Source organism: Achromobacter sp. ACM04 (genome assembly GCF_014851465.1).
In the GTDB taxonomy this organism is placed as follows: Bacteria; Pseudomonadota; Gammaproteobacteria; order Burkholderiales; family Burkholderiaceae_B; genus Achromobacter; species Achromobacter aegrifaciens.
On record NZ_JACUZS010000001.1, the window covers coordinates 843,307 to 898,219 of the forward strand.

Here is a 54,913-nt window from a genome sequence, read left to right on the forward strand (position 1 = left end):
CGAACATCCGGACGGACTGGACATGCGCACACGGGAGTCGAGCGATTTCCTGGCGATCAACGGCATCCAGGTGCAGTCCGGAGCCTGCCTGGACCTGCTGTCGCAGGCGCCGGCGCTGGCCGCGCTGGGCGTGGAGGTGCTGCGGGTGAGTCCTCAATCGGCCGGCACGCTGGAAGCGATCGCCGCGCTGGATGCGATGCGGCGCGGCCTGGCGCCGATGGAGGCGCGGCCGCCTGCCGGCATGGCCCGCTGCAACGGCTACTTCCATGGCAAGCCGGGCATCGACCTGCTGGAGGCCGTGGCATGAGCGCGGCGATTCAAGTACCGGGCGTGCTCGCCAGGCTGGGGCGGCGTCTGCCTGCGCCGTTCGTCTCGCTGCACTTCACCGCCGGACTGGAACTGGCGCGGCGGCTGAAATGGCTCACACCGCCGGCCGAACTGGAGGGCCGCAGCTTCGGCATCACGGTCGAGGACCTGGGCCTGCGCAGCAGTTTCGCCGTGCGACAAGGCGCTTTTCGCCCGGTATGGAACGGCGCTGCCGCCGAACTGGAACTGGGCGCGAAGCTGGCCGATCTGATGGCCCTGATGCGCTCGGAAACGGACGCCGATACCTTGTTCTTCCAACGCCGGCTGCGGATCTCCGGCGATACGGAGCTGGGGCTGATCGTCAAGAACTGGCTGGACGCGGCGCCACGGCCGGCGTGGCTGCAGGGCGCGGCGCGTTGACGGCGCAATGCCCGCCGTCGCTTGCGGGCATTGCTTGAATCCGCAAGGGATCGTGCTATACAGGGCGTCGTTGCCGCGGGGGGGCTTGGCGCTTTCCCGGGCGTGATCGGATGGAGGCAGCAATGCGGATCATGGTGGTGGGCGCCAGCAAGGGGCTGGGCAGGGCGTTCGTGGAAGGACTGGGCCAGGATGCCACGCTGATCGTGGGCGTGGCCCGCCGCGCGCCGCCAGACATCACTGTCCCGCCCGGCTGCGAACTGCGCTGGATCGAGGCCGATCTGTCGCAGCCAGTGGCCGCCGTCGAGCAGATCGCGGCGCAGGCCCCGGACGGTCTCGATGCCATCCTCTACAACCTGGGCGTGTGGGAAGAGCACGCATTCAGCGAACACTACGACTTCCTGGCGGACTCGCCCGCGGAGATCGCGCGCATGGTGGACATCAACGTCACCGCGACCATCCTGTTGCTCCAGCGCTTGATCCCGCGCGTCCTCGGTGCGCGCAAACCGCAAGTCATTCTCACTGGTTCGACCTCCGCGTTGGCCGGCAGCGGCCGTCCCGAGGTGACGTTCGGCGCGTCCAAGCACGCGCTGCGGGGTATCGCGGACGCCCTGCGCGAAAGCTTCAGAGCGCGGCGGCTGGCGGTGACCTGCCTGCAATTGGGCTACTTGAACACGCAAGACGGCTTGGGCGTGCCGCGCGACGCGGCCAGCCTGCGGGGAGAGGGCGGCCTGATACCCGTGCACGACGTGGTGACGATGACACGCGCGCTGCTGAATCTGTCCGATGCGTCGTTCGTGCGGGAAATCGTCATGGCGGCGCTGATGGACGAGCGCTTCTGAAGCGGGTCCACCGCGCCAACGGCGTCATGCCGGCCTCAACTGCGGCCGGGCTTGCCTTCCATGGCGCGGGCCACGCGCGATAGGGCCAGGCTGGCGGCGAAGTACAAGGCGGCCACGGCCAGGTAGACTTCGACGTGGTAGGGCCGCCAATCGGTGCCGGCCACCACCGCCTTTGCTGCGCCCAGCACGTCGAACACGCCGATGATGCTGACCAGCGAAGTGTCCTTGACCGCGCCCACGAATATGCCCAGGGCGGCAGGCGCGGCAATGCGGCGGGCTTGCGGCCAGATCACCGAACCGTAGGCCATTGCTGCAGGCATGCCCAGGGCGCGCGCCGCCATCATCTGGCCGGGCGGTATGGCTTGCAGCGCGCCGCGCAGCACCTCGGCCAGCAGGCAGGCGGTGTGCAGCGTCAGGGCGGCCAGCGCCATGGCGAACTTGGACACGCCGCCGCCCAGCAGCATGGGCAGCACGAAGGACGCGAACAACAGCTGTGTCACCAGCGGCACGCCGCGGACGGCCTCGATCAGGCCGGCGGCAGCCAGCGAGGCGGCGCGGTTGTGGCTACGGCGCAATAACGCAAGCGCGAAAGCCAGCGGCACGGCCGCCAGCAGGGCGGAGATGGCCAGAACCAATGTGACGAGCAACCCGCCCCAGCGTTGCGGACCGATGGCGGCGCCGCCCCAGGGCCAGCCGGACAGCGCGCTGATGGCCGCGCCCAGCAGGACGGCGAGCAGGGCCGCACGCGTCGCGGGACGGACACGCGGAGCAGTCAACGCCAGCGCAACTCCGGCGAGCAGGGCTGCGCAGGCGGCCAGCGCGGGCGCCCGGTCGGCCTGGGCCATGGTGCCGAAGAACAGCACTGGCAGGTTCTCGCTCACGGCGGCCCAGCATGCGCCCGCCGCGTTCGCGCATGCTGCGGGGTCGCCGCGCCACACCGCGCCGAGCAAGGCCCATTCCAGCAGCCGCCATAGGATCAAGCCCAGGACAGCGGCCAACGCGGTCGATAACAGCCCGCCACGCCAACTGCGGCGTTCGCCCGCAGCGTTCCACGAAGGCCGCTCGCCCAGGCGCGCGCCATGCGTGTCGCCGGGGCCGTGGCGGGTATTGCGCGCGTTCCATGCCGACAATCCGCCGCCCAGCGCCAGCGCCAGGCCCAGATAGACCGTGACGGCCAGCGCGATGCCCTCAAGCGCCAGGCCGGTCTGCGTGATGGCGGTGTTGATCACCGCCATCAATTCCTGATAGCCGATGGCAATGGCCAGGGTGCTGTTCTTCACCAGCGCCAGGCACTGGTTGGCATACGGCGGCAGCGCCACGCGGGCGGCATAGGGTGCTATCACCAGCCGCAGCACGCTGCGGGGCTTCAAGCCTAGCGCCTGCCCGGCCTCCACAAGTCCAACCGGCACGGCGCGCACGGCCGCGCGTGCGATGTCGGCGATGTAGGCCGCATGGAACACCACCAAGCCTATCGTCAGCGCCGCGAATTCCATGCTGGGCTGCCAGCCGCCCTGCAGTCCCAGGCCGCGCCTGACCGGCATATCGATGCGCATGGGCGGCAACAGGACCCACGCCAGCAGCGCGCCGGCCAGCGCGGCATACAGCGCAGGATTGCCCCAGCGGCGTCGGACCAGGCCGCCCAGCGCCAGCGCGGTCACCGTTACGGCCGCGTAGGGCAGCCAACCGTGCACGGCTGGCAGAGCCAATCCGCGATTGGACAGCAGCATGTGCGGCAACGGCGACCACGCCTGGCGCAGATCGGGCAGGCGCAGCAGCAGCCCGTACCAGACGAAGAGTTGCAGCAGGACCGGCGTATTGCGCAAGGGCGCGATGATGGCGGCGGCGCAACGCGCGGCCAACGGGTTGCGCGACATGCGCAACAAGCCCAGTCCCAGGCCCAGCGCCGTCGCCAGCGGGATTGCCACGGCGGCGACGGTCAAGGTGTTGACCAGGCCGGCCGCTATCGACATCCAGTAGGGATCCTCTGGCGTGATATCGAGCAGGCTTTCGGAAATGCGGAAGCCTGCGGGCTGGAACAGGAATCCGAAGCCGCCTTGGATGCCGCGTGCAGTCTGCACCGATTCGATGTGCCAGAGCAGGACCGCGGCCATGCCGCCCAGCGCGAGCGTCCACGCCAACGCTGGCAGCCAGCGTCGCCACGGGCCGGTGGAGGGAAAACGGAGAGCGGTCGCTGCCATGGTCGAGAAAGAGTCGGGGCCAGGATCACTGGAACGGCGGCGAGTACAGCAGCCCGCCCTGGTTCCATTGCGCGTTCAGGCCGCGCTCCAGCCTCAGCGGCGTTGCGGCGCCCAGATTGCGGTTCCAGACTTCGCCATAGTTGCCCACGGCCTTGATGGCGTTGCGGGCCCAGCCTTCGTCCAGCCCGAAGCTCTTGCCTATGCCGGGGTCCACGCCCAGCAGGCGGCGTACCTGGGCATCGCTGCTTTGCGCCTGGTTGTCGGCGTTCTGCGCGGTGATGCCGAGTTCCTCGGCCGCCACCAGCGCGTTGATGGTCCACCGGACGATGGCGGCCCAGTTGGCGTCGTCTTGCCGCACGAAGGGGCCTAGCGGCGATTTGTTGATGCGTTCAGGCAGGATGACGAAGTCGTCCGGCTGGCCGGCTCGCGCCGCGCGGCTGGCGGCCAGGGTGGACGCATCCGACAGGTAGACGTCGCAGCGTCCTGCGTAAAAGGCCTGTTCGAGCTCGACCAGATTCTCGATGACGACCGGACGATAGCTCAGCTTGTGCTTCTTGAAGTAGTCGACCAGGTTCTGCTCGTTGACCGTACCAGGCTGCACGCAGACCTGCGCGCCTTCGAGCTCTGTCGCGCTCTTGACACCCAGCTTGCGCGGCACCAGAAAGCCCTGGCCGTCATAGAACACGATGCCGGCGGACGCGATGCCCAAGCCGGCGTCGCGGCTGGAGGTAATCGTGGTGTTGCGGTTCAGCACATCGATCTCGCCCGACTGGAGCGCAGGAAAACGTTGCTGCGAACTCAACGGCACGAAGCGCGTCTTCTCCGGATCGCCGAGCACGGCGGCGGCCAGCGCGCGGCAGAGGTCCGCATCCAGGCCGGTCCAACGGCCTTGCTTGTCGGCAATGGACAAGCCGGCAGATCCCTGGCTCACGCCGCAGACCAGTTCGCCGCGTTTCTTGATGGTCTCGACCGTGCCCGCATGAGCCGCGCCGGCCAGCGCCAGCATCGCCGCCACGCCCGCGATCTTCAGTTGTTGAGTCAAACGCATGCCATTCCTTTGTTTGATGCAGTCCGGAAAGGCAGGAATTCTATGGGTGCTATGACGTTCGGCGAGCGACTATATGGTCATATGGATATAAAAACTAAGCCTTACTCAAATCTGCGTCATATACCTAGAATCGCTGCATACCAAGTTGAAATGACGGAGCGGTGGCGCATGAGCTGGCAGGACGAATTCAGGCAGTTGTTTCCGATCACGCAAGACCAGGCTTACGCCAACATTGCCTACACCAGCCCGCTGGCGCCCAAGGTGGCCGAGGCGGTCGGCGCATTTTTCCAAGGCATAACCTACGCACGCAGCGACAAGCCCCAGTGGCTGCGGGACGCAGATGCGTTGCGCTTGCGGCTGGCCCGCCTGATCGGCGGCGACGCCAAGCGCCTGGCTTTCACCAAGAACACCACCGAAGGGTTGAACATCGTTGCGCAGGGGCTGGCCTGGCAGGAAGGCGACAACCTGGTGGTGGACGACCAGGAGCATCCCACCAATGCCTTGCCCTGGTTGAACCTGCGGCGCCGTGGCGTCCAGGTGCGCGTGGCGCAGGCGAATTCGCATCGCTACACGGTGGATGACCTTTGGCAGCATGTGGATGCGCGCACGCGGCTGATTGCAGTGTCCTGGGTGCAGTACGGCACCGGCCTGCGCACCGATATCGCCGAACTGGGCCGGCGCTGCGCCGAACGCGGCATCTTTCTGGTCGTCGACGGGATTCAGGGCGCGGGGCTGTTGCGCGTCAACGTGGATGAATGGGGCGTGGATGCCTTTGCTTGCGGCGCGCATAAGGGCATGCTTGGACCGCTGGGCGTGGGCCTGCTGCATGTATCGCCCCGGCTGCTCGAAGCCCTGGATCCGCTGTATATCGGACCTTCCGGCGTCAACACGCTGGATAAATCCGGACTGCAATGGCAGGTGGGCATCGCCGATGCTACTGACGCCCGCAGGCTCGAATCGGGCAACCTGAACTATCCGGGCATCGCGGGCTGGGCCGGCGCGCTGGACCTGATCGAAGGCGCGCGGCCCGAACGTATCGAGCCCTGGGTGCTGGAGCTTTCCGAAGCGCTGAGCACGGGCTTGCGCGGAGTGGGCCTGCAGGTCGTGTCACCGGCCGGTCCGGAATTCCGCAGCACGACGACGGCGCTGCGCGTGCCGGATCCCGCGGCCGCGCTGGCGCATCTGACACAATCCGGGATCGTGGCCAGCATAGTGGAGTATGGTTACGTGCGCTTGTCCGTCGGCGCCTATAACAATCATGCGGACGTGGAACGCATACTGCGCGCAGCGCGGACGCTTCCCGTCTGAGAAGAATCATTGATAAGCAACACTTCAGGAGATACTGATGACCGAAGCGAAGAAGCCCCAGTGGCGGCTTGAAACCGTGGCCGTGCATGGCGGCTACCGCCCCGATCCGACCACGCGCGCCGTGGCCGTGCCCATCTACCAGACCGTGGCCTACGCGTTCGACGACACGCAGCACGGCGCCGACCTGTTCGACCTCAAGGTGCCGGGCAATATCTACACCCGCATCATGAACCCGACCACCGACGTGCTGGAGCAGCGCGTGGCGGCCCTGGAGGGCGGCATCGCCGCGCTGGCGCTGGCCTCGGGCCAGGCCGCGGTGACCTACGCCATCCTGACCATCGCCGAGGCGGGCGACAACATCGTCTCGTCCAGCACACTGTACGGCGGCACCTACAACCTGTTCGCGCACACGCTGCCGCAATACGGCATCACTACGCGTTTCGCCAATCCTTCCGACCTGGCCGCCTTCGAGGCCCAGATCGACGACCGCACCAAGGCCATCTTCGCGGAATCCGTGGGCAATCCGCTGGGCAACATCACCGACATCGCCGCCTTGGCCGACCTGGCGCACCGCCACGGCCTGCCGCTGATCGTCGACAACACCGTGCCGTCGCCGTACCTGCTGCGTCCCATCGAGCACGGCGCCGACATCGTGGTGCAGTCGCTGACCAAGTACCTGGGCGGCCACGGCACCAGCCTGGGCGGCGCCATCATCGACTCGGGCAAGTTCCCGTGGGCCGAGCATAAAGAGCGCTTCAAGCGCCTGAATACGCCGGACGTCAGCTACCACGGCGTGGTCTACACCGAAGCCTTCGGTCCGGCCGCCTACATCGGCCGCGCCCGCGTGGTGCCGCTGCGCAATACCGGCGCGGCGATCTCGCCCTTCAACTCGTTCCAGATCCTGCAAGGCATCGAGACCCTGGCGCTGCGCGTGGACCGCATCGTCGAGAACACCGTCAAGATCGCCAAGTACCTGCGTGAACATCCGAAGGTCGAGTGGGTCAACTACGCCGGCCTGCCGGACCATCCCGACCACGCGCTGGCGCAGAAGTACCTGGGCGGCAAGGCGCCCGGGCTCTTCACCTTCGGCGTGAAGGGCGGCCGCGAGGCCGGCGCGCGCTTCCAGGACGCACTGCAGCTGTTCACCCGCCTGGTCAATATCGGCGACTCCAAGTCGCTGGCCACGCACCCCGCATCCACCACGCACCGCCAGCTCAATCCCGAAGAGCTGCAGAAAGCCGGCGTGCGCGAGGAAACCGTGCGCCTGTCGATCGGCATCGAGCATATCGACGACCTGCTGGCGGATCTGGATCAGGCGCTGGCGCAGGTGTAAGCCATGACGATGCTTCCCCGCAGAACCTTGTTGAAGCTGGCCGCGGGCTTGCCCGCGCTGGCAGCCGCGGGAGCGGCCGGGGCGGCAGCCCCGGCTGCCCCGGCCGCAAAGGCCCGCAACTACGTCCTGGCCCACGGCTCCTGGCATGGCGGCTGGTGCTGGCGTCCGGTGGCGGACCGCCTGCTGGCGGCCGGCCACCGCGTGTACGCGCCCAGCTACACCGGCATGGGCGATCGCGCCCATCTGCTGAGCAAGAACATCACCATCGACACCTTTGTCGAGGACCTGGTCCAGGTCATCGAGACCCAGGAACTGAAGGACGTGATCCTGGTGGGCCATAGCTTCGGCGGCATTCCCATCACGGGCGTGGCCGAACGGATTCCGCAGCGGCTGGCGCATCTGGTGTACTTCGACGCCATCGTGCTGCAAAGCGGCCAGAATGCATTCTCGGTGTATCCGAAGGCGGATGCCGACGCGCGCATCGCCACGGCCTCGAAGGCCACCGATGGACTGGCCGTGCCGATTCCCGATCCGCTGCCGGCGGCCTGGGGATTCACGCCGGGCAGCGCGGACCATGATTGGGTCAAGCGCCGCCTGACCGCCCATCCGCTGGCCAGCTACACCACGCCGCTGAACCTGAAAAACCCCATCGGCAATGGCGTGGCCCGCACCTATGTCCATTGCACCCAGCCCGAGCTGGCCGTGCTGGATGAATCGCGCAAGCTGGTGCAGTCCCAAGCGGGCTGGAACTGGGTCGACATCGCCGCGCCGCACGAAGCCCACATCACGCATCCGGCCTTGCTGGCGGATCTGCTGCTGGGCCTGGCCTGAGCCGGCACGGCCAGGATGGGCGGCTGATACGGTCGCCCGAGCATCGCAGTTTGCGGGCATCATGCGGGATTGCGCCGGGCCGCCAGTGCCCGCGCGTCCGATGCCGACCCGCAGGAGACCTCCATGGCCCGTCCGACCGTCCACGCCGCGCTGCCCGCGGATCTGCAAGCCTGGCTGCGACAGCATGCCGATGCGCTGGACGACGGCAGCATGGACGCGGCGGTAGTGTTGCCGCAACTGGCTGCCGCCGACGTGTTGCGCCATGGCGTGCCCGTGGCGCAGGGCGGCTTGCCAGACACGGATATCGGCGACGCGATCGAAATGATCGCGCAATTGGCGGAGCTTTCTGTTGCCGGGGCCTTCGTGGCCTGGAGCCAGCGAGTCTTCATCGAGTATCTGCTGCGCAGCCCCAACAAGGCTCTTGCGGAAGCCTGGCTGGCGCCGCTGCTGAAGGGTGAGCAGGCCGGTGCGACCGCGCTGTCGAACGCCATGAAGTTCCTGAGCGGCATCGAGTCGCTGCAGATCGCCGCGCGCGAGGCGGACGGCGCGTGGGTGCTGGACGGCCGGATGCCCTGGGTCACCAATCTGCGGCCCCAGGGCTTCCTGGTGGCCGCCGCTGTTGCCGCGCCCGATGGAACGCCGGCGGTGGTCGCGCTGCCGCATGGCATCGCGGGACTTGCCCGCAGCCCGGACCTGCCTTTGTTGGCGCTGCAATCGACCCACACCGCGGCGCTGGACCTGCGCGGCGTGCGCATGGGTCCCGAATGGATCATCCATCCTGATGCGCGCGAGTATCTGCCCCAGGCCAGGCCGGCCTTTGCGGGCATGCAATGCGGCCTGTCCATCGGCCTGGCGCGGGGCGCTTTGCGCGCCGCGCAACAGGCAGGGCAGGGCCTGGCCTCGCGCGGCATCCTGGGCCAGCCGCTGCAAGCGCTGGAGACGCAGTTGCACGCGCTGACGGCGGGTTTGATCGATGGGGTGCGCAGCGGGAGCTTCGTCTCGCAGCCCTGGCGGCTGTTCGAGCTCCGCATCGCCTTGGCCGAAGCGGCCCAGCAGGCGGTGCAGCTGGAACTGCAGGCCAGCGGCGGCGCGGCCTATCTGCGGCCGGCTGGCGCAGGCTTTGCGCGGCGCTGGCGGGAAGCGGCATTCCTGCCCATCGTCACGCCCAGCCTGGTGCAATTGAAGACGGAGCTGGCCAAGCGCCAGGCGCGGCTGGCGGCCGAAGCGGGTGGATAGCGGCGCGGCGAGGCCGCGACGGCCGGGTCTTATCGCCGTATGCCTTTGCCATTGACCGGGCAGACAATCTCGCGCAGCTTGCGCTGCACGGGGTCTTGCGCGATTGGCGCGTTGCGGATGCCGGGCGGAGGCAGGGACTCGACGATGGGGCCGGTGGCGTTCTCGCCCGCATGGTGCACGACCTGGCTGACGGTATAGGTGCCGGCGGTGCAGTTCATGGTGACCGGCTGGATCACGGAGCGGTAGGGTTGCCCGTTGGCGGCGGAAATCTTGGGCTGGGCGTAGAACCAGGCTACGTTCACGGCCATCACGGCCGGGCGCTCCGATACCACCTTGATCGACGCGCTGTCGTAGAACACGCCAGGCATGGCTTGGGGGTCCAACGGCAGCCAGGCTGCTGCGGCGGACGGCATGTCGCCGGGCGGCGCGGCCTGCGCGGGGTGGACCCAGGCGGTCACGGCCAGGGCGATCAGGAATGCGTGCCTTGCGGTCATTGGTGTTTTCCGGTGGTGGCGCGGCGCGCCGGCGCCAGGCTTGTGGCCATGGCGTGTACCTGATCATACCGGGCAGGGCGCGTGCGCGCGGAGCGAATACGTCCGAGGGGCGGCGGGGCCTAAGCCGTCAACACATATTCCGGATAGCGCCTGCAGATCTCGGCTACTTGGCTGAGGGTGCCCGAAAGGTGTTCCCGCAGCACCTGCTGGGCGCGCTGCGGGTTCTGCGCGACGATGGCGTCCAGCAGGCGCTGGTGGTCGTCCAGGATGCGCTCGGCCTTGCCGGCCTCGGGCAGGTGCAGGCGGCGCAAGCGGTCCAGGTGGCCGCTGTAGCGTTGCGCCAGTTCCCACAGCCGGGTCACGCCGGCGGCTTCGTGCATGTCGCGGTGGAAGGCCTGGTCGGCGTCGATGAAGCGCTGGTACTGGCTGCTGGCGTGGCTGGCGCGCTGCAGGTCGATGCTGGCCTGCAGGCGCTGGAAGAGCTGCGGATCCGGGCGCTGCGCCAGCATCTGCACGATCTCGAGCTCCAGCGAGCGGCGCAGGAAATGCGCCTCGCGGGCGGCGTCCACATCGATGCGGCTGACCACCGTGGTGTGCTGCGGATAGATCTCGACCAGCGCTTCCTCGGCCAGCCGCATCAGCGCGTCGCGGATCGGGGTCTGGCTCAGGCCGTAGGTTTCCGCCAGCGTGATGCGCGACAGGGGCGTGCCCGGAGCCAGTTCCAGGGACACGATCTGTTCGCGTAGATGTTCGAAGACCTGGGGCGCGGCGTGGCGCGAACGGTCCAGTCTGAGCTTGGTGCTTTGCATCGGGTCGCGTGCGGAGTTGGGCCTGAAGAGTAACGGAGTTTAGCGGGTTTTTACCTAGCTGACGCACTAATGTATTAGTGTTTAAATGGCCCGGTCAACATTGCGAAAGACCGCCTCACCCCTATGAAACGCTCCTACGAAAGCCTGCGCAGCGCCGCCTGGATGGCCCGGGACGACCTGCGTTCCTTCGGCCACCGCTCCCGCATGATGCAGATGGGCTATGGCCCCGACGACTGGGCGGGCCGCCCGGTCATCGCCATCATCAACACCTGGTCGGACCTTAATCCCTGCCACAGCCACTTCAAGCAGCGCGTCGAGGACGTCAAGCGCGGCGTGTTCCAGGCGGGCGGGTTTCCGGTGGAGCTGCCCGCGATTTCGGTATCGGAATCCTTCGTCAAGCCGACCACCATGCTGTACCGCAACTTCCTGGCCATGGAGACCGAAGAGCTGCTGCGCAGCCATCCGGTCGACGGCGCGGTGCTCATGGGCGGCTGCGACAAGACCACGCCGGGTCTCATCATGGGCGCGGTCAGCGCCGGGCTGCCTTGCGTCTACGTGCCCGCCGGCCCCATGCTGCGCGGCAACTGGAAGGGCAAGATCCTAGGGTCCGGGTCGGATGCCTGGAAGCTCTGGGACGAGCGCCGCGCCGGCAAGATCACGCAGGAGCAATGGACCGAGGTCGAGGGTGGCATCGCCCGCAGCTACGGCACCTGCATGACCATGGGCACGGCCAGCACCATGACCGCCATCGCCGAAGCCATAGGCATGACGCTTCCGGGCGCCTCCTCGATCCCGGCGGCGGACGTCAACCATATGCGCATGTCGGCCGAATGCGGCCGGCGCGTGGTGGAGATGGTCTGGGAGGACCTGACGCCGCAGCGCATCCTGAGCCTGGCCTCCTTCAAGAACGCCATCAACGTGGCGATGGCCATGGGCTGCTCCACCAATGCCATCGTGCACCTGGTCGCCATGTCGCGCCGCGCCGGCTGCGCCGTGGGCCTGGACGACTTCGACGCCGCCAGCCGCAAGGTCCCGGTGATCGCCAACATCCGGCCCAGCGGTGACACCTATCTGATGGAAGACTTCTTCTACGCGGGCGGGCTGCCGGCGCTGATGTCGCGGCTGCAGGATCATCTGGATCCGTCCGCCATGACAGTCACCGGCAAGACCCTGGGCGAGAACATCGCCGGCGCCGAGGTCTACAACGACGACGTGATCCGCCCGCTGGACCAGGCCATCTACGACGAAGGCGCGCTGGCCGTGCTGCGCGGCAATATCGCGCCGGACGGCTGCGTCATCAAGCCCAGCGCCTGCGCGCCGCAGTACCTGCGCCACACCGGCCCGGCCCTGGTGTTCGACGACTACCCCAGCATGAAGGCCGCGGTGGACGACGAGAACCTGGACGTCACGGCCGACCACATCATGATCCTGCGCAATGCCGGACCCCAGGGCGGTCCCGGCATGCCGGAGTGGGGCATGCTGCCCATTCCGACCAAGCTGGTGAAGCAGGGCGTGCGCGACATGCTGCGCCTGTCCGACGCCCGCATGAGCGGCACCAGCTACGGCGCCTGCATCCTGCACGTGGCGCCGGAAAGCTATATCGGGGGCCCGCTGGCCCTGGTGAAGACGGGCGACCTGATCACCGTCGACGTGCCCGCGCGCAGCATCCACCTGAACGTCAGCGACGAAGAACTGGCCGCGCGCCGCGCCGCCTGGACGCCGCCGCCCCGGCGCTACGAGCGCGGCTACGGCTGGATGTACTCGAAGCACATCCTGCAAGCCAACGACGGCTGCGATTTCGATTTCCTGGAAACCGCTTTCGGCGCGCCCGTGCCCGAACCCGAGATCTTTTAAAGCGTCATCCGCGCCCATCCCACCGTCTTCAGAATACGGAGCCATCGTGTCCCAAATGAATCCCGAAACCCGCGCCCGCCTGGCCGGCGTCAGCACCGCCACCCTGTGCACGGCCTTGTTCAAGCGCGGCCTGCGCAACCAGTTCATCCAGGACGTGCGTCCACTGAACGCCACGCTGCCCAATATGGTCGGCCCGGCGTTCACCCTGCGCTACATCCCCGCGCGCGAGGACCTGAACACCATCAAGGTGTTCGAGGACCGCGCCCATCCGCAGCGCGTTGCAGTCGAGACCTGCCCTGAAGGCGCGGTGCTGGTCATGGACAGCCGCAAGGACGCGCGCGCGGCTTCCGCCGGTTCCATCCTGGTGACGCGGCTGATGAAGCGCGGCGTGGCTGGCGTGGTGACGGACGGCGGCTTTCGCGATTCGCCCGAGATTGCCGAACTGGGCTTTGCCGCCTATCACCAGCGGCCTTCGGCGCCCACCAACCTGACCCTGCACCAGGCCTTGGATATCAACGCACCCATCGGCTGCGGCGACGTGGCGGTGTGGCCGGGCGACATCGTCGTGGGTGACCGCGAGGGCGTGGTGGTGATCCCCGCCCATCTGGCCGACGAGATCGCGGTCGAGGCCGTGGAAATGACGGCCTTCGAGGACTTCGTGACCAGCGAGGTGCAGCAGGGCGCGTCCATCCTGGGGCTGTATCCGCCCACGGATCCCGCCACCAAGGACAAGTTCGCCGCATGGCGCAAGCAACAGGGCCGCTGAGCCTTGCCGCCGGCGCAGCCGGCAACCCTACAAGCCAAACAAGAGGCAGGAGACAACCATGAACACGCAACGACGCGGCGCGCTGGCCGCGCTGCTGGCCGCCGCCATGCTGGGCACGTTGGCGGCGCCCGCGCAGGCCGCCGACTGGCCCGCGCAGAAGCCGATTTCCTATGTGGTGCCGTTCACCGTGGGCGGCTCGACCGACGTGGTGGGCCGGGTGCTGGCCCAGAAGCTGGGCGACCGCCTGCACCAGAACGTCATCGTCGAGAACAAGCCCGGTGCCGCGGGCGGCATCGGCGCGACCTATGTGGCCAAGGCGCCGCCGGATGGCTACACCCTGTTCGGCGGCACCATCAGCACGCATGCCATCAACGCCAGCCTGTACAAGAACCTGAAGTACGACCCGGTCAAGGATTTCGAGCCGGTCTCGCTGATCGCCTACCTGCCCAACGTATTGCTGGTGGATCCGAACCTGGGCGTGAATTCCGTGGCCGACCTGATCGCGCTGTTGAAACGCGACCCTTCCAAGCGCACCTTCGCGTCCTCGGGCGCCGGCACCTCCACGCACCTGGCGGGCGAACTGTTCTCCAGCATGATAGGGGTGCCGCTCACGCACGTGCCGTACAAGGGCACGCCGCCCGCCATGGTCGACGTGTCCTCGGGCGCGGTGACCTTCATGTTCGACCAGATGACGGCGGCCTTGCCCCTGCTGCAGACCGGCAAGCTCAAGCTCCTGGCCGTGACCACCAAGGACCGCATCGCCTTGGCGCCGGAGGTGCCGACCATGCAGGAGGCCGGCGTGCCGGGCTTCCAGATGGCGTCCTGGCAGGCGGTGTACGCGCCCAAGGGCACGCCCAAGCCCATTCTCGACAAGCTGTCGCAGGAAATCGCGGTGATCCTGAAAGAGCCGGACGTGCAGGAGAAGCTGGGCAAGACCATGGGCATGGAACTGGTCGGCAGCACGCCCGAACAGCTGCGCGACCTGATGGCGACGGAGATCCCGCGCTGGGCGGAAGTGGTGAAGAAGTCGGGCGCGACGGTCGAGTAAGCGGATCGGGCAAAGGGGGGACGGCATATCGGCGCCGTCCCCGCCGCCGCTCAGGATGTCACCATCAGGGCTTCAAGTTCAGCTTCGGCACCAGCGCCTTGAACGCCTCTTCCTGGCGCGCCACGTCGGCCGTGAATTGCGGCTGGTCGGCATAGGAGGGCGTCAGGTTCTGCTTGCGCATCAGCGCCTGGAAGTCCTGCGATTGCGCGACTTGGCGGGCCGCGGTGCGCCATTTTTCAACCGCGTCCGCGGGCGTGGCCTTGGGCAGGCCGATGCCGCGCCAGACGCTGAATTGCAGGTCCGCGCCTTTTTCCTTCATGGTCGGGACGGAGGGCAGGTTGTCCAGGCGCTTGGGCGCCATGACCGCCAGGGTGCGCAGCTTGCCGGTTTCCACGTGCTGCTGCAGTTCGGCGTAGGCAACCGTGGTGGCCTGCACGTCGCCCGCCAGGAGACCCATGATGGCCGGGGCCGAGCCCTGGTAGGGCACGTGCACGAACTTCACGCCAGCCTGTTCGCCCAGCGCCGCCGCCGCCATGTGCGGCACCGTGCCGATTCCGGCGTTGGACACGGCGACGCGTTCGGGATTCTTCTTGGCGTCCGCCAGGAATTCCTCCACCGTCTTCCAGGGCGCATCGGCGCGTACCGTGACCGACGAGGGATCGTCGGTGAAGCGGGCGATGGGCTGGAAGTCGCCGACCGTGGTCTTGCCTATGCCCATCAGGGGCACCACCAGCATTTCAGGCGTCATCAGCACCAGCCGGTAGCCGTCGGGCTGCGCGTTGGCCACGTAGGCCCAGCCGATGGAGCCGCTGGCGCCCGGCTTGTTGATCACCACCGTGGGCTGCGCCAGCATGGGCGGGCGCACCGCCTCGGCGATGGCGCGCGCGGTGTTGTCGCTGCCGCCGCCGGGCTGGTAGGCGACCACCAGTTCCATCGAGCGGGCGGGGTAGTCCGCGGCGTGCGCGGCGGACAGGACGGAAACTGCGGACAGGGCGCTGAAGGCCAGCGCGGACAGGCGGTATGGGCGCATGGTGGCGGCTCCGGTATTAGTAGCCCAGGGCGGAAAGATCCGCGAGCGTCTGTTTGGTGATGGCGATGGTGCGTTCGCGTTCGGCCCCGGCCAGGTCCAGGCGCGGCGGCTTGACGGTTTCGGCGCTGCCGGTGATCAGGTGCTCGGCCAGCTTGATGTGCTGCACCAGCTTGACCACCGTGTCCAGGTGGAACAGCGGCGTCAACGCGGCGTAAAGCTTGCGGGCCCGCACGAAATCGCCCTCGACGGCCAGTTTCAGCAGGTCGACCGAGGCGCGGGGCACGGCGTTGGCCATACCCGACACCCAGGCCGTCACGCCCAGCGCGGCGCTTTCCAGGATCAGGTCATCCACGCCGCAGACCACGGCAAGACGGTCGCCGAAGCGCGTGATCAGGTCGGTCACGCGGGTGGTGTCGTAGGACTCTTCCTTGATGGCGACGATGGTCGGCTCTTCCAGCAATTCGGCCACCAGGTCCGGGGTCAGGTCCACGCCGTAGCCGCGCGGATTGTTGTAGAGCAGGATGGGCAGGGCGCTGGCGCGCGCCACCTCGCGATAGAAGGCCACGGTCTCGCGGCCGTCGGACTTGTAGGTCAGGCCGGGGAACACCATCAGGCCATTCACGCCGATGCGCTCGGCTTCCTGCGCGAAGGCCGCGGCGCGGGCGGTGCCGGTTTCCGCCACGCCGGAAATCACCGGCACACGGCCGCGCACGGTGTCGACGGCGGTGCGCAGCACCTGCAGCTTTTCTTCGGGCGAGAGCTGGGCGTTTTCGCCCACCATGCCCATCATCACGACGCCGCCCACGCCGTTCTCGATCAGCCGTTCCAGTCCCTGGCGGATGGCCTCCAGATCCAGCGAAAAATCGGGTTTCAGCTTGGTGGTGACGGCGGGAAATACGCCTTGCCATTGAATGCTCATGCTGCGGCTCCTGATGCGTGATCCATCCGGTGCAATCCGGTTGGATAGTGGTTATTGGATATTGGATCCAAAAATATGGGGCTTAAAAAAACGAGGCTCGGGCCTCGGTCCGTCGCCCTTGGGGGCGCCGGCTTGAACTGGATCATGGATCCAATATACTCACATTAAAAGGGCTGCGGGTAGCGGCTGTCTCTCGGGGTTTTCCTGGGCATGGCGGCCCTGTTTTCCGCCCAGTCCTGCCGTGCCGCCCCCGCCGCACGGTGCAACCAGGCAGGTTTCATGTCCCAGAATTCGCCGCTTTCCGCTTCCAATCCGTCCCGTTCCCAGACCGCCAGCCCCGGCCGCCTCGTGCGCAAGACCGCCGTCGAACTGGTGGTCGACGAACTGCGCGACCGCATCCTGTCCGGCGCGATTCCCCCCGGTTCCGCGCTGCGCCAGGAACTGTTCGCCGAGGAACTGGGGGTGAGCCGCCTGCCCGTGCGCGAGGCCATCCGCCAGCTCAGCGCCGAAGGACTGATCGACATGATCCCGCATCGCGGCGCCTACGTTTCCATGCTGTCGCGCGCCGAGGTGCAGGAGTTCTTCGACATCCGCCTGCGGCTGGAGCCGTGGCTGTTGCGCCTGGCCGTGCAGCAGCATCAGACGCAGGATCTGGATCTGGCGAGCCAGGTGGTGGCGCAGATGGACACGGCCGAGCCTGAGCAATGGGGCCGCCTGAACTGGCAGCTGCATGAACTGCTGTACCGCTCGGCGCAACGTCCCGCCGCGCTGGCCATGGTGCGCGCGCTGCATGAAAAATCCGAACGCTATTTCCGCTTCCAGATCGTCAACGCGCCGATTCGCCAGCAAGCCCACGACGAGCACAGCGAACTGATCGCGCTCGCCCGGCAGGGGCGGGCCGAAGACGCCGAGGCCGCGCTGGAGCGGCACATCGGCGAAGCCGCCGAGCAGATACTCGCCATCGTCGACCATCTGCTGGATGCGTCGGCGCTGCAGGAACCTGCCTAGACGTCCAGCTCCAGCGTGCCGCAGCCGCGCGACACGCAGACCATCATGCTGCGGTTGGCGGCGCGTTCCTCGTCGCTGAGCACGTAGTCGCGGTGGTCGACCTTGCCGGACAGCACGCCGGCTTCGCAGCTGCGGCACAGGCCTTCCCGGCAAGAGTACGGCCAGGCGACGCCGGCCGCTTCCAGCACATCCAGCACCGACTTGTCCGCGGGCACTTCGTGGCAGCCGCCGCTGCGCGCGAGCCGCACGGCAAAGCTTGAACCGGGCTCGGCCGCAGCAGGCGCGCTGGCGGAAAAGCGCTCGAAATGCACGCGCGCCGCGGCGATTCCGCCGCGTTCGCAGGCCGTGGCCACGGCATCCATCAACGGCCCGGGGCCGCAGCAATAGACATGCAAGCCTGGTTCCCCCAGCGCGCCCAGATAGGCGTCGAGGTCGCAGCGCGCGCCGCCTTGTTCGCTGTCGACATGCAGCGTCACTCGTTCGCCGTGCAAGGCCAGTTCAGACAGGTAGGCTGCCGCGTCGCGGTCGCGCACGCAGTACAGCAGCCGCCAGGGCTCGCCGCGCCTGACGCTTGCATGGATCATGCTGAGGATGGGCGTGATGCCTATGCCGCCCGCGATGAAGACATGGCCGGCGGCCTGCGCATGCAGCCCGAACAATTGCCTGGGCTCGCCGATATCCACCAGGTCGCCCTCGCGCAGCTGTTCATGGATGTAGCGTGAACCGCCGCGCGTCGCGGCCGCCAGGCCGATGCCCAGCCGGTACACGCCCAGTTCCGCCGGGTCGCCGCAAAGGGAATACTGCCTGACCAGGCCATTGCCCAACGCCACATCCACATGCGCGCCGGCCTCGAAGGCCGGCAGTATGGCGCCGTCAGGACTGCGCAGCGTCAGGCCGAGCACGCCGCGCGCCTCGCGCACGATGCGGCTGATGACTAGCCGGCGCATTTCAGGCCACCGCCTGCGCAGGGCGCACGCCGGACGCGCCGGCTGCCTGCTGCTCTTCTTCGATGCGGCGCGCCACCACCCAGCGGAACTGGGACAGCCCGGCGTCGATGGACAGCGGCACCATCTTGAAGTCGGGCGCCAGGGACAGCGAGCGCTGCTGCGCGGTGATGATGTCGCGGTCTTCGTCGAAGGCATCCACCACGCTCTGGTGGATGGAGGCAGTGACCTCGGGCCGGTCGATCGAGAAGTTGTGCGGATGCGCGAAGAAGTAGTGCGTCGAGGTTTCGGTTTCGGGCGTCAGGGCCTGGCAGCCGCGGAATTCGATCGCGCCGGCGCGGTTTCCTTCTTGTGCACCGTCTCCGGCCGGGGCCATGCCCGAGTCCATCAGCAGGATGCCGGGCAGGGTGAAGTTGTAGATGTTCCAGCGGTCCACCAGGCCTGGCCATTCGCGGACCTTCTTGGCAAAGGCCGGCGCTTCGGTATTGAGCGTCCAGCGCGTGATGCGCACGCCGTCGGGCAGCCGGTCGACCTTGGGCGAGACCGAGGCATAGTCCTCGCTGCCGCCCAGCGTGGTTGGGTGCACGAAGGGCAGGTGGGAGAAGTCCAGCAGGTTGTCTGCGATCAGCAGATAGTTGACGTCATAGTGGATATAGCCGTCCAGGCTGCGCCAATCGGGATGGTCCAGCCATTGGGTGTCGGGGATGAGGGCCGGATCCGCGCGTTCCGGATCGCCCATCCAGATCCAGATCCAGCGGTGCCGCTCCACCACGGGAAAGGTCCGCACCCGGGCCTGAGGCGGAATGCGCGCCTGCGCCGGGGCCTCGACACAGGCGCCGCTGGGATCGAACTTCAGGCCGTGGTACATGCAGCGCACGCAGTCGCCTTCGCGCCGTCCCACCGACAAGGGCGCGCCGCGATGGCAGCAGCGGTCTTCCAGCGCCACCAGCCGGCCGGCGCCGTCGCGGTATATCAGCACGGGAACGCCGGTGATGGTACGAGAGAACAGGCCGTCGGCGCTGACTTCCTGGTCCCAGGCGGCGACGTACCAGGTGTTTTTGATGAACATGGATGAGCTCCTTGGTTTACTTGACGTAGCGCCAGGCGCCGTCCTTGATCTGCACCATGACAGCGGCGCGCTCGTCATAGCCCACGTGGTCGGTGGGCGACATGGTGGACACGCCTTGCGAGGTCACGGCGTCGCGCGTGGCTTCCAGCGCGTCGCGCAGGCCCGCCCTGAATTCCGGCGTGCCCGGCCTGGCCTTGGGCAAGGTGGTCTTCAGCGCCTGTTGCAGCACGATCCCGGCATCCCAGGCGTTGGCCGCGAACACCGACATGGAATCCTTGCCGTGGGCGGCTTCGTAGCGCTGCGTCAGGTCCATGGCGACCGCGCGTATCGGGTTGGCCTGGTCCAGCTGGCTGGCGACCACGACCGGGCCCACGGCGAACAAGGCGCCCTCGGCGTCCTTGCCGGCGATGCGCAGGAACTCGCGGTTGGCGATGCCGTAGGTCTGGTAGATGCGGCCGGCATAGCCGCGCTCGCGCAGGGACTTCTGCGGCAGCGCCCCGGGCGTGCCGGACGCCGCCACGATGACCGCGTCCGGCCTGGCGGCCAGCAGCTTCAGGGTCTGCGCCGTGACGCTAGTGTCCGTTTTCACGTAGCGCTCGGAGGCAACCAGCTTGATGCCGGCGCGCTGCGCCTGCGCGGAAACTTCGGCCAGCCAGCTGTCGCCGTAGGCGTCCGCAAAGCCGATGTAGCCCAGCGTCTTCACGCCGGCGGCCTGCATGTGCGCGACGGTGCTGGCGACCATCAGGTTTTCGTTCTGCACCACCTTGAACACCCAGTGGCGCTGCGCGTCCATCGGTTCGACCAGCTTGGCCCCGGCCGCCAGGCTCATCAGCGGCACTTTCTTCTCCTGGGCGATAGGCAGCAAGGTCAGGGTGGCGGGGGTGACGGACGTACCCAGCACCACATCCACGTTATGCTCGTCGACCAGCCTGCGGAAGGCGCGGGCGGCGCCGGTGGCGTCCGAGGCATCGTCCAGCACGATGTAGCGTACCGCCTCGCCCGCGATCTCGCGCGGCAGCAGGTCTATCGCGTTCTTGGCCGGGCCACCCAGCGATGCGGCCGGGCCGGTGAGCGACAGGATGACGCCGACGCCGACATCGGCCGAGGCGGCGTTACAGGACAGCAGGGCGCACGAAACCAGCACCGCGCGCACGGGGTGTAGAAGGGGCTTCAAGATGTTGTCTCCTTGTGGAAACGCCGGTCTGCGCGGCGTTTGACAAGACGATAGATAGCGGCGGAATATGCGTCAATGTCATGAGCATGATTCTGGAAATGCACGCTATGCATAACGAGAAACTGGACCTCAACCTGCTCGCCGTCTTCGACAGCCTGCTGCGCGAGCGCAGCGTGACCCGCGCCGGCGAGCAGCTCGGCCTGTCGCAAAGCGCCATGAGCCACGCCGTGAACCGCTTGCGCGCGTTCTTCGACGATCCGCTGTTCGTGAAGACCGGCCAGGGCATGCAGCCCACGCCCAAGTCCGAGAGCCTGGCGCCCACCATCCTGGCGCTGATGGCGACCATACGCGGCCAGGTGCTGTCGCAAGCGCAGTTCGATCCGGCCTCGGCGATGCGCGTGTTCACCCTGTGCATGACGGACATGGGCGAACTGGTGTTCCTGCCGCCGCTGATCAAGCGCTTGCGCGAACTGGCGCCGCATTGCACCCTGCGCACGCGCCAGGTGCCGCTGCAGCAGGTCGAGCCGCTGCTGGCGTCCGGCGAGGTGGATCTGGTGCTGGGATCGCTGCGGGCTGCGCCCCAGGGCCTGTTTCAGCAGCAGCTCTTCATGCACCGCTTCGTGACGCTGGTGAGCGTGAAGAACCAGGAGGTGGGCGACGAGCTGACCCTAGAACAATTCCAGCGCATGCCGCAGATCGTGGTGACCTTGGCCGGACGCTCGTCTGAAGCCTATGACAGCGCACTGGAGGAGCAGGGCGTCAAGCGCAACATTTTCCTGTCCACGCCGCACTTCCTGGTGGTGCCGCTATTGCTGGACCAGCACCCGGATCTCATCGCCACGGTGCCGCAGGAGTTGGGCAATGTGTTCGGCGGCTACGGCGTGGTCAAGGTGCTGGAGCCGCCGCTGCCGCTGCCGTCCTTCGCGCTGCGCCAGCATTGGCATCCGCGCTTTCACCAGGATCCGGCGATCATCTGGCTGCGGGAACTGGTGAAGGATACGTTCGATGGGTATCCGTGGGACGGGGCGAGGCTCAAGCAGGGTGGGCGCGACTAGAGATCCGCATAGCGCGGCAGCAGGTCCTGGTCCACCAGGCGCATCTCGATGCGGTTCGCCAATTCGACGTGGCTGGCGTTGTCCAGCGAAAACACTTCGTTCGCGACGCTGACGATGATGGTGCCGGTTTGCTTCTTTCCGGCAGCGGGAACGGGAATCAGAGCCTGGGCTTCCGGGACTTGCTCGGGAGTGATCACTTGGGGAAGGTAAAGCATCCAGCCGACGCCGGGTTTGTCGTCGAAAACCTGCTTTTCGTCGTAATAGCGTGGCGAGACGGCTATGTACTGCGCGACGAAGAGCTGGGCGATCGCGGCGACGATGTCCTTCACCGAAGCGGCGCCGCCAAAGCGGTCGTCGCGTCGCTTATGGTAAGAGACGGTCAGAGTGCACGGCCTGCCCCTGTCGTTGCCCTGCAGTTCAAGAACTACGCTGTTGCGCTGTTCTTCAGCGCCATTCCAAATAGAGATGGCAGTAAATGACCGATCAAGCCGATATTCGTTGTTCAACACGGCAAGAAACGCATTCGAGGGTTCGTCGCCCTCGAATGCAGGATACAACCTGGCTTCGTCAATTGACTCACCCTGCGAGAACCACTCCGTCAATCCGTCGGATTTGTCAGCCAGCAGCTTCGTGATCGCGTGCAGTCGACGAAGCATTTCGGGAAAATCGCCGGACTGATGTTTCGGGTCTTCAAATTGGCATGTGATAAGCATGTCTTTCTCGTCAGGGAACAACTACGGATTCTGCACCCAGGCTATTCAGCAACTGCCGCAGCAGCGCCTGCGTTCTAGGCGTTTGAAAATACCATCTCAATCTTGTTGGAGGGTTGATGCGAACCGCGCCTGCCTGGCGGCTGGCTTGTAAGCGCATGGTCTTGAAGCCGCCAAACCAACCTGCTTGCTCGCCGTCCTCATCGATGAAACTGTCGTAGTTTCCTTTGGTCTCCTGCAGCAGGCATTCCGTCGACACAAAGCCGTCGAAATCGATGTCGAACCCGCCGCCGTGAGCGCCTCCCTGCCAGTTCCATTCATCGCTCCACAAACAATACTCCGTGTCGTAGTCGAATCCGGTAATCCTGGCCTGGTATGCGTAGGCGTTCCAATTTGCCCCATGCCTGCGTCTGACTTTCATCCCCAGGTCCGGCGGGCATTTCTTGCACGGTTCTTCGGTCCTGGGCAAGGCGCGGTCGGTGGGTTTGGCTTCACTGTCTTCCCGAGGCGTATCGCCTGGTAAAGTGGTCACGCCTCCCAGCACGGCACCTGCCGCGGCGCTTGCTGCCGCCCGGGCGAGCGCTGCCGCTATGGCTTCCGCTACCCATCCCGCGATTGGTATTGCCAGAGGTCCGGGCATTCTTCCTTACTCCCTTTGCTCTTGTTGAAGCCGTTGGCGCGATTGCCATTTCATCACTTGCATGTAGTCATGGAATCGTTGATCGGCGGGGCGTCCGGGCTTACGGATCCAGGCAAGAAACCCGGGTTGTTCATAGAATCCAGGAACCAGCGCCTCGGTCCGGAGGAAGTCGACAAGATTCGCATCGTCGTCTATCCCCAAGGCCCGCGCCCGTGCAAGGGCCGTGGCTAGTCTTTCGCTCAAGCCTGCCTCGGCCAGCCCTGGGTAGTCGCGCAGGATGTCTTGCTCGACCCCGTGCAAAAAGCCCTTGGCGTCGATTGCACATAGACCTGCAACCTGTTGTGGAGTGAATTCAAGCACCATGGACGGAATGGATCCTGATGAGTTTGCCGTTGCGCTCCACAAGCCAGTCCTGGAAGGGGGCAAAGAACGCGGCCCGTTGCTCGGCGGTCAGCAGCGCTGCAATGTCGTCCGCAAGTCTTGCGTCGTAATAGCGCAGCAATGCAGTTGTCCCGTTGGGCATGCGCACGTCCAATCGCGCCCGCAGCGCTTCGGCCAGATCGTCCATTGCGTAGCCGCTGACGATCCAGGTGCATCCAAGCTCGCTTTCCGCCAGGCGTTGCAGCGCAGGGATGTGCGCGCTTCGATCGGCGGAGCAATCCAGCAGCCATGGGCCGGCATGAGCCAGCGCTTCATCAGGCGTGCCGTCGAACAGCGCCACGCAAGATGAGGAGCGGAATAAGGGCTGTGTAGCCGACACTTGTGCGTGCAGCAGCGCGTCAACCAGACCATAAAGCCGCAAGGGAAAATTTGTTTGCTGCAGACGGGCCGCGAAGTGTTCCTCTGCCTGTATCGCCACCGGGCTACCCTCGCGCCACGGTGGTTGCGGCATTGCGGGCAGCGGCCTCCAGGCACTCCTGGCACAGCGTGTCGCTCTGCGCGGTTTTCATTGGAGCGGGATCGGACAATCCTTGTGCCAGACCGATGCGCGCCACCATCTGTGACGCTATCAATACGGCGCCGCAGGCGGTGCGCATTCCCTCCACGGCGGTGTCCTGGCCCATGAATGTATGATTGCGCCCCGGATCCGCCAGGATGGGAAAGGCGCCCTTGCATTTGGGGCAGGTGACTTTATGCCCCACCAAGGCGATCTCGCGTCCAAGAAGCATCGAGGTGGGGTGGCCCTCGGCTACGGTCCCGCCGTGCGAAGTCCGATCTCCCTTTCTGATGATCGATCGCTCAGACATGCCGCCTCCTTCTTGGTTGAAGGCGAACTTAGCATCGTTCAACCAAGGGGGGCGTTGACGAGAATCATAAGTGGGAAGACGAAGGCCGCGCCGCCCTCAATTGATCTTGATATTGCGTTCCTTCACCAGCGTCTTCCACTGCGCGGTCTCGCGCGCCAGGTGGTCGCGCAGTTCGTCCGGCGTGCCGCCAATGGGCTCGGCGCCGATGGAGTCCAGCGTGGCGCGCACCTTGGCGTCGTTCAATGCGGCGCGCATGGCGGCGTTCAGTTTCGCGACCACGTCGGGCGGCGTGCCGGCGGGGGCGAAGGCCGCGAACCAGGGCATCAGTTCATAGCCGGGCAGGCCGCTTTCGGCCACGGTAGGCACGTCGGGCAGGGCGGCCGAACGCTTGCTGGTCGTTACCGCCAGCGCGCGCAGCTTGCCGGCTTCGATGTGCGGCTTGGCGGAGGTGATGCTGTCGAACATGTAATCCACCTGTCCGCCCAGCAGGTCGGCGACGGCAGGGCCGCTGCCCTTGTAGGGCACGTGCAGCATGTCCACCTGGGCCATGGACAGGAACAGCTCGCCCGCCAGATGGATGGACGTGCCCACGCCGGCCGAGGCGTATGTGTAATGGTTGGGTTGCGCCTTGGCCTTGGCGATCACGTCCTGCACGCTGGTGGCGCCGGTGCGTGCGGGATTGGTGACCAGCACGTTGGGCACCACGGCCAGCAGCGAGATCGGGGCGAAGTCCTTGACCGGGTCGTAGTTCAGGTCCGTGTACAGCGCCGGGTTGACGGCCATGCCGTTGGCGACGATCAGGATGGTGTAGCCGTCCGGCTTGGCGCGGGCCACGCTGGCCGCGCCGATGTTGCCGCCCGCGCCTGCGCGGTTTTCCACGATGAAGGTGGTGTTGAGCTGCTTGCCCATGGATTCGCCCAGGGTACGCGCGATGCTGTCCATCGCGCCGCCGGGCGGGAAGGGCACGATCCATTTGACCGGGTGATCCGGGTAGGTTTGCGCCAGGGCGGCGGACGAGCCCCCCAGCAGCGCCAGGCCCATACAGGCCCGGGCGAGTCGTTGGAATGCAGAGCGCAAGCGCATGATGGTCTCCGTATTGCTGGAATTATTGTGTCGCTGCGCGCCGGCGGTCCGCAGATCACGGGAAGATGTTCCCGCGATTCATACTTTCCATGATCAGGTTCGTGCGATAGCTCAGTATGGCTTGCGTTTTCCCTGCGAGTCCAAGACTATATGGGTTCCGATTAATACCTTTATGGTATGTATAAGACCACGCGATGCAATTGAGGCAACTGCGTTATTTCCAGGCCGTGGCAGAGGAAGGCAGCTTCACCCGCGCGGCCGCGCGGCTGCACATGGCCCAGCCCCCGCTCAGCCGCCAGATCCGTCTGTTCGAGGAAGAACTCGGCGTGCAGCTGTTCGAGCGCACCACGCGCGCGCTGCGCCTGACGGAAGCGGGCCGCTTCCTGCTGGAACAATCGCGCCTGCTGACTGCGCGCCTGGAAGAAGTGCTGGAAGGCACGCGGCGGCTGGGGCAGACCCAGCGGCGCTGGTTCGGCATAGGCTTCGTGCCGTCCTCTCTTTACGGTTTCGTGCCGGAGCTGATCCGGCAGCTGCGCAACGCGGACCCGCAGGTCGAAGTGGGGCTCACGGAAATGACCACCTTGCCGCAGCTGGAGGCGCTCAAGGCCGGCCGCATCGATCTGGGCATCGGCCGCATCCTGTTCGACGATCCCGCCATCGAGCGACGGGTGCTGATGACCGAAGCGCTGATGGCTGCGGTGCCGCTGGGCCATCCCATTGCGCGGCTGCGGCGGGTATCCGTCGAACGCCTGGCGCGCGAACCCTTCGTGCTGTATCCGGCGCGGCCAAGGCCGAATTTCTCCGACCATGTGCTGGGCCTGTTCCGCGCGGCGGGGCACGCGCCGCAGGTGGTGCAGGAAGCCAACGAACTGCAGACCGCCATTGGCCTGGTGGCGGCGGGGCTGGGCGTGACGGTGGTACCGGCGTCGGTGCAGCGCTTGCAGCGGCAGGACGTGGCGCATGTGGCGATAGACGCCGATACTTTTGTGTCGCCCGTGATCGTCAGCTATCGCAAGGACGACACGTCGGCGTTCCTGGCGCGGGCATTAGGGCTGGCGCAGGCGCTGGCCGGTTAGCACCTGAGGAAACATGACCATGCCGGATCAGGCCGCCAAATCCCTCTCCCTCAGGCAATTGGAACTGCTGCTGGCGCTGGCCTCCGCCGACAGCATCGCGGGCGCCGGCGCCCGGCTGGGGATGACGCCCTCGGCCACCAGCCACGCCCTGCGCACGCTGGAGGCCACGCTGGGAGCGCCCTTGCTCGACCGCAATGCATCGGGGGTGCACCTCACCTATGCGGGACAGCAGATTCTGCCGCATGTCAGGGACGTGTTCGCGTCCCTGCAGATCGTGCGCGCGACGGCGAACGCCAGCGCGGGCTTGCGCTCGGGCCTGCTGAATCTGGGTTCGCTGGGGGCGAGCTCCTCCTTGAACATCCTGCCGCAGCTGCTTGAGATGTTCAAAGCCCGCTATCCGGGCGTCGACGTGTTCGTTACCGAGAAGCCGGACCCGGAATTGGAGCGCGCGCTGGTCGAACGCCGCATCGAGATCGGCGTGGTGGCCTTGCCCAAGCCGGATTTCGACACGCTGCCGCTCGTTACCGATGAGCTGATGGTGGTGCTTCCGGCTGGCCACCCGCTGGCCGAGCGCAAGACCATCGCGGTGAAGGACCTGATCGACTATCCGCTGATCATGACGCGCGCCGGTTCGCAGCCTGTCATTACGCGCATGTTCGAGCGAGCCGGCGCCAAGCCGCACATCGCGCACGACCTCTCGCAGATCATGTCCATCCTGGAGTTCGTCAGGCGCGGGCAGGGCATCTCCGTGCTGGCGTCGCTGGTGCTGCCGCAGGCTTACGACGGGCTGGTCTACCGCAAGATCAGTCCCGCCTCCAAGCGCAGGATCGGCTTGGCCTGCCTCAATGAACGCAAGCTGTCGCCTGCTGCGCACGCCTTCTGGGCCATGGTCAGGGAAGCCGCGCCCAAGCTGAAGTTTCCGGTCAAGTAAAGCCGCGCGTCAGCCGTCCTGCTTGGCTCGAAGGCTGCCCTTCATATTGAAAAAAAACTCAATTGAAGGTGAGGATTGCGAATTTTAGACTGCATCGATCGACTCTGATGGAGAAGGCGTATGCAGTCAGTGGAAGCTTCCGCGCTCAGCGGCGTGCGTGTCGTGGACCTCTCTCGCATCCTGGCGGGCCCGAGCGCGACGCAGCTGCTGGGCGACCTGGGCGCGGACGTGGTCAAGGTGGAAAAGCCGGAGGAAGGCGATGACACCCGGAAATGGGGGCCGCCCTACATCAACGACCAGGACGGCCGCGCGACCGCCGAAAGCGCCTATTACCTGAGCGCCAACCGCAACAAGCGGTCGATCGCGCTGGATATCGCCACCGAGGCCGGCCGGGACGCGCTGCATCAGTTGCTGGACCATGCCGACGTGCTGGTCGAGAACTATAAGGTCGGCGGCCTGGCCAAGCATGGGCTGGATTATGAACAACTCAAGAGCAGATACCCGCGCCTGGTCTATTGCTCCATCACCGGATTCGGGCAGACGGGTCCGTACGCCAAGCGCGCGGGCTACGACTTTTTGATCCAGGGCATGGGCGGCATCATGAGCCTTACCGGCGAGCCGCAGGGCACGCCCATGAAGGTGGGCGTGGGCATCGCCGACGTCATGACCGGCATGTATGCCGCCGTCGGCATCCTGGCTGCGCTGCGCCACCGCGACCTGACCGGCCAGGGGCAGCACATCGACATCTCGCTGCTGGACAGCCAGATCGCCTGGCTGGTGAACGCTGGAACCAACTACCTGGCACAGCAGGAGCTGCCCGCGCGCCTGGGCAACGGCCACCCGAACATCGTGCCTTACCAGGTATTCGACGCGGTGGACGGTCCCATGATTCTTGCTGTCGGCAACGATGCGCAGTTCCGGCGTTTCTGCGAAGTTGCAGGCCTGGCCGGGCTGGCGGACGACGAGCGCTACGCCTCCAACGCGGCCCGCGTCGCCCACCGCGCCGAACTTTGCCAACGGGTACAGGACGCGCTGGCCCTGCGCTCCAGGAAAACCTGGCTGGAACAGCTGGAAGCCGTGGGCGTGCCTTGCGGCCCCGTCAACGATTTGCGCGATGTGTTCAACGACCCGCACGTCCAGGCCCGCGGCGCGCAGTTGCGCATGCCCTGCGCGTGGGCGCAAGGCGGCGAGCTCAACCTGTTGGCGAACCCGCTCAAGCTTTCCGCCACGCCGGTGTCATATCGCAGGCCGCCGCCGCGCCTGAACGAGCATGCGCAGCAGATCCTGCGCGATTGGACGGCGGGCTGACATCACACACCTTAGACAACACCGCTGCGACGACGGCGGATACAAGAGGAGAGAGGCATGGATAGGAGACAGCTGTTGGCGCTGGCCGTATTGACACCCTTGAGCCGCGCATTCGCGCAGGGCAAGTACCCGTCGCAGAGCATCAGGCTGATCGCGCCCTATGCACCGGGCGGAACCGTGGACATCCTGTCGCGGCAGCTGGCCGAGCCGATGCGCGCCAGCCTGGCCCAGTCGGTCATCGTGGAAAACCGCGGCGGCGCCGGCGGCACGCTGGGCGCTGACGCCGTGGCCAAGGCCCGACCCGACGGCTACGCAATCCTGTTCGGAGCGGTGCATCACGCGATCGCCCAGTCCGTGTATCCGAAGCTGGGATACGACATCCGCGAGATGACGGCGGTGGGCTTTCTGGGGCGCGTCAACCATGCGCTGATCGTCAACAAGGATCTGCCCGCGCAGAATGTGCAGGAGCTGGTGGCGCTGCTGAAGGCCAACCCGGACAAGTACAGCTATGCCACGCCGGGCGCGGGCACCATGCAGCACCTGATGGCCGAATATTTCAAGAACGTCACGGGCACCCAGATGATGCACGTGCCATATCGCGGTTCCGCGCCGGCAATCGTGGACATCATTGCCGGGAACGTCCACATGATGTTCGAAACCATGCCTTCGGCCATCCAGCACATCCGGGCGGGCAGCGTGCGCGCCATCGCGGTGACGTCGAAGGTCCGTTCACCCAGCTTGCCCGATGTGCCCACGGCGGCGGAGAGCGGCGCGGCCAATTACGACGCGACCAGCTGGTACGGCATCTATGCGCCGCCGTCCACGCCCGCAGACGTGGTGCGCGTGCTCAATGCGGCGGTCAACGCGGCATTCGCCGACCCGGCTTTCGTGCAGCGGTGGATCGCACTGGGCGCGGATGCGGGCGGCGGCACGCCGCAGGAGCTGGCCGCGCTGACGCGCAGCGAAGTCGAGCGCTGGGCCGAGGTGGCGCGGCGCGCGGATATCAAGGTGGGTTGATGCCGGCGGGCCTGGCGGCCCGGCCGGAGTTTTGCACGTAGCAAGGATGAACCATGACTGAACTTTCCCAAGAGCAATTGGCGCTGCAGCAGCGCGCGCGCGAACTGGCGCAGACCGTATTCAAACCGACAGCCGCAGCCACCGACCAATCCGAGCAGTATCCCTGGGACAACGTCCGTCAACTGCGCGAAAACGGCTTCATGGGCATGACGATCCCGCGCGAGTACGGTGGGCGGGGCCTAAGCTATCTAGATACTGTCCTGGTCGTGGAGGAAATGGCCAAGGCTTGCGCCACCATGGGGCGCATCACCGTCGAAGCCAACATGGGCGCGATCGGCGCCATCATGCAGTACGGCACCCATGAACAGAAGGCGCTGGCCGCCGAGTGTGTATTGGCTGGCGACAAGCCCGCCATCTGCATCTCGGAACCCCAGGCCGGCAGCGCGGCCAGCGAAATGGGCACTCGCGCAGTCCGTCAGGGCGATGACTACCTCATCAACGGCGAGAAATACTGGATCACCGGGGGCGGGGTGTCGCGCCTGCACCTGATCTTTGCGCGCGTGTTCGACGAGGGCGTGGACCTGGGCATAGGCGCCTTCATCCACGTGCGCGAGCCGGACGCCGAGGACGATGGCCTGGAGATCGCCAAGCGTTCCTACGCCATGGGCGTGCGGGGCATACCCGAGACCTACATCGCGTTCCGGGATCTCAAGGTGCACAAGTCCATGCTGGTGGTTCCGCCGGAGGGCTTGAAGCGCGGCTTTGCCGGGCTGATGCAGGCCTACAACGCCCAGCGCGTGGGCGCGGGCACCGTGGCGTTGGGCATCGCGCAGGGCGCCTTTGAAGAAGCCGTCGACTACGTCAAGCAGCGCCAGCAGTTCGGCCGGCCGATAGCGGAGTTCCAGGGCTTGCAGTGGATGGTCGCCGACATGGCCATCCAGTTGAATGCGGCGCGGCACATGCTGCATGCGGCCGCAAGCAGCGGCACGGCACGGACCTTTGGCTTTCCGGACCTGTCGCTGGCCGCGCAGGCCAAGATCTACGCGGCCGAAACGGCGCAGCGCGTGACCAACGACGCCTTGCAGCTGCATGGATCGTCCGGCTATGGACGCGACCTGCCGATGGAACGCCATGTGCGCGATGCGCGCATGTTCACCATCGCGGGCGGCACCGCGCAGATCCTGCGCACCCAGGTCGCTTCCGCCGTGCTTGGGATGAAGCTGCCGCAGACGCGGGATGGGTATATCCGCGGGAAGTGATGCTTGACGACGAATTCCGCTGCGCGTAGCATCTTTTGAACCGATCGGTATAAAAGGAGCTCGGCGATGGAATTCCAAGGCAAGGTTGCGCTGGTCACCGGGGGCACGCGCGGCATCGGCGCCGCCATCGTGCGAAGGTTCGCTGAGCAGGGCGCTGATGTCGCGTTCACTTACGCCAGATCTGATCAGACAGCGAAAGACTACGCCCAGGAACTTGGTGCAACGGGCGCCAGGGTCCTGGCTATCAAGGCGGACAGCCGTGACCCCGCCGCCGTCCGTGCGGCGGTGGAGCAGACTGCCGGGAAACTGGGCAGGCTGGACATACTGGTCAATAGCGCCGGCGTGTTCCCCTACGGGCCTGTCGAGGACGCCACGCTCGAGGAAATCGACGACACCCTGGCGATCCACGCCAAGGCGGTATTCGTGGCCTCGCAGGCCGCGCTGGTTCATATGGGGACCGGCGGACGCATCATTTCCATCGGCTCCTGCTTCGCGCAACGCGTGCCTTATGGGGGCGTGACGCTCTATGCGATGAGCAAGTCGGCGCTCATCGGATTCACCAAGGGCCTGGCTCGGGAGGTCGGCGGCCGCGGCATCACGGTCAACATCGTCGATCCGGGATCGACCAACACCGACATGAATCCCGCCGATGGTCCGGCGGTAGCCGCCGAGCTGGAACTCATGGCGGTCAAACGCTATGCCGAACCCCAGGAAATTGCCGCAGCCGTGGCTTATCTTGCGGGGGCCGAGAGCCAATTCATCACCGGCGCGTCGCTCGCCATCGATGGCGGCTTCACCGCCTAGGGCTGCGGGAAGTCCAACAGAAATGGGGATTCAGATGGCATGGGGTTTCCTGGTTCTGGCCGGCATGCTTGAAATCGTCTGGGCATTGGCACTGAAGCAGGCCGACGGATTGACGCGGTTTTGGCCAAGCCTGATCGGCATAAGCGTCGCCATGCTGAGTCTTGTCCTGCTGGCCTTGGCCCTGAAGCATCTGCCGGTGGGCACCGCTTACGCCATCTGGGTGGGCATAGGCGCTTTCGGCGTGGCGGTTTTCGGCACATTGGTGCTCGGCGAGCACATGTCATCGGCCAAGCTGTTGTTCCTGGGCTTGATAGGCATAGGCGTGGCGGGCCTGCGGATAATTGAAACGTGAATTCTGGCAATCAAGCTAAACCGGCCACCGCGCCGAAAATCGGGCGTCCGAAGGCGTTCGACAAGGACCGGGCCTTGCTGGCGGCCATGCGTACCTTCTGGGCGCAAGGTTATGAAGGCACCTCGATCCAGGATCTGGTCAGCGCCACGGGCGTCAACAAGCCCAGCCTCTATGCGACCTTTGGCTGCAAGGAGGAAATCTTCCGGCAGGCCGTCGAACTTTACGACCGCGTCGAAGGGCGAGCGACGTCGCAGAGCCTCAGCGCAGCTCGGACGGCCCGCGACGCCGTCGAAACCATGCTGCGATCGAACGCGCGCGCCTATGCCGTCAACGAGGGCCCGCGTGGGTGCATGATCGTGTTGTCATCGCTGCTGGGCGCGCCTGAGAACGAGAGCGTGCGTGCGTTTCTTGCCGCAAATCGGGAGGAAGGAGAATCGACGCTGAGGGAACGGCTTGCGCAAGGCATTGCGGAGGGCGACCTTGCGCCATCCGCCGATGTCCGGCAGCTTGCCGCCTTCTACACGACCGTGCTTGAAGGCCTGTCGATCCAGGCCCGCGATGGCGCGGGCGCGAAAAAGCTCAACATGATCATTGATGCCGCGATGCTTGCGTGGCCGGCCGGTTGACATTGCCGGCGCAGCTCGTCGCAGCGCTTGCGGGCCAGCTTAGGGCGAGACCACCATCCAGGCGACGATCCGCCGCACGACAGGCAGCAGCAGCAAGAGGCTGGGAAAAGCCACTATCCACGAGGCTCCCCAGGCGCTGGGCCAGTTGAGGACAAAGTCGGGACCCACGCCCACGCTCGCGGCGGTCGCCACCGCTGAAACGATGGCCGACATGAACACGGAAAGAACCAGCGGCATCAGAACGGGGGCATAGTGCCGCGGGAGCTTTTTCAGGGTGGGGCTTGATGAATGGTCAGCCATCTCAATACTCCTTGCCGCCGCGCGCCGCTTGTTTCTCGGCTACCAGGTCCTTGACGTACTCGCGCAGTGAACGCGGATCCCGTCCGAGTGCAGCCTTCAGCACAAGACTGTTTCCTCCAAGCCCGCAGGCCCGGTAGTGATCGAAGACTTTGGACAGAAGAAGCAACTGCTGTTCGCCATAAGGCAGGCGCGCGTCTTGCGCCCACGCGTTGAAACCGGGCTCCAATGCAGTGACCGGAGATCCCAGCTCCTCGGCCAGGGCCGTCACGATGTCCATGCGGCTATACATGCCGGCGCATAGCTCCAAGGTCGCGTAGGCCAGCCTGTCCTCGGTCAGGGCGATCGCGGCGACTTCCGCCACATCGCGATAGTCCACGCGGGCGATTCTCGTGTCTTTGGGAAAGGGCTCGCTGAAGCGGGAATGGTCGCGGATCGACGGCCAGGCCAAACCGATGTTCTGCATGAAGTTCGCGGGATGCAGGATTGTGTATTCCAGTCCCGACGAGTAGAGCGCGTCCTCCACCGGGATCTTGCTGGCGTGATTGGCCAGTCGCACGTTCGTTGGCTGGATGACCGATGAAAAGACGAACCTCCTCACGCCGCTGCGCTTGGCCGCGTCGACCAGGGCAACGCCCATGGGCGCTTCGTCTGCGGTGAACGCGGGGCCGATATGAAAGACGCCGTCCACGCCTTGCGTTGCGGCTGCGAGGCTGTCGACGTCGCGGAGGTCACCGATGGCGGTCTCGGTCGCTCCCAGCGAGCGGGCCTGAGCGGCGCGTGTTTCGTCGCGGACGAGCGCCCGGACCGCGACCTTGCGCCGCTGCAATTCAGGAACGACCAGGCCGGCGAATTTGCCGGTGGCTCCTACGACCAAAACCGTGGGCTGAGTGCCGTTCACAGGGTTTCTCCTTCGCATGCATGTGGGTACGAAGGCAGTGTATTTTCTGCCGATTAGTGGAACAATACTTGTGAAATATGAATGTGAATCACGTTATACGAGATAAATAATGAGCCGCCTCGAAGACCTGGAAGCGTTCATCCACATCGCTGAAACGGGAAGTCTGACGAAAGCCGCGCGCCATCTCAGCCGCTCGCTACAGGCCGTCAGCCGTTCTCTTGCCGCGCTGGAAGAGGACGTCGGCGTGCAACTGATCCATCGCACTACGCGGCATTGCTCTCTCAGCGAAGCGGGCGAGGCGTTCTTCCGGCGGGTCAAACCGGCGATGGAGGAAATAGGCGAGGCCCGGCTGGAGGTTGCAGACCGCCGAGCCGCGCCGTCGGGCATATTGCGTGTCGGCGCGCCGGTACTGTTCGGGCCGGACTTCCTGGTTCCGATCATCGCGCAGTACATGCGCGCATACCCGCAGATGGAAGTCGATCTGCAATTGACGGATACCTTTGTCGACCTGTCCGCCGCAGGCCTCGATCTGGTCGTGCGCATCGCAGACCTGCCGGATTCCGGCTTGCAGGGAAGACGATTGGGAGCCTTGCGCAGAGTCGTATTCGGATCGCCTTCCTATTTCGAACAGTATGGCCGTCCCGCGCATCCTTCGGACCTGCGGCAGCACGCCTGCATTGTCAGGACTCTCGATCAACGCTCGGGGCAGTGGGCCTTTGAGATAGACGGCAAGCGGCGCAGCGTCGGGGTGCGGGGTCCGTTCCGGACCAACACGATGGCGGCGATCTATTCCGCGGTCAGCGCCGGACTCGGCATCGGCTATTCGCCGCTATGGCAGATCAGGCACCTGCTGGATGCGGGGCAGGTGGAGGTCATACTCGAAGCGTTCGAGTCCAAGCCTGTGCCCATACACGTGCTTTGGCAGGAGCACAGGCTTCCGCCTGCCAAAGTGCGGGCTTTTATTGATTATCTGGCGGCTGGGCTGAAGCTCGATCGGTTCTAGGGGCGCCGCGGGAGTCTGCGGGCGAGGGCGCCGCTACTATCCCAAGCGCGGCACGGTAGACTAAGAATCCCCGTATCCTGATGCGCACTTTCGCTCCAAGGAGGATCATCATGCCGGTATTTCAGATCAAGCACTTGGACCATGTCGTGCTCAGGGTTCAGGACCTGACGCGTAGCGTGGACTTCTATACGAAAGTACTGGGCTGCGAGATCAAGAAGAAGAACGATGAGTACGCAATGATCCATCTGAGCGCCGGCGGTTCCATGGTCGATCTGGTCGATGTGCAGGGGCCTCTGGGCGCCGCGGGCGGGGCAGCGCCAGGGAAAGACCGGCACAACCTGGACCACTTCTGTCTTCGCGTCGAGCCGTTCGATGAAACGGCCATCCTCGAGCATCTGCGAACTTTCGGCATTACGGCGGACAAGGCCGTGATGCGATATGGCGCGGAAGGCGAGGGACTTTCGATCTATTGCTTTGATCCCGACGGCAATCAGATCGAACTGAAGGGGCCTGCGATCTAGGGCTGGCGCAGGTTGGATCTCTGTATTAGGTCAACGCACGGGCAGCAGATATCTCAAGGCCTGCATAAAGCCACGCGGCGCCACGGTGAGATGGTCCTCGTCATTCAGGACCACGGACTTCAGTTTCAAACCTGGATATTTCCGGCTTTGCAGCGCCGCCTCCAGCGCCCGGTTGTCGGCGACCATGTCCACCGTCTGGTTGTAGCGCCGGTCGCCTTTGCGCAGGGCTTCGTAGGCGCCGACATAAAGAAAGACATTCGCCGTCAGGTCCCGATGCTGCTGGGCATAGCCCGCTTCGAGCTTCAAGGCATGCCGTTTGTCGTACCAGAGGGACGGGCTGCCGAGGACATAGCCGTTGAACATGGCGGGCTCGGTGAACAGGATCTGCGTCCCCAGCAGCGCCCCATAGGAGTGGCCGAGAAAGAGGGCTCTGGCCGGGTCGGTCCGGTAGCGGGCGGTGATGTAAGGCTTTACCTGATCGCGCAGATACGCTTGATAGGCCCGCGCCTGGCCATGGACCGCATTGGCCGGCGCGGTGCTTGGGCCGTTCGGTGTAGGCGTGTAGTCGCGCTGGCGGCTGACTCCGCCATCCTCGCCTTTGCCATATGACAGGCCGACAAGAATGAACTCCTCGATCCGCGGTCCTTCCACGTTCAGGCGGCGCGCCAACTGCCGGATGATAGGGAAGGCATAGTCGGCATCGGTAACATAAAGCACGGGGTAGCGCCGTTGCGGCTGCTTCGCATAGGACGGCGGCAAGGCGACGTAGACCTGATAGCCGCGGCCCGACACGGGATCGGGCACGTCCCAGACTTCGCTATCGGCGATTTCGTATGGGCGACCCTCGCCAGATTGCATCTTGGGCGTCGATTGGGCCTGGGCTTGCGTCGGGCCGCCATGTAGGCCGAAGCTGACGAGGAGGGCAATCAACAGGGCATTCAGAAGGCGTCGTTGCATGGGGGAAGGCTCGGCAGCCTGCAAGTTTGAGCACATGAAGTGGGCGGAATTGTAGACTGGCACCATAATCCCGGTCCGTTGCCGCCAGCAGACGTGACGAGTTCCTCAAACTTGCTGCCAGGAAGATCGCCCTGCAAATGCGCCGCGGCGACGGCGTTCGTACCTCAAGGAGCAAAATCATGGCCACAACCCTGCGCGCAATCCGTTCAGACATCACGAAGCTCGAGGTGGACGCCATCGTGAATGCCGCGAACTCCTCATTGCTGGGCGGCGGCGGCGTCGATGGCGCCATCCATCGCGCGGCGGGCCCGGATCTAGTGCATGAATGCAGATTGCTGGGCGGTTGCAAGACGGGGGACGCGAAGGTGACCAAGGCCTATCGCCTGTCCGCTCAATACATCATTCATACGGTGGGGCCGGTGTGGCGGGGCGGGGACGGCGGAGAACCGGCGCTGCTGGCCAGCTGTTATCGCCGATGCATCGAGCTGGCGCAAGAAAGAGCGGTCAAGTCGATTGCGTTCCCCAGCATCAGCACGGGGATATATGGGTACCCCATTGAATTGGCGGCGGAGATTGCCGTCAAGACCGTGCGTGAAAGCCTCGCTGGGGATTCTTCCGTCCAAGAGGTGATTTTCTGCTGCTTTTCTCCGGAAGACCTTCTTCAGTATGAGCGCGTCTTGAATCGGCCGACTGTTTAGCCAGCCGATTCCATCCAATCTCTTCCATTCACTCCGGCCTCACCACGTGTATTTCACGCCGATACGGCCCACGTACTGATGGTAGTCTTGCGCGCCCCAGCTGCCGGAAGCATTGACCCATCCTGACCAACCCTTGGTGAAGTTGGCATGCACGCCCAGCTTCAGTTCATACCGGTCCTTGGGATAAAGGTCTCCGATGGGTAATTGATTGAAAGACACGGAACTGTCGACGTTGCTGTGCCACCAGTTCACGGTTGCGAAGGGTTGGGCCTTGCGGTTGTTGCCAAGGTCAAACGTGGTGAAGGTGCGTACCCCAAGGCGGGTAATGGTCCCGTTCGAATCGGCGCGGTCTACCCGGGTGCCGTTCTGTTCGGTGATGCTGTCGGTGTTGCTGTCGACATAGATGATTTGAGCCTGTGGTTCCAGCGTCCAGTTTTCCCGTAGCTTGAATGCGTAGCCGGCCTCCGCCGATATCGCCCAAGCTTGCGAGTCGTAGTCCACGCGCGGCAGTTCGGCGCCTTGCACCCGGTTGTTGAACCAGCCGTATTGGAACCAGGTGTCCACGTAGGCGCCCAGCTTGGTCTCGTCGTTTTGAAACCATGTGCCGTACACGCCTGCGCTATAGCCGTTGACGCGGCCCTTTGCCTTGTAGGGGTTGCCGTCGGCGCGGGCAGTGCTGTCTGCAGTGCCGTATCCGAGCATGGCTCCGAGGTGCAGGCGATCGGTCTCTGAAAAGAGCTTCCATTGCGCAAGATCGCCGCCGCCCTGCAACAGGAAAAGGTCGGTGCTGACGTTAAAATTGCCGTCACGGCTGTGGCTTCCTTCCCATTTTCCGGAGGTGCGCAGCCAGATCGAATTGCGCTTGCTGCCATCGACTGCGAACGGTTGCGATTCGATGAATTGAGGTTCACCCAAACGGTCGTGCATGCTCTGCACGAACATCTGCCCGACCAGGCGTTGGTTGGCGAGGTAAGCCGCGACTTCGGGCCGATATAGGGGCTCGGGCTCGGGCTCGGGCTCGGGCTCTGGGTCGGGCGGCGGAGGCGGTGGTGGCGGCGGAGGCGGCGGCGGCGGGGGAGGCGGCGGCGGTGGAGGCGGCGGTGGAGGAGGCGGCGGGGGCGGTGGCGCTTCCTTTTCAGACCGCAAGTACCAGCTCTGATCGGTCGGCGCTGCGGCGCTTCCCTGATAGAGCCGATACTCGTAGGGGCCGGCCACTGCTCGGCCGGACAGCGCGAACGCACCCGCGCCGGATACGCCGCCGTTGACCACTTCGACCACTTGAATCCCGCTTGCCGTCGTCAACGCGCCGGGGCCGCCAGTGTTCTTTATGCGTAGTTGCGATGTGCCAGTGGCGCTGCCGCCATTGACGATGAGCTTGTCCGACGGGGAACTGTCATCTCCCAGGTAGGTATTGAGCGCGATGGTGCCGTTCCCGCCGTAGTTGCGCGTCGTGACGGTCTTGTAGCTGCCTGCTTGCGGGGCCGTGAAGTCGATGAGGCTGTCGGTATTGACCAGGTTGGTGAGGTTGGAGTTTCCCGTCACCTGCCAGGTGCTGTCATTGCTCATGGAAAGATTGGTCGTGCTGCCAGGCTGCGTCAGCACGCGCCCCTGGATCAAGGTGCCGCTGGCGCCGATATCCGCAGTCGCGGCGGCAGTGGCGCCGATGTTGATGGCGGCATTGCCGCCGGTGACGGAGGAGCCGGTCAAAGACACGATGGCGGGCCCCTCCGACAGGTGTATGCCGTCGGCTTGGGCTGAGGAGATCCTGGAATCCACAAGGGTGTAGGTCTTTGCCGCGGCGCCCGCCGTCCCGGTCAGGTGCAAGCCCTGGGCGTTTGCGCCTGCGGTTTGCAGCGTCGCGCCGGTGGCGCTGAAGCGCGTGGCATTGACCGACACGCGGACCGCATCGGCGTCCGCGCCCTGGGTGTCGACCAGGGTACCCGTGTCGCCGTCGCGGCCCAGATTGACCGTGCCCCAGCCCTCGACGTGGATGCCGTGCGCCGCCAATCCCAGCGTGCTCACCCTGGTGCCGTTGATGTTCGCCACCGCGCCGGACTGGGTGCGCACGGCCACGGAACGGTCGGCGAAGGTCAGGATCTGCCCTCCATCCACGGTCGCGGGCGGCCCGCCGTTGACGAACAGCGCAAACGAGCCGGCGGCCAGCGTGCTTACCTGCGTGTCTTTCAACGTGGCGGTGCCGCCGTTGACGTACATGCCGTAAGTGCGGTCGGACTGGATGGTCATCCCATCGGACTGGAAGATGCCGTTGGTAAAGACATAGACGCCGATCGCGTTTTGTGCGCGCACCGACGTGCCGGTGCCCATGAATTTGCCGTAGTCCTGTACCAGAACGCCGTATGCGGTCGTGCCTTCGGTGGTGATCGATCCGTTTGTGGCCGTGAGTTCACTGCCGTTCTGGAGGACGTGGGCGCCGTACGCGGTCGTGCCCTTGGTCAGAATGGCGGTGTTGTAAAGGTTGGCTTTGGCGCCTTGCCACACCTCGGCGCCTTTGGAGCCGTTTTGCAAGGTGGTCAGCGTCGAGTCCCGCAGTATGGTCGTCGCGTCGGCGCCATAGGTGCGCAGGGCATGGGAATCGGCGAAATCCGTCGTGACATATACGTTCGAACCATCGAACTGTGACGGGAGACCGGTAGACCCGACGTTGTAGATCCCCCGAACGCTGCCGCCGGTGGCATAGACATAGACGCCTCCCGGTCTGACTATCAACTGTCCGCCGCTTCGGACATACAAGCCGTCAATGGCATTGCCGTTGACGCTTATGCGGATGGGTGTTCCGTCGCCGAGCGAGGGGTCCAGGATAGCCAAGCCGCCCTGGACCTGAATGCCCGTACCACCTAAAGGTGGGGGATAGGGCGGGATGGGCGTGATGACGGTGCCGCCGACAAACGTCTTTTCTTCGCCGGTGACGACCCGAAAAGGGGTGGTGTAGGTGCCTTGCGGGATTATCTCCGCAAGCGTCGCCGAGCCGCTGAGCGCCGCGGCAAGTCCGATGGCGACACGAGCCGCGAGGTTCGGCGATTGAAAAATGGGGGGGACATTTTCATGCTCTGCGCATTTCACTAGCGGCTCCTGCCAGGGGAAACGTGACCGGAAGTCAATCTGGACGCCGCAGGAACATCGATGCGCCGTCTTTCGAGCAGACACAACATGAACGCCATGGAACCCTACTACTACTTTTTGCCTAGTGCAAATGGGAGTTGCGTAATTGCACGAGTCGATTCGCGTGCAGGCCCGAGCAGCGGTTTCGATAATGAGGCACTGAGGGCACGCCGCGCTGGCGCAGTGAATTCCTTGGAACTAGGGAAAACCACTATTACGAATCGCCTGCATCGCGGTCGGTCCGCTGCCGAAGGAAGACGCCATATTGCCGGGATCCGAGGCTACAGCCGCTGCCCGCCCGTCGCATCAATGCGCTGCCCCGTGATCCAGCGCCCCTCATGCGACGCCAGAAAGGCGACGATGTCCGCAATGTCCTCAGGCTGCCCCACGCGCCCCAATGCAATCGTCTGGGCGATGACCTTGCTCTGCTCCGGATCGCGTGCGCGGGCATTGAGGTCCGTGGCCGTGGCGCCGGGCAGGACGGCGTTCACGGTAATGCCGCGTGCGCCCAATTCGCTCGCCAGCAGCAGGGTCAGCGCTTCCAGGCCGGCCTTGGCCGGCGCGTAGACGCTCATTTCCGGATAGGCGGCGCGCGTGCCCATGGAGGACACGTTGACGATGCGGCCATGGTCGCGCAGGAAAGGCAGGGTCTGCTGGATCAGGAAGAAGGGGGTCTTCAGGTTGACCTGCAGCACCCGGTCGAACGCGTCAGGAGTGACTTCCGGCAGGCGGGCGCGCAGGCCCACGCCGGCGTTGTTGACCAGGATGTCCAGGCCGTCGTCGGCGTAGCGTTCCTTGAGCGAGGCGCGCAAGTCCCGCGCCAATGCTGCGGCGGCGTCCGCCAGCGCCAGGTCGGCCTGCAAGGCCCAGGCTTGGCCGCCAGCTGCCTGGATCTGGCGCACGACCTCGTCGGCGGCATCGCCAGCGCTGTTGTAGTGCACGGCGACGCGCGCGCCGCGCCGGCCCAGGGCCAGCGCGATGGCGCGGCCGATGCCGCGGCTGGCGCCGGTCACGAGCGCGGTTTTGCCCACGAGGCTGTCGGGGAATTCAGTCTGACTCATGCCGTTTCCGTTTCGGGTTGGGTCCACGCATGCTGCGCTTCCAGTTCGCGCGCGGCAAGCAGCAGCGCGTTGCGGTCGATCTTATTGGTGCCGGCCCAGGGCAGTTCATCCACGAAGCGGATGCGCCGCGGATGCTGGTAGGCGGGGCCGTGCTCGAGCGCGTGGCGCTTGAGCGCATCGGCATGCAGTCGGCTGCCGTCGCGGCGCACGACGAAGGCGACGGGGATATGGCCGCGTTCCTCGTCGGCCAAGGGCACCACGCAGCTCTGGCGCACGTCGGGGTGCGATTCCAGCAGTTTCTCGACCTCGACGGGATAGATGTTCTCGCCCGAGCAGACAAACATGTCGTCGGCGCGTCCCACGAAGTAATAGAAGCCGTCGGCGTCGCGCCGCAGCACGTCGCCGCTGTAGTACCAGCCGTCCTTGAGCACCTGTGCGCTCTTTTCCGGGAGGTTGTGATAGCCGGCGAGCACTGCGGGGTTCTTCATCAGCAGCACGCCCTGGTCCGGGCCAGGACCGTCAGCGAGCCGCACCTGGGTGGGATCGAGCGGGTAGCCCAGCGCCAGCGCGGGCGTGGGCAGGCCGTCGGGATGCGGGCCAAACACGGCGGGGCCGGCCTCGGTGGTGCCGTAGCCGTGGGTCACGCGCACGCCGGGCAGGGCGCGCTGGATGCGTTCCAGCAGCGCCACGGTCATGGGGGCCGAGCCCAGCATGACGCGGCTCAGCGCCGACAGGTCGCGTCCTTGCAGCAGAGCCGGGTCCTTGACCAGTCGCGCGAACATGGTGGGCACGGCGGTCAGGACGGAGATGCGGTAACGCTCCAGCGCGTCGGCATAGGCGGCGACATCGAATGAAGGCTGGATCACCAGCAGGCTGTTGCTGGCGAAGGCGCGCTTGGCCATGAACAGGCCGTTCATATGGAATAGCGGCTGGGCCAGCAGGTATCGTTCCTGCACGCCGGCGCGGGCGACGACGGCGGCGGAGGTGGCAGCCAGCGCCCACAATTGGCCGCGATGCGTGAGCGGCACGCCCTTGGGCTTGCCGGTGGAGCCCGAGGTGTACAGCATCTGCGCGATGCCGTCGGCCTGCGGCGTGACGAAGCCGAAGTCCGTGGGCGCGATCTGCGCGGCAAAGCCTTGCGGACCGGCGTCGTCGAAGTCCAGCACCGGCACCTTGGCTTCGAAGGCGGCGCGGCGCGGGCCGTCCACCAGTGCGAGCGCGATGCCGGCGTCGCGCAGTACATAGTCGATGTTCTCTTGCGACTGCTTGATGTTGACGGGAACAGCCACGTAGCCCGCCCGCATGATGCCGAAATAGGCGATCAGGTACTCGGCCCGGTTCAGCGCGGCGATGGCGACGCGGCTGCCCGGCGCCAGGCCGCGCGCGGACAGCCAGGCGGCCACGCCGCCCGCCAGCAGGCGGACCTGGGCGTGGGTGTAATGCCGCGGCGTGTCGGACTGGCGCAGGTCGATGATGGCGGGCAGATCGGAAGACAGTACCGGGTCGGCCAGATGGCCCAGATTGAGCAGGGAATGCGTCATGGAATTTTCCGGAAAGAATGCGGCTCAGCGCTTTTGCAGCTTGGGATTGAGCGCGTCGTTCAGGCCGTCGCCGACCAGGTTCAACGAGAGCACGGCCAGCATGATGGCCACGCCCGGCACGGCGCAGATGTACCAGGAAGAGCGGATCAGGCTGCGGCCTTCGCCGACCAGCCGGCCCCAGCTCGCGATGTTGGGGTCGCCCAGGCCCAGGAAGGACACCACCGATTCGTAGAGGATGGCGCCGGCCACGACCAGCGAGGACATCACGATGACGGGAGGCAGGGCGTTGGGCAGGATTTCCGCGGCGACGATGCGCAACGGACTCATGCCCAGCGCGCGGCAGGCCTGCACGAACTCGCGTTCCTTGAAGGACAGGAACTCGGCCCGGGTCAGGCGCGCGATGGGCGGCCAGGACACCAACCCTACGGCCAGTGTGATGTGTTCGATGCGCGGCCCCAGGATGGACACCACCGTCAGCACGAACACGACGTTGGGAATGATCTGGAACAGTTCGGCCACGCGCATCAGGCCCTCGTCGACCCAGCCGCCGGCCCAGGCCGCGGCCGCGCCCACGCTCACGCCGATCAGCGTGGCGGTGGCTGCGGCCACCAGGCCGATCAGCAGGGTGGCGCGCGCGCCGTGGGCGATCATGGCGGCGATGTCGCGTCCCATGGAATCGGTGCCCAGCGGATGACGCCAGGACTCGAACGGCCAGATCTCCGGCGCGCCGACGATGCGCAGCGGGTCTGTGGGATATAGCCAGCCGGCGCCCACCGCCAGGAAGGCGACCAGGACGAGCAGCGCGGCGCCCGCGACGGCGCCCCGGTTGCGCGCAAAGCGCGCGGCGAACGAGGCGCGGCCGTGGGGGGATGCCGCAGGCAGGGCAGTAGCGAGGGTAGGGGATGCGGACATGTCAGGCAGCCTTGATGCGCGGGTCCAGCCGCGTGTAGATCAGGTCGACGGCGATGTTGGCGATGATCACCACGAAAGAGCTGAGCACCAGGATGCCCAGGACGACGGGATAGTTGCGGCTCATGACGCTGTCGAACAGCACGGCGCCGATGCCGGGCCAGCTGAACACCGCCTCGACCACGATGCTGCCGCCCAGCACCGCGCCCAGTTGCAGGCCCAGCAGCGTGACGATGGGCAGGAAGGCATTGCGCAGCACGTGGCGCAGGACCACGGCGCTGCGCGTCAGGCCCTTGGCGTACGCGGTGCGCACGAAGTCCATGCGGCTGACTTCCAGCATCGAGGCGCGCATCACGCGGGCATAGGCGGCGGAATAGAACAGCCCCAGGGCCAGCGCCGGCAATGCCAGGTGGTGCAGCACATCCAGCGCCTGGCGCCAGGCGCCGCCGGACAGGCCGATGGTCACCATGCCGCCCACCGGAAACCAGCCCAGCTTGACCGAGAACAGCACGATCAGCATGATGCCCAGCCAGAAGCTGGGCGCGGCAAAGCACAGCACGGCGAACACCGACACCGCGCTGTCCCACCAGGTGTTGACCTTGACGGCCGACACGATGCCGGCCGCCATGCCCACCAGCACCGCAATGGCGAGGCTTGCGCCCATCAGCAGCAGCGTGGCTGGCAGGTGCGCCAGGATCACGTCCAGCACGGGCAGGTTGTGGCGGTAGGAATAGCCCAGATCGCCGCGCGCCACGGAGCCTATGTACTTCAGCAACTGCACGGCGGGCGGCTGGTCCATGCCGTAGGTCACGCGCAGGCGCTCGATGAGCGCCGGGTCGGTGACCTGCTGCTCGGCCGTCATCACGTCCAGGAAGGTGCCGGGCACGGATTGGATGAGCGCGAAGTTCAGCACCACCACGCCCAGCAGCAGCGGGACAGCCTGGGCCAGCCGGCGCAAGATCAGTCGGATCGGCATGCGTGCGCCTCAGGCCTGCAGCCAGACGTCGGCCAGGGTTTCGCCCTGGACGTTGGCGCCGGTGGTGAAGTTGCGCACGTTCTTGCCGGCCAGCGTGAACGACTGGATCTCCACCAGCGGCACGTGCGGCACGTCGGTCGAGGCCAGGCGGGCGAACTGGTGCGCAAGCGTTCGGCGCGCGTCCGGGGCGGTCTCCTGGGTCAGCTTGGCGACCAGCGCGTCCATTTCCGGGTTGGAGTAGCCGGTGGCGTTGCGGAAGGCGGCGCCCTTGACGATGCCGTCGGTGGTGTAGAACTGGGTGACAGTGGGCACCAGTTCCAGCGGCGAGGTGAAGTTGGAGACGGCGATGTCGTAGTCGTAGTCGCCATAGATGCGCTTGAGCGCCGTGGCGCGGTCCACGGAATCCAGCTTGACCTCGATGCCCACGTCCTGCAGCGCCTGCTTCAGGTACTGGCCGAGCTTGGCGTTCTCCTCGAACCAGGCGGCGGCGACCAGATTCACGGTGAAGCGCTTGCCGTCCTTCACCGGCAGGCCCGCGGCGTCCAGCAGCGCGGCGGCCTTCTTGGGGTCGAACGGATAGCGCGGCACGTCCTCGGTGTAGAACAGCGGGTTGCTGCTGAAGACCGGCGCGATGGCGGGCTTGCCGCGGCCGTAGTAGATGGTGTCGACGATGAACTGGCGGTCGATGGCGTGCAGGATGGCCTGGCGCACCTCGCGGCGGTTGACGATGTCGCGGCGCTGGTTGAATTCGGCGGTCACGGTCCAGGCCGAGTTCTGGTAGCCGCGCGTGTCCACCACCACCTTGCCGGTCTTGAGCAGGCGGTCGATGTCGCGGGCAGGCACCGGGTTGGAATAGGCCAGGCCCAGCTCGCCGGTCTCCAGCGCGGCGCCGCGCGTGGCGGGGTCGCCCCACCAGCGGATGATGAGGCGGTCCAGGTTGGGCTGGCCGGCATTCCAGTAGCTGTCGTTGCGCAGGTATTCGACGTGGCTGCCGCGCACCCACTTGCCGTACTTCCAGGGGCCGGTGCCGACCGGCGTGTTGTTCAGCGGGTTGGTGATGATGTCGCGCCCGTCGTACAGGTGTTTGGGTATCAAGAGCTGGAACTGACCGGCCAGAGTGGATTTCAGGAAGAACTCCGGAACCGGCGCGTCGAAGTTCAGCACCACGGTCAGCGGATCGGTCGCGGTCGCGCCGGTCAGCGACTTCAGCGCGATGCCGGCGGAAATCGGCTTCCAGTGCTGCAGCACGTTGTAGACCACGTCGGCGGACGTGAACGGCGCGCCGTCGTGCCAGGTGACGCCTTCGCGCAGCTTGATGGTGTAGCTGCGGAAGTCTGCGGCGGGCGTCACGGACAGGGCCAGCGCGGGTTGGAACTTCAGGTCGGCATCCAGCTTGAGCAGGCGTTCCAGGATCTTGGTCGCGGTCTGGAACGGGCTGGACCCGCCGCCGCCGGGCACGAACAGGGCCTGAGGCTCCAGGCCGCCCCAGCTGGCGACCAGGGTGCCGCCTTTGCGGGCGGGGCCGGCGTCGGCGCCGGGCTGGGCAGTCGCGGCCAGCAACGCCTGGGGCGCGACGCCCAGGCCGGCGGCCAGGCCGCCCGCGGCGGTACGGGTAAGGAAGGCGCGCCGTCCGGGGCGCTGCGCGGTGGTCATGATGGTGTCCTTGAAGATGAGAGCCCGCTCAGCCCTGGGCGAGCGTGGCGTAGGTGGCGCGGCCGATGGCCACCAGCGCACCCTGGTCGTTGTAGAGGTCCACGTCGGCCACGCCCACGCTGCGGCCGTTGCGGCGCACGCGGGCCACGGCGGTCAGCGCGGTGTTGACGGCGGGACGCAGGTAGTCGACGCGGAAGTTGATGGTCGGCAGGCCGCGGCCCAGCAGCATGCCGACGGCGAAATCGCCGACGGTGTCGATCACCGCGGCCAGCGGGCCGCCATGCCATTGGCCGCTGGCCGCGCCGCGCTCGAATTCCGGGCGCATGGGGGCCAGCACGGTCAGTTCTCCCTGTTCATGGTTCACGTCGCGCACCGACAGGCCGAGCCAGGCGATGAACGGCGAATCGTCGAACCTGGCCTGGATGGCCGCGGCGTCAAGGGTGGCAGCCGGAGCCAGCGCCTTCGGGTTCGCGCTCATGCCGACACCAGCACTTTGCCGACGATCTTGCGATCTTCCAGCGAGGCCAGCGCCTGGGCGCCTTGTTCCAGAGGCCACTTGCGGTCCACGTGGACGCGCAGCCGGCCGTCGCGCACCAGCGCCAGCAGCTCGTGCAGGTCCTCGCGTTCCCAGCCGTTGGAGCCGCGGATCTGCAGCTCGAAGGTCCAGATATAGCGCAGGTCTTCCTTGGGATCGAAGCCCGCGGTGGCGCCGCAGGTCAGCAGGCGGCCGCCCAGGCGCAGGCAGCGCAACGATTTGACCCAGGTGTCGCCGCCCGTGAAGTTGACCACCACGTCCACGCCGCCCGGCTTGCCGCTGCGGCGGCGCGACGGCTTGCCGAAGCGCTCCTGGACCGCCTTGAGGAAGTCTTCCTCGGTGTACAGAATGATGTGGTCGGCGCCCAGGGCGCGCAGCGCCTCGGCCTTTTCGGGGCTGCCGGCGCAGGCGATGACTTCGGCGCCAGCCAGCTTGGCCAATTGCACGGCGCACACGCCCACGCCGCCGCTGGCGCCCAGGATCAGCACCTTTTCGCCTGGCTGCACCTGGCCGATGCGGTTCATCATGCGCAGGGCGGTGCCGTAGGCCACGGGCAGCGCCGCCGCCTGATCGAAGCTGACCTCGTCGGGCAGACGCAGCAGCTGGTGCGCCGGTACGCGGCACAGTTCGGCCAGGCCGCCATGAATCGTCTCGCCCACCAGGCCGCCATCGACCCGGTCTATCGGGTCCACCAGCACGCGGTCGCCCGCCTTCCAGTCGCGCACGTTGGCGCCGGTCTCAACCACCACGCCGGCCACGTCCAGGCCGATGATGACGGGAAAGGGCAATTTGATACCGGGCATGCCGCGGCGAGTGAACACGTCGTGGTAGTTCAGGGACGAGGCCCCGACGCGGATGACCACGTCGTCGGGACCGGCAACGGGATCGGGGAATTCGGTTTCCAGGCGCAGCTTGTCGGTGCCGCCGTGTTCACGCAAAACAATGGCTTTCATGAGTCTCTTGATGGATGGGTAGGGAAAGAATCACCACGCGGCCAGGCCGGCGATGGCCTGGCGCGTGATCTGCAGGCCGTGGGCCACGACATTGCGGCGCCAGACGCTGGACACGGGTACGAAGGCATCGACCAGATCCGCCCGCAACTGCGCATCGCGCGCGGCGTCGGGCGCCGCCGGGGACTTGAAGCGCAGCCATTGGTCCAGCCTCAGGGCCGGCCGCATCTGCAGGCCGCGCGTGCCGAATTCGACGACTGCGCCGGCCAGCGGCCGCTGGCCCAACGCTTGCTGTACGCCACGGAACACCAGTCCCTGGTAGTCGGGACGAGCCAGGCCGTGCGGGCGCTGCCCCAGTACGCGATCCGCGCCCCACCAGGCCGCGGCTTGCGCCTGCTCGGCGCTGCCGTCGGGGTTGAAGCACAGGAAGAAGGGCTCGCCGTATTCGCCGATGCCGGTGTGCCAGTCGATGAAGGCCACCCGTTCGCTCGCGCCCAGGTGCTCGTCGACGATGCGGCGCAGCGTGCGGTTGGACCATTCGGGGCCGTTGCCGCCATAGACCAGGCCGTCCGGGTGCGTGTACTGGCCGCTGGCCGTGACGTTGAAGAGCGCGTCCGCGCCGTGCTCCTGGCGGAAGCGCTCCAGCGCCTCGGCGCCGGCGTCCAGCGCGGCCTCGGTCCAGTGCTGCGGGATCAGGTGCGGATGCAGGCTGGCATAGTGCGGGTTGGGCGGTGCGGCCCGGGTGTGGTCGATGAAATTGCGGTTCAGGTCGACATTGTTTTCGGTGGTGCGCGTGTCGTGCGCATAGCCGTAGGGATTCAACGCATGTACCAGCACCACGTTGACGCCGTCCGGCAAGGGCAGGCCGCCGTCCGCCTGCAGCCACGCGAGCTGCACCGCCGAGCCGGCCGCGCCTTCGAGGCCGTGGGTGCCGCTGATGGCCAGATGGGTGCGGGCGGCGCCGGGGCGGCCCAGCACCGCCACGTCTACGGTCAACGGCCGGCCCTGCGGGTCGCGCGCCGTGGGATGTTCGTGGCGCGAGAGCGCGGCGCCCCGCGCCGCGGCGGCGGCCACGAAGGCCTCGCGCGCTGTTGCGTAGTCGGCGGAAAAGCAGGTCCAGTAGTCGGGCAGGGGCTGGCCCATCATGCCTCCTGCACGAAGACTTGCAGCGCGCCGGCAGCATGCTCGGGCGCCACCGCCAGTTCGCCCTGTGCGTTGGCGCGGTACGGGACCTCGTTGGCGTCGAGCCACGCGCGCGTCTGCCCGATATCGCGCACGCCGATGACCGATCCCGCGAACCAGCCGCCCTGGCTGCTGGCGGGCAGGCCAACTGGCACGCGCACATGGGGGAAACGCTGCTCGAAGGCGGCGGGCGCGAGGAAGTCGATGCGCAGGCTGCCGCGCCGCACTTGCAGGCCCTGGTCAGGAAGCTCGCTGATGGCAATGGGGCCCAGCACGCGTTCATACGCGGCGCGCAGGGCGCGCGGCTCGGGATGCACGGCGATCAGCGACTCGATGCGGCGGGCGCCGTTGGCATGATCCTGCCATTCGGGCCGGTAGACCAGATGGCGCGTGAGATGGCCGCAGGTGAAGAAGTCCGGCACCGCGAAGAGGCCCGCCGGAAACTGGGTGTTGTTCCAGGCCGCGTCCTCGCTGCCGGCGGGCAGGTGCACCGGACGGCCGCCGCGCTGCGGCGCTTCGGCGTCTATGCCCAGGCGGGCAAGCTCGGCGTGCACGGCGCTGCTGTCGGTGGTCTGCAGCGCGACGGAGACCGGGCCTTCATAGGCGTCGTCAAAGCCCGCAAAGCGCGACTGCTCGCGCAGCTCCGGCGGGAATGCCAGCAGCTCCAGGTAATTGGCGTCCAGGATCAGGGTCTGGTTGCGCGTGCCGCGATGGTGGCGGCCTTGCGGCGCCAGGACAAAGCCCAGCTTCTGGTATTGGGCGGTTGCGGCCTGCAGGTCATGCACCCGGATGATGTAGTGGTCCAGTCCGGTGACTGAGGGTATGGACATCGCGTTTCCTGAATTTGCTTGACGGAAGCGGGCAGTCTGGCCGAAGCGCAGGCGGGCCAGAACGATTGAATTCGCATGTGGATATTTGCTTTCTGTTCGCGCCAGGGGACAGGAGGCATCCGCATATTCATATCTGAAAGTCTTCTTTGCTCCTGGGCCAACCCGCAAGCAGCATGGTGGTCCGTTCAAAGCACATCCCTCTACAACGACATGACGACTCGCAAGACTCCGGGCGGCGCCCGCATCGCATTCTCCCTGGCGCTGGCCCTGGCCGCCGGCGCGGCGCAGGCCGACGCCACGCTGGAAAAGATCAAGGAACGCGGCACCATCACCATAGGCGTGCTGGCCAATGGCGGCGTGTTTGGTTCGCTGGACCCCGCGACGCAGCAGCTGGTGGGCTGGAACCCGGAGCTGGCGCGCGAGCTGGCCAAGGGCCTGGGCGTGAAAGCGGAATTGGTGCAGGTGCAGACCGCCACGCGTACGCAGTTCCTGATCTCCGGCAAGGTCGACCTGCTGATCGCGTCCATGGAGCTGAACCCGGAGCGCGCCGAGATCCTGGGCTATGCGCCGACGCCGTTCTTCCGCGTGGGCGGAACGGCTGCCACCCTGAAGACCAGCGGCATCGCCAAGTGGGAGGACCTGCGCGGCAAGCCGGTGTGCGTGTCCCAGGGCAGCAGCTTCGCGCGGCCCTTGTCAGCCGATTACGGCGCGGTGGTCAAGGGCTACAAGAGCTCGTCGGATTCGCTCCTGGCGCTGCGTGGCGGCCAGTGCGTCGCGGCCGTGCACGATTCGACTCTGATCCAGCCGTTGTTGCGCAGCAACCCGGAATGGAAGGACTACCACGCGCCCATCGCCAGCGAGGTGCTGCCGGCCAACTCGGTGGTCTGGACCCGCAAGGGCGAGGCCGACACCATCGCCGCCGTCGACAAGGTGGTGCAGGACTGGCATCGCACGGGCTGGCTGATCGCCACGGAAACTCGCCTGGGCATCGCACCGCCGCAGCCACTGCTGCAGGAGCTGCATGCCAAGTACAAGCAGGGAAGCTGAGGCGGGCCGGCGCATGTTCGAATCGGCACTGCATGCCTGGGTCGGCCTTTTCAAGCCCCTAGGCCTGAACTACAGCTTCGTGTTGGACGCGAGTGAACTGTCCGCGTTCGGCCGCGGGCTGCTGGTCACGCTGCAACTATGCGCGTGGACCATACCAGTGAGCCTGGCGTTCGGCGTCCTGATCGCGGCGGGCCTGACCAGCGGCCGCGGCTGGCTGGCAAGGCCATTGCAGGCTTTTGTGGAAGTCACGCGCAGCACGCCCACGCTGGTGCAGCTGTATTGCGCCTTCCTGGTGCTGAACATGCTGATCACGCAAAAGCTGGGCGGCGGCAGTCCGATAGCGCCGTTCGCCTGGGTGGTGATCGTGGTGGCGCTGCACAAGGGGGTGTTCCATGCCGAGGCTTTGCGCGCGGGTATCGAAGCGGTGCCCGCCGTAACCATGGAGGCGGCTCGTTCGCTGGCATTCTCACGGCGCCAGATCCTGACCCAGGTGCAACTGCCGCTGGCGTTGCGCTTTGCCTTGCCGGCACTGGTCAACAACCTGGTGGACTTGGTGAAGATGACAGCGATTGCGTCGGCCATCGCGGTGGGCGACGTGACCTATGAGTCCATCATGATCTGGTCGTACCGCGACAACGTGTTGGAACTCTTGCTGCTCATCCTGCTGTACTTCGGCCTGCTGACCTGGCTGGTCGGTCTGGGCGGGAGATGGCTGGAAGAACGTTTGAGGATGCCTGGCTATGGCCAATGACCTGGTCCTGAACGCACAGGCCGCGGGGCGACGGCTGCCGCCGGCCTTGCGCGATCCCTGGCTTGTCGTATTGCTGGCGTTGGCGGCGCTGAACCTGGCGTGGGCGGCCACCAACTCGGCGCCCGCCGCCGTGCGGACGCTGTGGTATTGGTCGCCAGCCTTGCTACGCGGTTTGGCGATGAACGTCCAGATCAGCGTGCTGGCCATGGCGCTGGGTACGCTGGCCGGGCTGGTGGTGGGTGCGCTGTCGTTGTCGCCGTCGCGGCTGATGCGCCGCCTGACACGCGCCTACGTGCTGTTGTTCCGCAATGCGCCCATCCTGGTGTTGGTGTACTTCACCACCTACGTATTTCCCTTCGAGCTGAGGCTGGGCGGATGGAATCTGCCGTTTCCGGACTGGATCAAGGTGGTCATCGGCCTGGGCCTGCCGGCCAGCGCCAACGTCGCCGAGATCTTCCGCGGCGCGATCCAGTCCATCCCCAGCGCGCAATGGGAGGCCGCGCAATCGCTGGCGTTCCGCCGCGCGCAGATCTTCCGCATGATCGTATTGCCGCAGTGCCTGCGGCGGATGCTGCCGTCGTGGATGAACCTGTACGCCAGCATCACCATGAGCACGTCGCTGGCCTCGCTGGTGGGCGTGCACGATCTGGTGGACGCGGCCACGGTGGCCAGCAATACGGTGTCGCGCACCGACTTCACGATATTGGTCTACTTCACGCTATTGGCGCTTTTCTTCGCCTATTGCTACCCCATCGCGCGCTGGACGCGGTATCTGGAAAAACGCCATGAGCATTATTGAATTCGAGGCGCGCACAGCCGCCTCAAGGGGCGCGGCTACGCCGCCGCTGGTCAGCCTGCAGGACGTGCATCTGGCCTTTGGCCAGACGGAGGTGCTCAAGGGCATGGACGTCGAGGTGCGGCAGGGGCAGGCGGTGTCCATCATCGGACCGTCGGGATCGGGCAAGTCCACCATCCTGCGCTGCATTACCGGACTGCTGCGCCCGCAGCGCGGCCGCATCGAGGTTGGCGGCGTGCGCGTGGACGCCTTGAAGACGGAAGCCGAGCTGATCGGCCTGCGCAAGCGCGTGGGCTTCGTGTTCCAGCAATACAACCTGTTCCCGCACCTGAGCGTGCTGGAGAACCTGACGATCTCTCCCATCAAGGTGGGCGGCGTACCGCGCGCGCAGGCCGAGAAGCGCGCGCGCGAGCTACTGGCCCAGGTGCGGATGGAGCACAAGCAGGACGCCTATCCCGGCGAACTGTCCGGCGGCCAGCAGCAACGCGTGGCGATCGCGCGCGCGCTGGCATTGCGGCCCGAGCTGATCCTGTTCGATGAAGTCACTTCCGCGCTGGACCCGGAGATGGTCGGCGAAGTGTTGGCCGTGATTCGCGAACTGGTGGAGGACGGCCTGACTTGCGTGCTGGTGACCCATGAGATGCGCTTTGCCGAAGAGATCAGCGACATTGTGTATTTCACCGAGGCCGGCCGGATCGTCGAGTCCGGGCCGCCGGCGCGCCTGTTCGGGGCGCCTGCCAGCGAGCGCACGCGCGCCTTTCTGCAACGGGCGGTCGGCGCGGCGCCCGTGCGCGAGCGGACTCCCGATCCCATACAGAGCTACCTGCATTTCGATCCGCTGCGCCTGGCGGTGTGAACCCTGATGGAGTTGCGCATGATTTTCATATCCCTGATTCCCATTTGTGGCGAGGTGACCGCATGAGCCTTGCAGACGCTCGCGTCCAGACCCGGCTGGTGCATGCCGGCGCGCCCGACCTGAAGCAGGGCGGCGGCCCGGTGAACGTGCCGGTGGTACGCACCAGCACCGTGCGCTTTGCCGACACGGCCGCGCAGGCGGCCCTGGGCCGGCAACGCGCGGCCGGGGAACGCGTGGCGACCTATGGACGCCATGGCCTGGACACCCATCAGGCGCTGGAAGAGGCTGTGACGTCGCTGGAAGGCGGCTACCGCACGCTGCTGGCACCCTCCGGGCTGTCAGCCATCGTGCTGGTGCTACTGGCGACCCTGGCGCCGGGCGAGCACGCCTTGGTGGCCGACAGTGTCTATTCGCCGGTGCGCAAGGTGGACCGCGCGCTGTTGCAGCGCTATGGGATCGAGGTGGAGTATTTTTCCGCAGCACGCGACGACCTCGCAGCGCTGATCCGTCCGAACACCCGCCTGCTATACCTGGAGTCGCCCAGCTCGCTCCTGTACGAAGTGCAGGACCTGCCTGCGCTGGCCGCGACGGCGCGGCGGCATGGCGTGCTGGCGGCGGCGGACAATACCTGGAGCGGCGGCCTGTATTATCAGCCGCTGGCGTTGGGCGCGCACATTTCGATTCAGGCGGCCACAAAGTACCTGGCGGGACACTCCGACGTGATGATGGGCGTGGTCACGGTCGATAGTCCGGAACTGGCCAGGCAACTGGGCGCGACCTACGACGCCCTGGGCCTGTCGGTGGGCGCGGACGATGCCTATCTGACCTTGCGCGGCCTGCGCACGTTGGATGTGCGGCTGGCGCGGCATCATGAAAACGCGTTGGTCGTGGCCGAATATCTGGCGCGGCACGAGGACGTCGCCAGAGTCTATTACCCAGCGTTGGCGCAGGACCCGGGCCATGCGTTGTGGCGGCGGGATTTCAGCGGCGCCAGCGGCCTGGTGTCGTTCGCGTTCCGCCATTCCGATGCCGCTGCCGGCGCGCGCTTCATCGATGCCTTGCGCTATTTCTCCATCGGCGCATCCTGGGGCGGCTACGAAAGCCTGGCGCTGGAGGCGGCGCCCGAGCGCCTGGCCGAGCACAGCCAGTGGCGGGATGGTCCGCAGACCCAATCCGTGGTGCGCCTGCACATCGGGCTGGAAAGCCCGCTGGACCTGGTGGACGACCTGGAGCGCGCATTCGCGGCAACACGCCAGGCCCTGCGGCGCAGCGCCTGAGGCATATGCAAATGAGCGGTTTTCTTTAGGGTTTCCGGCTATGTAGAAGCAACGTTTACCTCTTTGTCCGTCAGTACCCGCGACCACTAGAATTTGCCCTGTTCCATGATTGGCGGCAGGGCATGTCTACTATTCTTTCCATCGGTTCGGTGCAGCTTCCGTTTCTTGTCCAGCGGCAGGCGGCGGTACGCGAGTTCTATGGTCACATCATCGGCCTGGACGAAATGGCCGGGGCCGGCGGCCAGCGGCTGCTGTTCGCGCTGGGCGAAGCGACCTTGTCGCTGTCTCCCGTGGACGAAATCAGCAGGGA

At 66.1% G+C, this 54,913-nt stretch carries 57 protein-coding genes (2 of these 57 running past the window's edge); 29 read left to right on the forward strand and 28 right to left on the reverse strand.

Features of this window, described 5'->3' with window-relative positions; translation table 11 throughout:
* From IB259_RS04000 to IB259_RS04010, 3 genes are all read left to right on the forward strand, one after another.
* Positions 1–307, forward strand: partial view of a U32 family peptidase gene (locus tag IB259_RS04000; RefSeq protein ID WP_175181062.1) — the 3' portion only. It extends 587 nt beyond the left edge of the window; the window shows 307 of its 894 coding nt (coding positions 588–894); its start codon lies beyond the left edge, outside the window; it ends in the stop codon at positions 305–307.
* Positions 304–726, forward strand: coding sequence for an SCP2 domain-containing protein (locus tag IB259_RS04005; protein ID WP_192327629.1), 423 nt, complete (start codon positions 304–306; stop codon positions 724–726). Before IB259_RS04000 ends, IB259_RS04005 begins: the two co-directional genes overlap by 4 nt.
* A 122-nt stretch (positions 727–848) precedes the next feature.
* The gene (locus IB259_RS04010) at positions 849–1,565 is read left to right on the forward strand and encodes an SDR family oxidoreductase (protein WP_192327632.1); all 717 of its coding nucleotides are present in this window, start codon (positions 849–851) and stop codon (positions 1,563–1,565) included.
* Between the two features lie 35 nt (positions 1,566–1,600).
* On the opposite strand, the gene IB259_RS04015 is transcribed toward IB259_RS04010, so the two are convergent.
* Together IB259_RS04015 and IB259_RS04020 are read right to left on the reverse strand one after the other, a co-directional pair.
* Positions 1,601–3,763, reverse strand: a complete 2,163-nt coding sequence (locus IB259_RS04015) for an ABC transporter permease subunit (protein WP_192327636.1) — start codon at positions 3,761–3,763, stop codon at positions 1,601–1,603.
* A 25-nt stretch (positions 3,764–3,788) separates the two neighbouring features.
* Positions 3,789–4,811, reverse strand: coding sequence for an amino acid ABC transporter substrate-binding protein (locus IB259_RS04020; protein WP_082401032.1), 1,023 nt, complete (start codon positions 4,809–4,811; stop codon positions 3,789–3,791).
* 168 nt (positions 4,812–4,979) lie between these two features.
* On the opposite strand from IB259_RS04020, the gene IB259_RS04025 reads away from it, so the two are divergent.
* The 4 genes from IB259_RS04025 to IB259_RS04040 all read left to right on the forward strand — a co-directional run bounded on the left by IB259_RS04025 (position 4,980) and on the right by IB259_RS04040 (position 9,519).
* Positions 4,980–6,119 (forward strand): aminotransferase class V-fold PLP-dependent enzyme, encoded by a 1,140-nt coding sequence (locus IB259_RS04025; protein WP_054454713.1) that lies wholly within the window; start codon positions 4,980–4,982, stop codon positions 6,117–6,119.
* 37 nt (positions 6,120–6,156) lie between these two features.
* Entirely contained in the window at positions 6,157–7,452 is a 1,296-nt protein-coding gene (locus IB259_RS04030) for an O-acetylhomoserine aminocarboxypropyltransferase/cysteine synthase family protein (RefSeq protein ID WP_119451164.1), read from the forward strand.
* A gap of 3 nt (positions 7,453–7,455) precedes the next feature.
* Positions 7,456–8,283, forward strand: coding sequence for an alpha/beta fold hydrolase (locus tag IB259_RS04035; protein ID WP_225596772.1), 828 nt, complete (start codon positions 7,456–7,458; stop codon positions 8,281–8,283).
* Positions 8,284–8,406: 123 nt separating this feature from the next.
* Entirely contained in the window at positions 8,407–9,519 is a 1,113-nt protein-coding gene (locus IB259_RS04040; protein WP_175180864.1) for an acyl-CoA dehydrogenase family protein, read from the forward strand.
* 29 nt (positions 9,520–9,548) lie between these two features.
* On the opposite strand, the gene IB259_RS04045 is transcribed toward IB259_RS04040, so the two are convergent.
* A complete protein-coding gene (locus IB259_RS04045) occupies positions 9,549–10,013 on the reverse strand; it encodes a surface-adhesin E family protein (protein WP_054454705.1) in 465 nt (154 codons plus the stop codon).
* Positions 10,014–10,132: 119 nt separating this feature from the next.
* Entirely contained in the window at positions 10,133–10,822 is a 690-nt protein-coding gene (locus IB259_RS04050) for a GntR family transcriptional regulator (RefSeq protein ID WP_054454703.1), read from the reverse strand.
* 123 nt (positions 10,823–10,945) lie between these two features.
* Here IB259_RS04050 and araD point away from each other — a divergent pair, with 123 nt between their 5' ends.
* Genes araD through IB259_RS04065 form a run of 3 tightly spaced genes read left to right on the forward strand, consistent with a single transcriptional unit; the run spans position 10,946 to position 14,490 of the window.
* Positions 10,946–12,676: an L-arabinonate dehydratase gene (araD, locus tag IB259_RS04055; RefSeq protein ID WP_175160679.1), complete on the forward strand. Its 1,731-nt coding sequence runs from the start codon at positions 10,946–10,948 to the stop codon at positions 12,674–12,676.
* 55 nt (positions 12,677–12,731) lie between these two features.
* A complete protein-coding gene (locus IB259_RS04060) occupies positions 12,732–13,442 on the forward strand; it encodes a ribonuclease activity regulator RraA (protein ID WP_192328851.1) in 711 nt (236 codons plus the stop codon).
* Positions 13,443–13,500: 58 nt separating this feature from the next.
* The gene (locus IB259_RS04065) at positions 13,501–14,490 is read left to right on the forward strand and encodes a tripartite tricarboxylate transporter substrate binding protein (protein WP_054454691.1); all 990 of its coding nucleotides are present in this window, start codon (positions 13,501–13,503) and stop codon (positions 14,488–14,490) included.
* 64 nt (positions 14,491–14,554) lie between these two features.
* Here IB259_RS04065 and IB259_RS04070 read toward each other — a convergent pair whose 3' ends face one another.
* Positions 14,555–15,520 (reverse strand): tripartite tricarboxylate transporter substrate binding protein, encoded by a 966-nt coding sequence (locus IB259_RS04070; RefSeq protein WP_192327639.1) that lies wholly within the window; start codon positions 15,518–15,520, stop codon positions 14,555–14,557.
* Between the two features lie 16 nt (positions 15,521–15,536).
* Entirely contained in the window at positions 15,537–16,439 is a 903-nt protein-coding gene (locus IB259_RS04075; RefSeq protein ID WP_054454681.1) for a dihydrodipicolinate synthase family protein, read from the reverse strand.
* Positions 16,440–16,718: 279 nt separating this feature from the next.
* Between IB259_RS04075 and IB259_RS04080 the strand changes: the two genes are divergently transcribed.
* On the forward strand, positions 16,719–17,447 hold the full coding sequence (locus IB259_RS04080) for a GntR family transcriptional regulator (protein WP_225596773.1): 729 nt from the start codon (positions 16,719–16,721) through the stop codon (positions 17,445–17,447).
* Here IB259_RS04080 and IB259_RS04085 read toward each other — a convergent pair.
* Genes IB259_RS04085 through IB259_RS04095 form a run of 3 tightly spaced genes read right to left on the reverse strand, consistent with a single transcriptional unit; the run spans position 17,444 to position 20,634 of the window.
* Positions 17,444–18,394: a PDR/VanB family oxidoreductase gene (locus IB259_RS04085; protein WP_192327642.1), complete on the reverse strand. Its 951-nt coding sequence runs from the start codon at positions 18,392–18,394 to the stop codon at positions 17,444–17,446. The genes IB259_RS04080 and IB259_RS04085 overlap by 4 nt on opposite strands.
* 1 nt (position 18,395) lies before the next feature.
* Entirely contained in the window at positions 18,396–19,460 is a 1,065-nt protein-coding gene (locus IB259_RS04090) for an aromatic ring-hydroxylating dioxygenase subunit alpha (RefSeq protein WP_192327645.1), read from the reverse strand.
* Positions 19,461–19,476: 16 nt separating this feature from the next.
* On the reverse strand, positions 19,477–20,634 hold the full coding sequence (locus tag IB259_RS04095) for an ABC transporter substrate-binding protein (RefSeq protein WP_119451171.1): 1,158 nt from the start codon (positions 20,632–20,634) through the stop codon (positions 19,477–19,479).
* A gap of 107 nt (positions 20,635–20,741) precedes the next feature.
* On the opposite strand from IB259_RS04095, the gene IB259_RS04100 reads away from it, so the two are divergent.
* A complete protein-coding gene (locus IB259_RS04100; protein ID WP_166738268.1) occupies positions 20,742–21,689 on the forward strand; it encodes a LysR family transcriptional regulator in 948 nt (315 codons plus the stop codon).
* On the opposite strand, the gene IB259_RS04105 is transcribed toward IB259_RS04100, so the two are convergent.
* The 6 genes from IB259_RS04105 to IB259_RS04130 form a co-directional block, all read right to left on the reverse strand.
* Complete coding sequence (locus IB259_RS04105; protein ID WP_054454904.1) at positions 21,686–22,402, reverse strand: immunity 52 family protein; 717 nt, start codon at positions 22,400–22,402, stop codon at positions 21,686–21,688. The genes IB259_RS04100 and IB259_RS04105 overlap by 4 nt on opposite strands.
* A gap of 10 nt (positions 22,403–22,412) precedes the next feature.
* Positions 22,413–23,039 (reverse strand): restriction endonuclease fold toxin 5 domain-containing protein, encoded by a 627-nt coding sequence (locus tag IB259_RS04110; RefSeq protein WP_166738269.1) that lies wholly within the window; start codon positions 23,037–23,039, stop codon positions 22,413–22,415.
* A 6-nt stretch (positions 23,040–23,045) separates the two neighbouring features.
* Positions 23,046–23,402, reverse strand: coding sequence for a hypothetical protein (locus IB259_RS04115; RefSeq protein ID WP_054454673.1), 357 nt, complete (start codon positions 23,400–23,402; stop codon positions 23,046–23,048).
* Positions 23,392–23,931 carry a DUF4123 domain-containing protein gene (locus IB259_RS04120; protein WP_192327648.1) on the reverse strand — a complete coding sequence of 180 codons (540 nt, stop codon included), beginning with the start codon at positions 23,929–23,931 and terminating at the stop codon, positions 23,392–23,394. Before IB259_RS04120 ends, IB259_RS04115 begins: the two co-directional genes overlap by 11 nt.
* Positions 23,903–24,286, reverse strand: a complete 384-nt coding sequence (locus IB259_RS04125; protein ID WP_054454672.1) for a PAAR domain-containing protein — start codon at positions 24,284–24,286, stop codon at positions 23,903–23,905. The genes IB259_RS04120 and IB259_RS04125 overlap by 29 nt, the downstream gene beginning before the upstream one ends.
* 96 nt (positions 24,287–24,382) lie before the next feature.
* Positions 24,383–25,369, reverse strand: coding sequence for a tripartite tricarboxylate transporter substrate binding protein (locus IB259_RS04130; RefSeq protein ID WP_192327651.1), 987 nt, complete (start codon positions 25,367–25,369; stop codon positions 24,383–24,385).
* Between the two features lie 194 nt (positions 25,370–25,563).
* On the opposite strand from IB259_RS04130, the gene IB259_RS04135 reads away from it, so the two are divergent.
* The 8 genes from IB259_RS04135 to IB259_RS04170 all read left to right on the forward strand — a co-directional run bounded on the left by IB259_RS04135 (position 25,564) and on the right by IB259_RS04170 (position 32,742).
* Positions 25,564–26,445, forward strand: a complete 882-nt coding sequence (locus IB259_RS04135) for a LysR family transcriptional regulator (RefSeq protein ID WP_059379704.1) — start codon at positions 25,564–25,566, stop codon at positions 26,443–26,445.
* 19 nt (positions 26,446–26,464) lie between these two features.
* Positions 26,465–27,376, forward strand: a complete 912-nt coding sequence (locus IB259_RS04140; protein WP_175160773.1) for a LysR family transcriptional regulator — start codon at positions 26,465–26,467, stop codon at positions 27,374–27,376.
* Between the two features lie 120 nt (positions 27,377–27,496).
* Entirely contained in the window at positions 27,497–28,684 is a 1,188-nt protein-coding gene (locus IB259_RS04145) for a CaiB/BaiF CoA-transferase family protein (RefSeq protein ID WP_175213300.1), read from the forward strand.
* A 57-nt stretch (positions 28,685–28,741) separates the two neighbouring features.
* A complete protein-coding gene (locus tag IB259_RS04150) occupies positions 28,742–29,701 on the forward strand; it encodes a tripartite tricarboxylate transporter substrate binding protein (RefSeq protein WP_192327654.1) in 960 nt (319 codons plus the stop codon).
* A gap of 53 nt (positions 29,702–29,754) precedes the next feature.
* On the forward strand, positions 29,755–30,960 hold the full coding sequence (gene acdA / locus IB259_RS04155; protein WP_192327657.1) for a 3-sulfinopropanoyl-CoA desulfinase: 1,206 nt from the start codon (positions 29,755–29,757) through the stop codon (positions 30,958–30,960).
* A gap of 66 nt (positions 30,961–31,026) precedes the next feature.
* A complete protein-coding gene (locus tag IB259_RS04160) occupies positions 31,027–31,764 on the forward strand; it encodes an SDR family oxidoreductase (RefSeq protein ID WP_192327660.1) in 738 nt (245 codons plus the stop codon).
* A gap of 34 nt (positions 31,765–31,798) precedes the next feature.
* Positions 31,799–32,116 (forward strand): multidrug efflux SMR transporter, encoded by a 318-nt coding sequence (locus tag IB259_RS04165; RefSeq protein WP_054454653.1) that lies wholly within the window; start codon positions 31,799–31,801, stop codon positions 32,114–32,116.
* Positions 32,113–32,742: a TetR/AcrR family transcriptional regulator gene (locus IB259_RS04170; protein WP_192327663.1), complete on the forward strand. Its 630-nt coding sequence runs from the start codon at positions 32,113–32,115 to the stop codon at positions 32,740–32,742. Before IB259_RS04165 ends, IB259_RS04170 begins: the two co-directional genes overlap by 4 nt.
* 39 nt (positions 32,743–32,781) lie before the next feature.
* On the opposite strand, the gene IB259_RS04175 is transcribed toward IB259_RS04170, so the two are convergent.
* On the reverse strand, positions 32,782–33,042 hold the full coding sequence (locus IB259_RS04175) for a DUF2798 domain-containing protein (RefSeq protein ID WP_192327666.1): 261 nt from the start codon (positions 33,040–33,042) through the stop codon (positions 32,782–32,784).
* 1 nt (position 33,043) lies between these two features.
* On the reverse strand, positions 33,044–33,940 hold the full coding sequence (locus tag IB259_RS04180) for an NmrA/HSCARG family protein (RefSeq protein WP_054454646.1): 897 nt from the start codon (positions 33,938–33,940) through the stop codon (positions 33,044–33,046).
* A gap of 109 nt (positions 33,941–34,049) precedes the next feature.
* Between IB259_RS04180 and IB259_RS04185 the strand changes: the two genes are divergently transcribed.
* Both IB259_RS04185 and IB259_RS04190 read left to right on the forward strand, forming a co-directional pair.
* Positions 34,050–34,943: a LysR family transcriptional regulator gene (locus IB259_RS04185; RefSeq protein ID WP_054454645.1), complete on the forward strand. Its 894-nt coding sequence runs from the start codon at positions 34,050–34,052 to the stop codon at positions 34,941–34,943.
* 110 nt (positions 34,944–35,053) lie between these two features.
* A complete protein-coding gene (locus tag IB259_RS04190; protein ID WP_192327672.1) occupies positions 35,054–35,464 on the forward strand; it encodes a VOC family protein in 411 nt (136 codons plus the stop codon).
* Between the two features lie 30 nt (positions 35,465–35,494).
* Here IB259_RS04190 and IB259_RS04195 read toward each other — a convergent pair whose 3' ends face one another.
* Positions 35,495–36,421 carry an alpha/beta hydrolase gene (locus IB259_RS04195; RefSeq protein WP_192327675.1) on the reverse strand — a complete coding sequence of 309 codons (927 nt, stop codon included), beginning with the start codon at positions 36,419–36,421 and terminating at the stop codon, positions 35,495–35,497.
* A 179-nt stretch (positions 36,422–36,600) separates the two neighbouring features.
* On the opposite strand from IB259_RS04195, the gene IB259_RS04200 reads away from it, so the two are divergent.
* Positions 36,601–37,119, forward strand: a complete 519-nt coding sequence (locus IB259_RS04200; RefSeq protein WP_119451185.1) for an O-acetyl-ADP-ribose deacetylase — start codon at positions 36,601–36,603, stop codon at positions 37,117–37,119.
* A gap of 39 nt (positions 37,120–37,158) precedes the next feature.
* Here IB259_RS04200 and IB259_RS31195 read toward each other — a convergent pair whose 3' ends face one another.
* The 10 genes from IB259_RS31195 to IB259_RS04250 form a co-directional block, all read right to left on the reverse strand.
* Entirely contained in the window at positions 37,159–40,200 is a 3,042-nt protein-coding gene (locus IB259_RS31195) for an autotransporter outer membrane beta-barrel domain-containing protein (protein ID WP_192327678.1), read from the reverse strand.
* 320 nt (positions 40,201–40,520) lie between these two features.
* A complete protein-coding gene (locus IB259_RS04210) occupies positions 40,521–41,300 on the reverse strand; it encodes an SDR family oxidoreductase (protein ID WP_175160704.1) in 780 nt (259 codons plus the stop codon).
* Positions 41,297–42,841, reverse strand: a complete 1,545-nt coding sequence (locus IB259_RS04215; RefSeq protein WP_192327681.1) for a class I adenylate-forming enzyme family protein — start codon at positions 42,839–42,841, stop codon at positions 41,297–41,299. The genes IB259_RS04210 and IB259_RS04215 overlap by 4 nt, the downstream gene beginning before the upstream one ends.
* Before the next feature lie 24 nt (positions 42,842–42,865).
* Positions 42,866–43,753 (reverse strand): ABC transporter permease, encoded by an 888-nt coding sequence (locus tag IB259_RS04220; protein ID WP_054454630.1) that lies wholly within the window; start codon positions 43,751–43,753, stop codon positions 42,866–42,868.
* 1 nt (position 43,754) lies between these two features.
* A complete protein-coding gene (locus tag IB259_RS04225; RefSeq protein ID WP_088140359.1) occupies positions 43,755–44,726 on the reverse strand; it encodes an ABC transporter permease in 972 nt (323 codons plus the stop codon).
* A 9-nt stretch (positions 44,727–44,735) separates the two neighbouring features.
* Positions 44,736–46,379, reverse strand: a complete 1,644-nt coding sequence (locus IB259_RS04230) for an ABC transporter substrate-binding protein (RefSeq protein WP_192327683.1) — start codon at positions 46,377–46,379, stop codon at positions 44,736–44,738.
* 28 nt (positions 46,380–46,407) lie between these two features.
* Positions 46,408–46,857, reverse strand: a complete 450-nt coding sequence (locus IB259_RS04235) for a PaaI family thioesterase (protein WP_054454625.1) — start codon at positions 46,855–46,857, stop codon at positions 46,408–46,410.
* Entirely contained in the window at positions 46,854–47,867 is a 1,014-nt protein-coding gene (locus IB259_RS04240) for a zinc-binding dehydrogenase (RefSeq protein ID WP_119451534.1), read from the reverse strand. The genes IB259_RS04235 and IB259_RS04240 overlap by 4 nt, the downstream gene beginning before the upstream one ends.
* 30 nt (positions 47,868–47,897) lie before the next feature.
* Entirely contained in the window at positions 47,898–49,007 is a 1,110-nt protein-coding gene (locus IB259_RS04245; protein ID WP_192327686.1) for a DUF2817 domain-containing protein, read from the reverse strand.
* The gene (locus IB259_RS04250; RefSeq protein WP_192327689.1) at positions 49,007–49,876 is read right to left on the reverse strand and encodes a VOC family protein; all 870 of its coding nucleotides are present in this window, start codon (positions 49,874–49,876) and stop codon (positions 49,007–49,009) included. The genes IB259_RS04245 and IB259_RS04250 overlap by 1 nt, the downstream gene beginning before the upstream one ends.
* 210 nt (positions 49,877–50,086) lie before the next feature.
* Between IB259_RS04250 and IB259_RS04255 the strand changes: the two genes are divergently transcribed.
* The 6 genes from IB259_RS04255 to IB259_RS04280 form a co-directional block, all read left to right on the forward strand.
* On the forward strand, positions 50,087–50,923 hold the full coding sequence (locus tag IB259_RS04255; protein WP_175160718.1) for a transporter substrate-binding domain-containing protein: 837 nt from the start codon (positions 50,087–50,089) through the stop codon (positions 50,921–50,923).
* Between the two features lie 13 nt (positions 50,924–50,936).
* The gene (locus IB259_RS04260; protein ID WP_192327692.1) at positions 50,937–51,674 is read left to right on the forward strand and encodes an amino acid ABC transporter permease; all 738 of its coding nucleotides are present in this window, start codon (positions 50,937–50,939) and stop codon (positions 51,672–51,674) included.
* Positions 51,664–52,473 (forward strand): amino acid ABC transporter permease, encoded by an 810-nt coding sequence (locus IB259_RS04265; protein ID WP_175160722.1) that lies wholly within the window; start codon positions 51,664–51,666, stop codon positions 52,471–52,473. The genes IB259_RS04260 and IB259_RS04265 overlap by 11 nt, the downstream gene beginning before the upstream one ends.
* Positions 52,460–53,326, forward strand: a complete 867-nt coding sequence (locus IB259_RS04270; protein WP_175213314.1) for an amino acid ABC transporter ATP-binding protein — start codon at positions 52,460–52,462, stop codon at positions 53,324–53,326. Before IB259_RS04265 ends, IB259_RS04270 begins: the two co-directional genes overlap by 14 nt.
* Positions 53,327–53,388: 62 nt before the next feature.
* A complete protein-coding gene (gene metC, locus IB259_RS04275) occupies positions 53,389–54,603 on the forward strand; it encodes a cystathionine beta-lyase (protein WP_192327695.1) in 1,215 nt (404 codons plus the stop codon).
* Positions 54,604–54,725: 122 nt separating this feature from the next.
* Positions 54,726–54,913, forward strand: partial view of a glyoxalase/bleomycin resistance/dioxygenase family protein gene (locus IB259_RS04280; protein ID WP_054454611.1) — the 5' portion only. The gene runs 163 nt beyond the window's last position; the window shows 188 of its 351 coding nt (coding positions 1–188); the start codon lies at positions 54,726–54,728; the stop codon falls past the right edge of the window.

Excerpts from the sequence above, each read along its gene's own strand:
- IB259_RS04005 (WP_192327629.1), top strand. The coding sequence starts at position 304 with ATGAGCGCGGCGATTCAAGTACCGGGCGTGCTCGCCAGGCTGGGGCGG.
- IB259_RS04010 (WP_192327632.1), top strand. The coding sequence starts at position 849 with ATGCGGATCATGGTGGTGGGCGCCAGCAAGGGGCTGGGCAGGGCGTTC.
- IB259_RS04015 (WP_192327636.1), bottom strand. The coding sequence starts at position 3,763 with ATGGCAGCGACCGCTCTCCGTTTTCCCTCCACCGGCCCGTGGCGACGC.
- IB259_RS04020 (WP_082401032.1), bottom strand. The coding sequence starts at position 4,811 with ATGCGTTTGACTCAACAACTGAAGATCGCGGGCGTGGCGGCGATGCTG.
- IB259_RS04025 (WP_054454713.1), top strand. The coding sequence starts at position 4,980 with ATGAGCTGGCAGGACGAATTCAGGCAGTTGTTTCCGATCACGCAAGAC.
- IB259_RS04030 (WP_119451164.1), top strand. The coding sequence starts at position 6,157 with ATGACCGAAGCGAAGAAGCCCCAGTGGCGGCTTGAAACCGTGGCCGTG.
- IB259_RS04035 (WP_225596772.1), top strand. The coding sequence starts at position 7,456 with ATGACGATGCTTCCCCGCAGAACCTTGTTGAAGCTGGCCGCGGGCTTG.
- IB259_RS04040 (WP_175180864.1), top strand. The coding sequence starts at position 8,407 with ATGGCCCGTCCGACCGTCCACGCCGCGCTGCCCGCGGATCTGCAAGCC.
- IB259_RS04045 (WP_054454705.1), bottom strand. The coding sequence starts at position 10,013 with ATGACCGCAAGGCACGCATTCCTGATCGCCCTGGCCGTGACCGCCTGG.
- IB259_RS04050 (WP_054454703.1), bottom strand. The coding sequence starts at position 10,822 with ATGCAAAGCACCAAGCTCAGACTGGACCGTTCGCGCCACGCCGCGCCC.
- araD (WP_175160679.1), top strand. The coding sequence starts at position 10,946 with ATGAAACGCTCCTACGAAAGCCTGCGCAGCGCCGCCTGGATGGCCCGG.
- IB259_RS04060 (WP_192328851.1), top strand. The coding sequence starts at position 12,732 with ATGAATCCCGAAACCCGCGCCCGCCTGGCCGGCGTCAGCACCGCCACC.
- IB259_RS04065 (WP_054454691.1), top strand. The coding sequence starts at position 13,501 with ATGAACACGCAACGACGCGGCGCGCTGGCCGCGCTGCTGGCCGCCGCC.
- IB259_RS04070 (WP_192327639.1), bottom strand. The coding sequence starts at position 15,520 with ATGCGCCCATACCGCCTGTCCGCGCTGGCCTTCAGCGCCCTGTCCGCA.
- IB259_RS04075 (WP_054454681.1), bottom strand. The coding sequence starts at position 16,439 with ATGAGCATTCAATGGCAAGGCGTATTTCCCGCCGTCACCACCAAGCTG.
- IB259_RS04080 (WP_225596773.1), top strand. The coding sequence starts at position 16,719 with ATGTCCCAGAATTCGCCGCTTTCCGCTTCCAATCCGTCCCGTTCCCAG.
- IB259_RS04085 (WP_192327642.1), bottom strand. The coding sequence starts at position 18,394 with ATGCGCCGGCTAGTCATCAGCCGCATCGTGCGCGAGGCGCGCGGCGTG.
- IB259_RS04090 (WP_192327645.1), bottom strand. The coding sequence starts at position 19,460 with ATGTTCATCAAAAACACCTGGTACGTCGCCGCCTGGGACCAGGAAGTC.
- IB259_RS04100 (WP_166738268.1), top strand. The coding sequence starts at position 20,742 with ATGCATAACGAGAAACTGGACCTCAACCTGCTCGCCGTCTTCGACAGC.
- IB259_RS04105 (WP_054454904.1), bottom strand. The coding sequence starts at position 22,402 with ATGCTTATCACATGCCAATTTGAAGACCCGAAACATCAGTCCGGCGAT.
- IB259_RS04110 (WP_166738269.1), bottom strand. The coding sequence starts at position 23,039 with ATGCCCGGACCTCTGGCAATACCAATCGCGGGATGGGTAGCGGAAGCC.
- IB259_RS04115 (WP_054454673.1), bottom strand. The coding sequence starts at position 23,402 with ATGGTGCTTGAATTCACTCCACAACAGGTTGCAGGTCTATGTGCAATC.
- IB259_RS04120 (WP_192327648.1), bottom strand. The coding sequence starts at position 23,931 with ATGCCGCAACCACCGTGGCGCGAGGGTAGCCCGGTGGCGATACAGGCA.
- IB259_RS04125 (WP_054454672.1), bottom strand. The coding sequence starts at position 24,286 with ATGTCTGAGCGATCGATCATCAGAAAGGGAGATCGGACTTCGCACGGC.
- IB259_RS04130 (WP_192327651.1), bottom strand. The coding sequence starts at position 25,369 with ATGCGCTTGCGCTCTGCATTCCAACGACTCGCCCGGGCCTGTATGGGC.
- IB259_RS04135 (WP_059379704.1), top strand. The coding sequence starts at position 25,564 with ATGCAATTGAGGCAACTGCGTTATTTCCAGGCCGTGGCAGAGGAAGGC.
- IB259_RS04140 (WP_175160773.1), top strand. The coding sequence starts at position 26,465 with ATGCCGGATCAGGCCGCCAAATCCCTCTCCCTCAGGCAATTGGAACTG.
- IB259_RS04145 (WP_175213300.1), top strand. The coding sequence starts at position 27,497 with ATGCAGTCAGTGGAAGCTTCCGCGCTCAGCGGCGTGCGTGTCGTGGAC.
- IB259_RS04150 (WP_192327654.1), top strand. The coding sequence starts at position 28,742 with ATGGATAGGAGACAGCTGTTGGCGCTGGCCGTATTGACACCCTTGAGC.
- acdA (WP_192327657.1), top strand. The coding sequence starts at position 29,755 with ATGACTGAACTTTCCCAAGAGCAATTGGCGCTGCAGCAGCGCGCGCGC.
- IB259_RS04160 (WP_192327660.1), top strand. The coding sequence starts at position 31,027 with ATGGAATTCCAAGGCAAGGTTGCGCTGGTCACCGGGGGCACGCGCGGC.
- IB259_RS04165 (WP_054454653.1), top strand. The coding sequence starts at position 31,799 with ATGGCATGGGGTTTCCTGGTTCTGGCCGGCATGCTTGAAATCGTCTGG.
- IB259_RS04175 (WP_192327666.1), bottom strand. The coding sequence starts at position 33,042 with ATGGCTGACCATTCATCAAGCCCCACCCTGAAAAAGCTCCCGCGGCAC.
- IB259_RS04185 (WP_054454645.1), top strand. The coding sequence starts at position 34,050 with ATGAGCCGCCTCGAAGACCTGGAAGCGTTCATCCACATCGCTGAAACG.
- IB259_RS04190 (WP_192327672.1), top strand. The coding sequence starts at position 35,054 with ATGCCGGTATTTCAGATCAAGCACTTGGACCATGTCGTGCTCAGGGTT.
- IB259_RS04195 (WP_192327675.1), bottom strand. The coding sequence starts at position 36,421 with ATGCAACGACGCCTTCTGAATGCCCTGTTGATTGCCCTCCTCGTCAGC.
- IB259_RS04200 (WP_119451185.1), top strand. The coding sequence starts at position 36,601 with ATGGCCACAACCCTGCGCGCAATCCGTTCAGACATCACGAAGCTCGAG.
- IB259_RS04210 (WP_175160704.1), bottom strand. The coding sequence starts at position 41,300 with ATGAGTCAGACTGAATTCCCCGACAGCCTCGTGGGCAAAACCGCGCTC.
- IB259_RS04215 (WP_192327681.1), bottom strand. The coding sequence starts at position 42,841 with ATGACGCATTCCCTGCTCAATCTGGGCCATCTGGCCGACCCGGTACTG.
- IB259_RS04220 (WP_054454630.1), bottom strand. The coding sequence starts at position 43,753 with ATGTCCGCATCCCCTACCCTCGCTACTGCCCTGCCTGCGGCATCCCCC.
- IB259_RS04225 (WP_088140359.1), bottom strand. The coding sequence starts at position 44,726 with ATGCCGATCCGACTGATCTTGCGCCGGCTGGCCCAGGCTGTCCCGCTG.
- IB259_RS04230 (WP_192327683.1), bottom strand. The coding sequence starts at position 46,379 with ATGACCACCGCGCAGCGCCCCGGACGGCGCGCCTTCCTTACCCGTACC.
- IB259_RS04235 (WP_054454625.1), bottom strand. The coding sequence starts at position 46,857 with ATGAGCGCGAACCCGAAGGCGCTGGCTCCGGCTGCCACCCTTGACGCC.
- IB259_RS04240 (WP_119451534.1), bottom strand. The coding sequence starts at position 47,867 with ATGAAAGCCATTGTTTTGCGTGAACACGGCGGCACCGACAAGCTGCGC.
- IB259_RS04245 (WP_192327686.1), bottom strand. The coding sequence starts at position 49,007 with ATGGGCCAGCCCCTGCCCGACTACTGGACCTGCTTTTCCGCCGACTAC.
- IB259_RS04250 (WP_192327689.1), bottom strand. The coding sequence starts at position 49,876 with ATGTCCATACCCTCAGTCACCGGACTGGACCACTACATCATCCGGGTG.
- IB259_RS04255 (WP_175160718.1), top strand. The coding sequence starts at position 50,087 with ATGACGACTCGCAAGACTCCGGGCGGCGCCCGCATCGCATTCTCCCTG.
- IB259_RS04260 (WP_192327692.1), top strand. The coding sequence starts at position 50,937 with ATGTTCGAATCGGCACTGCATGCCTGGGTCGGCCTTTTCAAGCCCCTA.
- IB259_RS04265 (WP_175160722.1), top strand. The coding sequence starts at position 51,664 with ATGGCCAATGACCTGGTCCTGAACGCACAGGCCGCGGGGCGACGGCTG.
- IB259_RS04270 (WP_175213314.1), top strand. The coding sequence starts at position 52,460 with ATGAGCATTATTGAATTCGAGGCGCGCACAGCCGCCTCAAGGGGCGCG.
- metC (WP_192327695.1), top strand. The coding sequence starts at position 53,389 with ATGAGCCTTGCAGACGCTCGCGTCCAGACCCGGCTGGTGCATGCCGGC.